A 56,859-nucleotide genomic window follows, 5' to 3' on the forward strand; every position below is an offset into this window, starting at 1 on the left:
CAATGAAACCCAGTTGGTACAGCTGTTCGAGCAGGTGCTTACGCTGTCGAAGGTCGATGCTTCGCAGAGCGTGGCGATTTTGAAAAGCCATTATTCCGATGCGCGCACGGTGCGCGCCGCGACCGACGCGGCGCTGCGGCTGGGCGCCAGGGTGTATGCCGTCGAACTGCCGGCGTTCAACCATCCGCGGGCGATGGGCAACGACATGACCGCCTATTGCGGCGATACCGCGCTGACCGGCAACCTGGCGGCGCAGCGTGCGCTGGAGGCCGCCGACCTGATCGTCGATACCATGATGCTGCTGCATTCGCCGGAGCAGGAACAGATCCTGAAAACCGGCACCCGCATCCTGCTGGCGGTGGAGCCGCCGGAGGTGCTGGCGCGCATGTTGCCCAACGCGGAGGACAAGGCGCGGGTGCTGGCCGCCGCCGCCGTGCTGGAGCAGGCGAAGCTGATGCAGGTGACCTCCGCCGCCGGCAGCGATTTCCGCGCGCCGCTCGGGCAATATCCGACGGTGACCGAGTACGGCTATGCCGATGAGCCGGGGCGCTGGGATCACTGGCCGAGCGGTTTCCTGTTCACCTGGCCGAATGAGGAGCAGGCGGAGGGCGTGTTGGTGCTGGAGGTTGGCGATATCTTGCTGCCGTTCAAAAGCTATGCGCGCGAACGCATCACGCTGGAGATCGAACAAGGGTTCGTCACCCGCATTCACGGCGGTTTTGAGGCGGAATACCTGCGCGAATACATGAAATACTTCGACGATCCGGAAGTGTACGGCATCTCGCACATCGGCTGGGGCCTGCAGCCTCGCGCCCAGTGGACGGCGATGGGCCTGCACGACAAGAACGACGGCATGTGCATGGACGCGCGCGCGTTCTACGGCAACTTCCTGTTTTCCACCGGGCCGAATACCGAAGTGGGCGGCACGCGCAAAACGCCTTGCCATATGGACATCGCGCTGCGCCGCTGCGACATTCGTCTCGATGGGCAAACGGTGGTGGCGGACGGGGAAGTGGTGGCGCCGGAGGCGTCGCGCGTGCGCCGGGCGTAATCGTTGCTGCCAACGGCGGGGGTTTGTACTATTCTCGTGGATTCCATAGATGGTGAGAGTAACGCAATGACGCCCCCCGAATACCCGTCAGCCGTGAGCGGCCAACCCGAAAATTATCATTTTACCGAGCAAGTCGGGCACCTGCTGCGCAAGGTTTATCAGCGCCACGTGGCGATTTTCCAACAAAACGTCGGCGATTCGCAGCTGACGGCGGTGCAGTTCATCACCCTGTGCGCGGTGCGCGATATGGGGCCGAGCTCGCTGACCGAGCTGGTGCAGGTGACGGCGGTGGATCAAGCCACCATCCGCGGCATCGTCGAGCGGCTGAAGGCGCGCGATCTGATCACGGTGACGCCGGATCCGGTGGATCGGCGCAAGGTGGTGGTCGGCCTGACCGACGCCGGCGGCGCGCTGCTGGCGGAAACGGTGCCGCAGGCGGCCAAAATCACAGAATTGACGTTCGGCACGCTGAACCCGGCCGAACGGATAGCGCTGATATTCCTGCTGAATAAAATGCTGGAAGACCCTGCCACCGGCTGATTCGCCCGCGCAACGTCGGTTGCCTGGTGGTCGGTGGCGAGAGGCCAGCCCATAAGACCATCAAGTGCAGGCGGAGACGCAAACAATGGCGATATCTGAAGTGCAATCGCCCAGGGAAGGCGCGAAAACCACGCTGACGGAGCATCCGCTGATGCTGTCGGTGAACGGCGAACAGCTTCATGCGCAGGTGATGGCGGATACGCCGCTCTTGCTGGTACTGCGCAACGATCTGGCGCTCAACGGCCCAAAATACGGCTGCGGCCTGGGCGAATGCGGCGCGTGCACCGTGCTGATCGACGGCGTGGCGGCGCGCTCCTGCGTGATCCCGGCCCTCGGCGTGTCCGGCCGGGCGATCGTGACCCTGGAAGGTCTCGGCACTCGCCAGCGCCCGCATCCGGTGCAGCGCGCCTTTATCGAAGAGCAGGCGGCGCAATGCGGCTACTGTCTCAATGGCATGATCATGACCACCAAAGCCCTGTTGGATCGCAATCCCACCCCGAGTGAGGTGGAGATCCGTCAGGCGCTGTCCGGCAATCTGTGCCGCTGCGGCACCCATCTTGAAATCTTGCGTGCGGTTCAGCGCGCCATCATTCTCTGCCGCGATGAGGACGCCCACGATCATGACTGATTCCCGTACCCCATCGCCGAGCCAGGCCGAATTGCTGCAGCGCGACGGCGTTCTGTTGATCGTCGACAGCGTGCAACCGCCGCCGGGGCTGGTGCCCAAGGGGCAAACGCCGGTGCTGAAGCCCAAGGAGCAAGGGCTGTTTATCGCCCTGTGCGGCAGCGGTGAAATCTATGCCTTTAACGGCCATGTCGATCTCGGCACCGGCGTGCGCACCGCGCTCGGCCAGATCGTCGCCGAAGAGTTGTACCTGCGCATGGATCAGGTGCAAATGGTGTTGGGTGATACCGAGCGCGCGCCGAATCAGGGCGCCACCATCGCCAGCGCCACGCTGCAGATCTCCGCCGTGCCGCTGCGCAACGCCGCCGCCGAAGCGCGCCGTTGGCTGTTGCGCCAGGCGGCGCAGCGCTTCGATGCGCCGGTGGAACGGCTGACGCTGGAGGAGGGCGTGATCCGCAGCCCGCAGGGGCAAGCGCTCAGCTACGCCGAATTGGTGGCCGGTGGTCATGTCGAACTGTCTATTTCCGGCGACGCGCCGCTGAAACCGCAGGCGGAGTATCGCCTGGTGGGCACCAGCGCCGCGCGCGTCGATATTCCGGCCAAGGCGACCGGCGAAACCACTTACGTACACGATATGCGGTTGCCGAATATGCTGCACGGCCGGGTAGTGCGGCCGCCCTATGCCGGGTACGACAGCGGCGAATTTGTCGGCACCAGCCTGCTGGCGGTGGACGAAACCTCGATCGCGCATATTCCCGGCATCGTCAAACTGGTGGTGATCGGCGATTTCATCGGCATTGTCGCCGAGCGCGAAGAGCAGGCGATCAAGGCGGCGCAGGCGCTGCAGGTCAGTTGGAAAGACTGGCGGCGCAATTTGCCGCAGATGACCGACGTGGCGCAGGCGCTGCGCGACAACCCGCATTCGACCCGAGTGGTGCACGATACCGGCGACGTGGACGCGGCGCTGGCGGCGGCCGACAGGCGTTTCACCCGCAGCTACCTGTGGCCGTATCAGCTTCATGCCTCGATTGGCCCTTCCTGCGCGCTGGCGGACTACCGGCCGGAGCGTCTGCAGGTCTGGTCAGGCAGCCAGAACCCGCACCTGCTGCGCGCCGATCTGGCCTGGCTGCTGGAGTACCCGGAAGCGCAGATCGAGATCGTTCGCATGGAGGCGGCCGGCTGCTATGGCCGCAATTGCGCCGATGACGTCTGCGCCGACGCGGCGCTGCTGTCGCGCGCGGTGGGCAGGCCGGTGCGGGTGCAACTGACCCGCGAACAAGAACATGTGTGGGAACCGAAGGGCACGGCGCAACTGATGGAGGTGGACGGCGGGCTGGACGCCGCCGGGCACCCGGTCGCCTACGATTTTCGCACCTATTATCCTTCCAACGGCGCGCCGACGCTGGCGCTGCTGCTGACCGGCCGGGTCGAGCCGCTGCCGGTGGCCTATGAAATGGGCGATCGCACTTCGGTGCCGCCTTATGAGTATCCGGCGCTGCGCGTCAGCATCGAGGACATGGCGCCGATCGTGCGTGCCTCCTGGATGCGCGGCGTTTCCGCCTTGCCCAACACCTTCGCCCACGAGTCTTATATCGATGAGCTGGCCCACGCCGCCGGCGTCGATCCGCTGGAGTATCGGCTGCGCTACATCAATGATGAACGCGCCAGTGAACTGATGCGCAGCACCGCAGAACGCGCCGGCTGGACGCCGCATACCGAACCGATGCAGACCCCGGCGGAAGACGGCGTGCTGCGCGGGCGCGGCTTTGCCTATGCCCGTTACATCCACAGCAAGTTTCCCGGCTTTGGCGCGGCCTGGGCCGCCTGGGTGGCCGACGTGGCGATCGACAAAGCCAGCGGTGAAGTGGCGGTGACGCGCATCGTGGTCGGCCACGACGCGGGCATGATGGTTAACCCGGACGGCGTGCGCCACCAAATTCACGGCAATGTATTGCAATCGACCAGCCGGGTATTGAAAGAGCGCGTGACCTTTGAGGAATCGACGGTCTCCGCCAAAGAATGGGGGGCCTACCCGATCCTGACCTTCCCGGAGGTGCCGGAGGTGGACGTGGTGATGATGCCGCGCCCTTACGATCCGCCGCTGGGCGCCGGGGAGTCGGCGTCGGTGCCCAGCGCGGCGGCCATCGCCAACGCGGTGTTCGACGCCACCGGCATTCGTTTTCGCGAGCTGCCGATCACCTCGGACAAGCTGCGTGAGGCGCTGAACGGGCCGGATGCCGAACGGCAGGCCGCGCCGCCCAAGAAAAAGAAGCGTGGCAAATGGTGGTTCGGCGGCGCGGCGGGGCTGTTCGGCGCCGTGCTGGGCATCGCCGGCAGCGCCTTGCCGTGGCGGGCGGAGATCGCGCCGGTGGCGACGCCCGGCGCCGGCACCTGGTCGGCCGCCACGCTGGAGCGCGGCCGTCAGCTGGCCGCCGCCGGAGACTGCGCGGTTTGCCATACCGCATCGGAAGGGGCGACCAACGCCGGCGGGCTGGCGATGGCGACGCCGTTCGGCACGCTCTACAGCACCAATATTACCCCGGACGTGGCAACCGGCATCGGCAACTGGTCGTTTACCGCGTTCGATCGGGCGATGCGCCAGGGTATCGCCCGCGACGGCCGCCACCTCTATCCGGCATTTCCTTACACCGCCTTCAGCAAAATGACCGACGGCGACATGCAGGCGCTGTACGCTTATCTGATGTCGCAACCGGCGGTGCGCCAGAGCAACCCGGCCAATCAGATGCGTTTCCCGTTTAACCTGCGGCCGCTGATGGCCGGCTGGAACGCGCTGTTCCTGCGCCAGGGGGAATATCAACCCGATCCGCAACAAAGCGCGCAATGGAACCGCGGCGCTTATCTGGTCAACGGGCTTGGCCATTGCGCCGCCTGCCATTCGCCGCGCAACCTGCTGGGGGCGGAAAAGGGCGGTGCGGCTTTCCTGGCGGGGGGGATGGTGGACGGGTGGGAAGCGCCGGCGCTGAATCAATTGGCCAACGCGGAAAAACCCTGGACCGAGGAACAGCTGTTTCAGTATTTCCGCAGCGGGCATTCCGCCGAGCACGGCGTGGCGGCCGGGCCGATGGGGCCGGTGGTGAGCGAGCTGGCGACGTTGCCGCAGAGCGATCTGCGGGCGATGGCCAATTATGTGATGTCGCTGAGCGCCAAGTCGACGCTGAACGTGGAGCCGCAGGCGCAGTTGGCGGCTCGCGCATTGCCGGCGGTGGGGCAACTTGCCGGTGAGCGGTTGTTTCAGGGCGCTTGCCAGGCCTGCCACAGCGCCGCCGCCGGCGGGCCGCAGCTGTTCGGCGTCAGCCCGGATCTGGCCAACAACACCAACATCTTCAGCGATCGCCCCGATAACCTGATCAAGGTGATCCTGCAAGGGATCCCCAAACCGGCCACCGCCGAATTGGGCTTTATGCCGGGCTTTAAGGACAGTTTTTCCGATCGGCAGGTAACGGCGCTGGTGAATTATTTACGCCAACGCTATGCCGGCGACAAACCGGCCTGGCGCGACGTGGAGGCGCAGGTGGCGCGGCTGCGCGCAGAGCCGGGCACGCACTGAGCCGCCTCAGGCATGGCGCAGGAACGCCACCAGCCGCTGCGCCGGCAGCGGCAACTGCGCAGGGTCACGCACCGCGATCGACAGGCGCCGGGTCGCCCAATCGTCCGTCAGCGGCAGTGCGCTGTGCCGAATTTCCGGCTGGCGTTGTGCGCTCTCTTCCGGCACCACCGCCAGCCCGGCGCCGCGCAGCACCATGCGGCAGATGGCGTCGAAATGAGCGGCACGCGCCCGCAGCCGCATCGGGCCGCCGCTGCGTATCGCCAATTGCTCAAGATGCTGTTGCAGCGCGCTCTCTTCCGGCAGGCCGATGAAATCAAAAGGCAGGGCGTCCGCAAAGCTGACCTGCCGGCGGCCGCTGAGCGCATGCCCCGGCGGCAGCGCCAGCACCAGACGATCCTGGCGAAAAGGGTAACTTGTCAGCCCGCGCAGATCGGCGTGATCCGCGACGATGCCGATATCCGCCGCCCGTTCGGCGATTGCCTGCGCGATGGCCGGGCTGGGCAGCTCTTCCAGCGCGATATCGGTGTGCGGGTGCAGCATCAGAAAATCCGCCAACAGCTCCGGCAAAAAGGCGTCGGCGGCGACGGTATTGGCGACGATGCGCAGCTGGCTGCGCTGGCCCGGCGCGAACTCGGCCATATCACCGCGCAGCCGGTCGCGCTGCTGCAATAGCACTCGCGCGTGATGCAACAGGCGCTCACCGGCGGGCGTCGCCTGGACGCCGCGCGGATTGCGCGTCAGCAGCGCTACGCCGGCCTGTTGCTCCAGCCCGCGCATGCGGGCGCTGGCGGCGGCCAGCGACAGCCCGACGCGCTCGGCGCCGGCGGTGATGCTGCCGGTCTCGAGCACTGCCGCCAACAGCCGCAGATCGATAAAGTCAAAATGCATGCGTTTTCCCTCTGTCTTTGCCGCAGGCAGGCTCTGTCATTGCCGCATTGTGCCGCGGCGCGGCGCTGGCCACAATCGAGCCGTTGATTCGCCATAAGGATAGACGCATGTCGCTGACGTTACTCGAAATTGTCGCCCTGACGGGCATTTTTACACTGGCCGGCACGGTCAAAGGGGCGATCGGTCTGGGGTTGCCGACGGTGTCGATGGGGTTGCTCAGCCTGATGATGCCGCCGGGGCAGGCCGCCGCGCTGCTGCTGTTGCCCTCGCTGATCACCAACCTGTGGCAACTGCTGTGCGGGCCGACGCTGTGGGCGCTGTGGCGGCGGCTCTGGCCGATGATGCTGTGCGTCACGCTGGGCACATTGTTGAGCGCGGGGGCGCTCACTGCCGGCGACGGCCGCCTGGCGCCGCTGGCGCTGGGCATGTGTCTGATCGGCTATGCGCTGCTGGGATTCACCCGTTTTGATTGGCGCATTTCCGCCGTGGCAGAGCCTTGGCTGGGGCCGCTGTGCGGCCTGGTGACCGGTACGCTGACCGGCGCCACCGGGGTATTCGTCATTCCGGCGGTGCCTTACCTGAATGCGTTGGGCCTGGCGCGCGATGAGCTGGTGCAGGCGCTGGGGCTGTCGTTCACCGTCTCGACGCTGGCGCTGGCCGCAGGGTTGGCCTGGCATCAGGCGCTGCCCGGCACGCTGCTCGGCGTTTCCTTGCTGTCGCTGTTGCCGGCGTTGGCCGGCATGTGGCTGGGCGGGATCGTGCGCCGTCATTGTCGCCCGCAGCTGTTTCGCCGCCTTTTCTTTATTGGGTTATTAATCTTGGGCGTTGAGATTATTTGGCGATTCAATTAATTGAATCGATAGCATCTGCGTGTAATCAGGTTCGGTATATTATTCTGGGTTTTATTTTAATATGATGGCTTGCAATGTTTAGAACACACTTTTCTTATTGGTTTTTTCATGAAATACAGGATGGTTATGGATTGTTATTAGTGTGTTTTACTTTTTCAACTATAACCCTTTTAAAATGGGATAACCCCAGTGAATGTATAGGGGAACCTTGATGAAGGAAATTTTAAGCAGCCAATTCGATGCGGTGTCAGGTGGATGGCAGGATCGAGATGGGAGTGGAAAAAGAGCGTCTGATAACGGAGATGGGGTATATGATGAATAGATATGTTGTTTTTATAAAGAGTGATGAATCAAAAGTGCTAAGAAAGGAAGTGGTTACACGAGAAATAATTAAAGACATGAAGCAGAAGGGGTTCAGAAAGCATCATATCGAAGTAGAGGCTGATAACGAAAGCGATGCCATTAAAAAATTAAATAAGAACAGCAATGATTATTTGGATTCATTGAGAAATTTTTCAGGTGATTTATTGTTCTGTTCTATTTTTGTTATTGTTATGACGATAGTCTATTTTACCACGATGAAAATGAGTTAGAAGTAGATACTGTAGGATTTAAAAAATAAAAAGGCTTGTCGAACTGGATCTCTCTGATTTTTCTCTGGATATGATACTGCCATTGGGTGAAATATACGTTCATAAAAATTTATTGGCGCTAGGATCACTCAGAAGATTTAAAGGTGTTTATTCTAATGGTTTCATATCCTCTCACCAAAATTAACTGACCTTCTGCTTATTTTATTGTCAATACAGTAGCCTGTGAATTTGAATGTTAGCTATCACTAAGGGACGCTGCTCATGTTTCGCCAGGAAGCGATCGAGAATCAGAAAATGAAATGGCGTGGCAGGGCGCTCCTGCTACCCGGTATTCCCGTTTGGGGCACGACAGGGCTCTGCCTGTTTTTCTTCATCGCCTTTCTCACCTTCGCGATCGCCGGCACCTATACCCGGCGGGTCAACGTGACCGGTGAGATCAGCACCTATCCCCGCGCCGCGAACGTTTACTCCACGGTTCAAGGGGTAGTGGTCAAACAATTTGTCACCGAAGGGCAGGTGATTGCCGCCGGTGCCCCCATTTACCAGATTGACGTCAGTAAAAGCACCCGTAGCGGTGTGCTCAGCGACAACCAACGCCGGGATATCGATGGCCAGCTGGCGCGCATTGCGCAAATCATTAACCGACTGGAAAGCAGCAAGCAGGCCACGCTTATCATGCTGGAACAACAGAAGGCGCAATACACCGCGGCATTCACCCGCTCCACCGATATCCTCAAACGCGCCCAGGAAGGGATACGCATCATGAAGGAAAACATGGAGAACTACCGGCACTATCAGACCCAGGGGCTGATCAATAAGGATCAGCTCACCAATCAGGTGGCGCTGTATTACCAGCAGCAGAACAACCTGCTGGGCCTGTCCGGCCAGAACGAACAGAATGCGTTGCAGATCACCGCGCTGGAAAGCCAGATCCATATCCAGGCTGCCGAATTCGACAACCAGATCTACCAGATGGAGCTGCAGCGCTACGAGCTGCAAAAGGAGCGGCAAAACATCGATGCCACTGGCGATATTATCGTTCGCGCGCTGGCCGGCGGCCGCATCGATTCGCTGAGCGTCACGGTTGGCCAGATGGTGAACGTCGGCGACAGTCTGCTGCAGGTACTCCCCCACGACATCGATCGCTATGCTCTGGTGCTGTGGGTACCTAACGACGCCATCCCTTACATTGCTGCCGGTGATCGGGTCAATGTGCGCTATGACGCCTTTCCGGCGGAGAAGTTCGGCCAGTTCGCCGGCACAGTGTCCGTCATCTCCAAAGCCCCGGCCTCACCGCAGGAAATGCTGACCTACCAGGGGGCGCCCAAAGCGGCGCTGACCGCCGCCGTGCCTTACTACAAAGTGATCGTTATCCCGGAAAAACAATCCATTGCTTACGATGGTAAACGTCTGAGCCTGGAAAACGGCATGAAAGCGCAAAGCACCCTGTTTCTGGAAAAAAGGAAGATTTATCAATGGATGCTGTCGCCGTTCTACGACATGAAACACAGCGCGACGGGGCCGGTCAATGAGTAGGACCACATTCAAACAACGGGTCAGCCAGCTGGATCTGCGGCTGCGCCACCGGGTTCCGATGGTACACCAGACCGAGTCGTCAGAATGCGGGCTGGCCTGTCTGGCGATGATTTGCGGCTACTACGGCAAAAACATCGACCTGATTGCGCTGCGCCGGCAGTTCAATCTGTCATCCCGCGGTGCCACATTGGTTGGACTGACCGGTATCGCCGAACAGCTGGGGTTGAGCACTCGCCCCTTGTCACTGGAGCTGGACGAACTTGGCGCGCTAAAACTGCCCTGCATTCTGCACTGGGAATTCAACCATTTTGTGGTGCTGGTCAGCGTCAAAGGCCGCCGCGCAGTGCTGCACGATCCGGCGCGCGGGCGGCGGGCGGTCAGCCTGGCGGAGCTGTCGCACAGTTTCACCGGCGTAGCGCTTGAGGCCTGGCCCGGCAGCACCTTTACCGCCGACAGCGTTCGCCACCGCATTCACCTGCGCACGCTGATTGGCAGCGTACACGGGCTCAAGGGGGCGCTCGGCAAAATCTTTTGCCTGTCTCTGGTATTCGAAACCATCAACCTGGTGATGCCCATCGGCACGCAGCTGGTGATGGATCACGCCATTCCTGCCGGAGATCGCGGGTTACTGTCGCTCATCTGCGCCGGATTGATGCTGTTTATCTTGTTGCGGGCTGCCATCGGCATGGTGCGGGCATGGTCCGGACTGGTTATGTCGACGCTTATCAACGTGCAGTGGCAGTCCGGGTTGTTCACCCATCTGCTGCGCCTGCCACTCGGTTACTTTGAACGGCGTAAGCTGGGTGACATTCAATCACGCTTCGGTTCACTGGATACGCTGCGCAGCACTTTCACCACCAGTATCGTCGGCGCCATCATGGACGGCATCATGGTGATCGGTGTGTTGGTGATGATGGTGCTGTATGGCGGCTGGCTGACCTGGGTAGTGCTCAGTTTCACTGCGCTTTATGTGTTGATGCGGCTGCTGACCTATGGATATTACCGTCAGCTGTCCGAGGAGGCGCTGGTGAGAGAGGCGCGGGCCGGCTCGTATTTTATGGAAACGCTGTACGGTATCGCTACCGTCAAGATGCAGGGTATGGCAGAACGCCGCATCGCTCACTGGCTAAACCTTGAAATTGACACTATCAACACGGGTATCCGCGTCACCAGGATGGACATGCTGTTTGGCGGGATCAACACCTTCATAGCGGCGTGCGACCAGATCGTCATTCTGTGGTTGGGAACCAGCCTGGTGATCGATAACCAGATGACCCTCGGCATGTTCGTGGCGTTCGGCGCCTTTCGGGGGCAGTTCTCCGACCGTATCGGGTCGCTGACGGAGTTTTTGCTGCAACTGCGCATGATGAGCCTGCATAACGAGCGCATTGCCGATATCGCTCTGCATCCGCGGGAGGCGCGTAAACCCGATCACCCTTACACGGCGGGCCTGCAACCTTTGGGATTGACGACCCATGCCCTGAGCTATCGTTACGACAGCCAGTCACCGGCTATCTTTGATGGCCTGGACATCAGCGTTGCGCCGGGCGAAAGCGTGGCCATTGTGGGCCCGTCCGGCGCCGGCAAAACCACGTTGATGAAGGTGTTGTGCGGACTGTTGACCCCGGATTCAGGGCGGGTTGAGGTGAACGGTGTCGATATCCGCCAGCTCGGCATCAACAACTACCACAAAATGATTGCCTGCGTGATGCAGGACGACAAACTGTTCTCCGGCTCGATCCGGGAAAATATTTGCGGGTTTGCGGACGAGGTGGACGATGCCTGGATGCAAACCTGTGCCCGTGCCAGCTATCTGCATGACGTGATTTTACGCATGCCTATGGGATATGAAACACTGATTGGCGAGTTGGGGGAAGGATTGTCCGGCGGGCAAAAACAACGGCTATTCATAGCCCGGGCAATCTACAAAAAACCGGCTATTTTGTTTCTGGATGAGGCCACCAGCGCGCTGGATAAGGAGAGCGAAACTGTGGTGAATCAGGCCATCAAGAGACTCAATATCACTAAGCTGATCATTGCCCACCGTGAAACGACCATTGCGTCGGCAGATCGGGTTATACATTTGGGATAAGGGGGGTATCACCCGCGGCACCGGCCATTTTCACTGTTCTCCCCTAAAAACCCAATAAATGGCGATGGGGCAAGGCTATTTTTGCTGCTCGCTTCGGCTTTCAATTTACGGCGCGGCGCATTGCGCGATATTCTGGTTTTCTGATGGGCTGACGGCGGATGAGGGAACCATGACAGACAGCCAGGCGTTTGAACAACAAAGCCTCGACAATCTGCTGAGCTATTGGCGGCGCCATCGCCGCCTGCCGGGCGCGCGCTATCCGGCCGGCCCGACCGACACCCTGTGTGACGTGCCGGGCGTCAGCGTCGGGCATCACACGCTGGCCGACGGCGAATGCCAGACCGGCGTTACCGCCATCGTGCCGCCGGGCGATCTGTTTAACCAGCCGCTGCCGTGTGGTAGCTCGGTGCTCAACGGCTTCGCCAAGCCGCTGGGGCTGGTGCAGCTGAACGAGCTGGGGGTGCTGCAAACGCCTATTCTGCTGAGCAACACCTTCGCCGTCGGCACGCTGTTCAACGCCATGGTGCGGCGCAGCTGTCTGCGTTACCCGCAGATCGGCCGCGGCAGCGCCACCATTAACCCGCTGGTGCTGGAGTGCAACGACGGCTACCTCAACGATATTCAGGCGATGGCGGTGCGTGAGGAGCACGTCTTCAGCGCGCTGGATAACCATTCCACCCGCTTTGCGCGCGGCAGCGTTGGCGCCGGGCGCGGCATGAGCAGCTTCGGCTTGAAAGGGGGCATCGGCACCGCCTCGCGCTATTGCCCAGGGCTCGGCACCACGCTCGGCGTGCTGGTGTTGGCCAACTTCGGCACCCTCGACTCGCTGACGCTGAGCGGCGTGCGCGTTGTCCAGGCGCTGGGCAAGCTGTTGGCGGATCCGCCGCCGCAGGTGGACGCCGGTTCGGTCATTATCATCATCGCCTGCGATCGGGCGCTGGACAGCCGCCAGCTGAACCGCATCGCCCGCCGCGCGGGCGCCGGTTTGGGGCGGGTGGGCAGCCATTGGGGGCACGGCTCCGGCGATATCGCGCTGGCGTTTTCCACCCGGTTGCTGGGGGCGACGTTGCCGGACGAGCGGCTGGAGCCGCTGTTTGCGGCCGCCGCGGACGCCACCGAATACGCGGTGTTGGATGCCTTGCTGAGCGCGGAAGGCGTCAGCGGTTTCCAGCAGCACGATCGTATGGCGTTGGGCCCGCTGCTCGATCGGCTGGCGGCAAATTAAATAACGGGAGTGTGATGTGAAAGTCTTTATCTCTGCGGATATTGAGGGTATTGCCGGCGTGATGCGGCCGGAGCAGTGCAACCCGGCTCATGCTGACTATGCAGCGGCGCGCGAGCTGATGGAGCAGGAGGTCAACGCCGCCATCGACGGCGCTTTTGCCGGCGGCGCCACCGAGGTGACGGTGGCCGACAGCCACGCCATGATGCAGAACCTGCGCGCCGATCGCATCGATGCGCGGGCGCGCCTGGTGCAGGGCAAACCGCGCGGGCTATCGATGGTGGAAGGGCTGCAGCATCAACGTTACGACGGCCTGATGTGTATCGGTTATCACAGCGCCGCCGGCGAACGCGGCGTGCTGGCGCATACCATCAATGGCCGGGCCTTTTACCGCGTCAGCCTGAACGGCGAGGTGGTAGGCGAAAGCGATCTGTATGCGGCGGCGGCGGCCGAGTTGAACGTCCCGCTGTGGCTGGTGAGCGGTGACGACGAGCTGCAACGCTGGATCGCTGAACGTTATCCGCAATCTGGCTATGTTTGCGTGAAACGCGCCATCTCGCAAACCGCCGCCGAATCGCTCAGCCCTCAGCGGGCGCGGGCGGAGATCCGCGAGCGGGCGATGCAGCAGGTGCGCCAGGGCGCCAGACTGCCGGTGGAGCGCCGCTTCATGCCACCTTACCGGTTGACGCTGATGGCGGCCAAACCGGTGCTGGCGGATCTGTTCAGCCTGGTGCCCGGCGTGCAGCGCCAGGACGCGCTCACCGTGGCCTTCGACAGCGACAACATGGCGGCGCAAATCCGCCTGCTCAGCGTCTTCTCCTCTCTGGCGACGACGCAGAGCTGACTCCCGGTGCGGGTTCCCGCCCGCACCGCACGATTCTCCAACAGAAAATCCCTTATCAAGATTAGGCCTGCTGAATAATAGGCTACGCTAATTATTGCTCTGTTGCGCTATGTCACCTGACCGGCGCGGCAAGCCATTCCCATAACAAGAGTTGTTTCGCCGAAGGCAGTGACGCCTTCGGTTTTTTTGGAGTCATGAGCAATGAGCATATCCCAAGTTCCGCTTTCGCGGCGGCGGTTTATCGTCGGCGCCGGGGCGTTGGTGATCGGCGCCTATCTGCCGTCCACCGGCGCGCTGGCGCGCTCGAACGCCCCGGCCGCCTCCGGCACGGCGGCGTTAGACGCCAACGCCTTCGTTCAGATCGGCGCCGACGGCGTCGTCACCGTCATCAGTAAACACACCGAAGTGGGCCAGGGGGTCTATACCGGCATGGCGACGCTGGTCGCCGAAGAGCTTGATGCCGACTGGGCGCAGGTGCGGGTCGTGGCCGCGCCGGTGGATACCGCCGTCTACAAAAACCTGGCCTTCGGATTCCAGGGCACCGGCGGTTCCAGCTCGGTGGCCAATGCCTATGAGCAAATGCGGCGCATGGGCGCCATGGCGCGCGCGCTGCTGGTGCAGGCCGCCGCGCAGAGCTGGAAAACCTCGGCGCAGGAAATCACCGTGCAGGCGGGCAAGATCCGCCATGCCGCCAGCGGGCGAGAAGCGGGCTTTGGCGAGTTCGCCGCGCTGGCCGCCACGTTGCCGCCGCCCGATCCCGCCAGCCTGACGCTGAAGGACCCGGCCAATTTCATCCTGATCGGCAAAACGCGCGGTTTGCACCGCGTCGATTCGCTGGCGAAAACCAACGGCAGCGCGCAGTTCTCGCAGGATATCCACGAGCCGGACATGCTGACCGTCACCATCAAGAAACCGCCGCGTTTCGGCGGCAAAGTGGCGACCTTCGACGCCGAGCGGGCGCTGGCGGTGCCGGGCGTGGTGGCGGTGAAACAGGTTGCCACCGGCGTAGCGGTTTACGCCAAAAACACCTGGGCGGCGATCCAGGGGCGGGAACGGCTGAGGGTCACCTGGGACGATGCGCAGGCCGAACGGCGCAACACCGAGGAGATCTACGCCGAGTTCCGCCAGGTGGCGCAGAAAACCGGCGTGGTGGCGAAGAGCCACGGCAAGCCGGACGAGGTGTTCGATAAGGCCGACAAGGTGATCGAGGCTGAATACACCTTCCCGTACGTCGCCCACGCGCCGATGGAGCCGCTGGACGGCTATCTGTTCTGGGACGGCGAGAGCGTTAAGGCGCGCTACGGCTGCCAAATCCAGACGCTTGACCATAAGCAGCTGTGCGATCTGTTCGAGCTGCCGCCGGAGAAGGTGCAGATTGAAACCATTCTGGCGGGCGGCAGCTTCGGCCGGCGCATCGATTTAGGCAACCCGACGCTGGGGCCGGATCTGGCGGCCGACATGGCGGCGGCGGCCAAGGGCATCGGCCCCGGTCACGGCGTGAAGGTGGTATGGACGCGCGAGGACGACATCCGCAACGGCTGGTATCGCCCGATGATCCTGCACCGCCTGCGCGGCGCCATTCGCGGCGGCAAGGTGGTGGGCTGGACCGATACCGTGGTCGGCCACTCCTGGACGCGCCACAGCGCGATGGATGCGCTGGTGGTCAACGGGCTCGATCAAATGATGGTCGAGGGCGCCAGCGAGGTGTCATACACCTTCGAAGCCTTCCGCTGCGATGCGCACATCGTGCCCGGCAAGGTGCCGACCACCTCGCTGCGGTCGGTCGCCAGCACCCACACCGGCCACGCGGTGGAGAGCTTTATCGATCAGCTGTTGCAGGAAACCGGGCAGGATCCGGTCGAAGGGCGGCTGGCGCTGATGGGCGATGCGCCGCGCGCGGCGGGCGTGCTGCGGGCGGTGGCTAAAGCCGCCGACTGGCAGGGCGCCAAGGTGGTGGACGGGCGCGCGCGCGGCGTGGGCGTCGCCAAGGCGTTCGATACCTATGTGGCGCAGGTGGCCGAGGTGTCGATCGGCGAAGGCGGCATCCCGAAAGTGCATAAAGTGTGGTGTGCGGTGGATTGCGGCGTGGCGGTGAACCCCGACGTGATCCGCGCGCAGATCGAGGGCGGCATTGGTTACGGCCTCAGCATGGCGCTATACGGCAATATCACGCTGAAAGACGGCGTGGTCGAACAGTCCAATTTCAATAACTTCCGCCCGCTGCGTATCGATGAGATGCCGGAGATCGAGGTGATCATCGTGCCCTCGACCGAGAAACCGACCGGCGTGGGCGAGCTGGGGGTGCCGACCATCGCCCCGGCGGTCGGCAATGCGCTGGCGCTGCTCGGGCGGCCGCGCACCTCGCTGAGCCTGCCGCTGCATAATCCCACTGCGAATCCGGCGTCTGACAAGGAGAGAACCTGATGATTCATTTAACCGTAAACGATCAGCCGCTGACCTTTGAGGGCGATCCGCACATGCCGCTGCTGTGGTTTTTGCGTGACGAAGCCGGCCTGACCGGCACCAAGTTCGGCTGCGGCATCGCCATGTGCGGCGCCTGTACCGTGCATCTGGACGGCGTGCCGGTGCGTTCGTGCATGACGCCGGTCTCCGCCGCCGTCGGCAAGAAAATCACCACCATCGAAGCCGTGGGCGCCACGCCGGAAGGCAAGGCGGTGCAGGAAGCCTGGCTTGATCTGGACGTGGTGCAGTGCGGTTACTGCCAGTCCGGCCAGATCATGAGCGCCAGCGCGCTGTTGGCGCAAAGCAAGGATCCGAGCGATGCGGACATTGACGCGGCGATGGGCGGCAACGTCTGCCGCTGCGCCACCTATGTGCGCATTCGCGCCGCCATCCACCAGGCCGCCAAGGCGTTGGGTTAGGGAGAGATGCGATGAGCAATGCCTTGAAAGGGCTGTTATGGCTGATTATCGCCGTGGTGGTGTTGGCGGGAGGGTACGCGCTGTATACCCTGCTGCGGCCCACCGGCGCGGAACCCGCGGCGCCGATCGCCGGGGCGCCGGCCGGTATCACCGACAAACTGGCGCGCGGCGAGTACCTGGCGCGCGCCGCCGACTGCGTGGCGTGCCACACCGCGCCGGGCGGCGCGCCTTATGCGGGTGGCTTCGCCTTCAAATTGCCGTTCGGCACCATTTACGGCACCAATATTACCGCCGACAAGGAGACCGGCATCGGCAACTGGAGCGACGATCAGTTTGTGCGTGCGGTGCGTGAGGGCATCGGCCCGCAGGGCAACCTGTATCCGGCGATGCCTTATACCTCGTACACCGGGCTGAGCCGCGACGACGTGCTGGCGATCAAGGATTATCTGTTCAGCCTGCCGCCGGTGAAACAGGCCAACCCGCAAAACGAGCTGTCGTTCCCGTTCAACCAGCGCTGGGGTATGAAATTCTGGAACCTGGCGTTCTTCCAGGAGCAGCGCTTCGCGCCGGATCTCAACAAGGATGAACAGTGGAATCGCGGCGCCTATCTGGCGACGGCGCTGGGCCACTGCGGCGAGTGCCACACGCCGCGCAATCTGGGGTTTGGTCTTAACCAGAGCAAGCACCTGAGCGGTGAAGTGGTGCAGGGCTGGTTCGCTGCCAACATCACGCCGGACAAACAGACCGGCATCGGCGGTTGGAGCGACCAGCAGCTGTCGCAATATCTGGCTACCGGCCATGCGCCGGGGCGCAGCAGCGCCGCCGGCCCGATGGCGGAGGCGGTGGAAAACAGCCTGCAGTTCCTGACGCCGGAAGATAATCTGGCGCTGGTGAAATACCTGCGCGACATCGAGCCTATCGCCGGCGACGGCGCGGCGGCGGTGAACCTGCAGCCGAAGGGCGCGGGGGCTTCCACGCCGATCCTGCCGGGCGGGCAAGACAGTTCGCTTGGGCGCCGGGTGTTCGCCAACGACTGCAGCGGTTGCCACCAGTGGAACGGGCCGGGCCGCCAGAGCGAGTACGCATCGCTGGTCGGCAGCACGGCGGTGAACGATCCGCAGGGGCGCAGCGTGGTGCAGGCCATCCTGAAGGGGACGAGCATCAGCGTCGGCGAGCGGCATGAGATGATGCCGGCGTTCGGCAGCGCCTATTCCGACGAGGAAGTGGCGGCGGTCGCCAACTTTGTGGTCGGCCATTTCGGCGACAAGCAGGGCAAAGTCACCGCCAAACAGGTGGCGGAGCAGCGCAAGCAGTAACGCATCGCTGCGGCGCGTATGTTGAGGGCGGCGATATCGGTGATATCGCCGCTTTTTTATGGCCGTTGCGCCGGCGGCAGTGCGGTGAAAAAGTAGGACTAGCCCTGGCTTAATTGATTGAAAAGATAGTCAAAGACTAAACGCACGCGCGTAGGGCAGGCGTGTTGATGCGTATGATAGAGATTGACCGGCCAGGGCGGCGGAGCGTCATCCTGCAGAATAGAGATCAACTCGCCTGAGGCGAGGTGTTTTTCAACCAAATATCCGGCCAGTTGGCCGAAACCTAAACCGGCGAGCACCGCCTTACGCTCTATATCGGGCGTGTCGGTGACGAAGACGGCGGATTTGGGGTAGAAATAGCGTTTCTGGCTGAACTCCCAGGGCCAGTAGCGCCCGGTTTTGCGATTAACCAGAGCGACAATCGGCTGGTGCGCGAGTTGATCAACCTGCTCCGGCGGCGACGTGCGTTCGAGCAACGTCGGTGAAGCAACCAGATGGAAAGGCATGGTTCGGGGCTGGCGGACGATACAGGTTTGGTCATGCAGAAAGCCGATGCGAATGCCGATATCAATTCTTTCATCGACCAGATCGCTGTGGATGTTCGACAGGTGGAATTCGAGCGTAATCGCAGGATATAAACGCGCGAACTCCGCCAGTATCGGCATGACGACCTCGCTGCCATAGGTGTGCGGCGCCGTGATGCGCACCACGCCGGTGAGATCTTCCGCCTCTTTCCCTTTCGCCTGAAACAGCTTGTTAAACTGATCTATCGCCGCTTTGGCTTGTTCAGCAAAGCCAAGGCCGAAATCTGTGATTTTTACGTTTCTGGTGTTGCGGTGGAACAGCTGTTCACCGAGCAACGACTCTAATTCTTTGATAGCTCGGGTGACTTTCTGCGGGGAAATGCCGAGCCTGGTCGCTGCGCGTTTAAAGTTCATCTCCTCAGCGGCGCAGCAGAAAATGCGCAAGGCTTCTTGTCTGTTTTGCACTCTCGCCTCTTTGTTCCAAAAAATGGAATTCTAAAAGCATAACACTTCCATTTACTGATGGTAAACGGCGGATAAAGTATTCGTACTGACCAACAGAAGAGGAACGAGAGATGAACCGTATTTCAGGCAAAGTGGTGGTGATTACCGGCGCCAGCAGCGGGCTGGGCGAAGCGACCGCAAAACATTTGGCGGCGCGGGGGGCGACGGTGGTGGTGGCGGCCCGCAGGAAAGATCGTCTTGATGCGCTGGTTCGGCAAATCGTTGGCGACGGCGGCACCGCGTTGGCGCTGCCGGTGGATGTAACTAAGCGTCAGGAGGTCGAAGCGATGATCGCCCAGGCCGTCAGGCAGTTTGGCAAAATTGATGTCTTGGTCAACAACGCGGGGCTGATGGCGATCGCACCGCTGAGCGCCGTAAAGGTCGATGAATGGGAACGGATGATCGATATCAATGTGAAAGGCGTGCTGTATGGCATCGCGGCCACCTTGCCGCTGTTCGAAAAGCAGCAATTCGGTCATTACATCACCCTCTCCTCCATTGCCGGCAAGAAGGTGTTCAGCCCCGGCGGCACGGTCTATAGCGGCACGAAATTCGCGGTCAGCGCGATCGCCGAAGGTTTGCGTCACGAAGTCGGCGGGAAGATCAGAACCACGACGATCGCCCCCGGCCTGATCGACACCGAACTGAAACAGGGCAGTTCGCACGCGGAAAGTTTGCAGGCCGTTGGCGAACTCTACCAGAGCCAGGCGATTTCCGCCGATGCCATCGCGCGCGCCATCGCCTATGCGATCGAGCAGCCTTCGGACGTGGATGTGAGTGAGATTGTCATCAGGCCGACCGTGCAGGAATTTTAAATCGCCAGAGGCACCTCCTGGGCTTTTAGCCGTATTTTCTTATCGTTACGAGGTTTTCTATGCGTCGCAATCTGCTTATTGGCGCCTTTTTCGCCGCTTTTTCTGCCGCTGCAATGGCTGCTGCGCCTTTTTCTAAAACAGACAATCCCGGGTTCTACCGGATCATGCTGGGCAATGTGGAAGTGACGGCCCTGTCTGACGGCATCAGCCCGATGCCCGCCGATAAAATCTTGATCAACACCCGGCCGCAACAGCTTGAAGCGGCGATGGAGGCCAACAACCTGTCGCTGCCGTTGCCGACCTCGGTGAACGCCTACCTGATCAACACCGGAAGCAAGCTGGTTTTGGTCGATGCAGGCACCGGCGCGCTGCATGGCGAAGCGCTGGGCAAAATGATGAAAAACCTGAACGCTTCCGGCTATCAGGCGGAGCAGGTGGATGAGATTTATTTAACGCACCTGCATCCCGACCATGTGGGCGGGTTGATGGCGGACAAGCGTCTCGCCTTCCCGAACGCCACCGTCTGGGTGGAAAAAGACGAAGTCGCTTTTTGGCTGAGCGAAGAGAAAAAACGGCAGGCGGAAGATAAAGATAAACGTTTCTTCGATGCCGCCATCGCCTCATTGCAGCCTTACGTCACGGCGGGGAAACTCAAAACGTTTGAATACAATCAGGCGCTTACCCCGGGGATTTCGGCTATCGATACGCGTGGGCACACGCCAGGGCACAGCGTGTTCACCGTCGAAAGCAAAGGGAAAAAGATGGTGATTTTGGGGGATATGATCCACGTCGCCTCGGTGCAGTTTCCCGATCCGAATGTCGCCATCGCCTATGACATCGACGTCCCTGCCGCCGTTGCGCAGCGCAAGCGGCTGTTCGATGACCTCGCGCAGCAAAGGGCGCTGGTCGCAGGGGCGCATTTGTCCTTCCCGGGCCTTGGCTACATCAATAAACAGGGGAAAGGTTACGACTGGCAGCCGTTGAACTATGGCGCGATGAATCCACATTAATCGACATGAGAGCAAGGCAAGAAGGCAGACGAACAATGTGAAGGGGCCAGGCGGCCCCTTTTTTCCGACGTTCAGAAAGCCGCTTCCGTGCAGAGCGCAGGGCTTTCACGCCGTACGTTGTGTGTTATTTTGACCGCTGTGGATAACCGGGAATCGGGTAAAAGAGGATGGGCAATTCGGCATTCATGCATCGTTTTGACGCATTGGGCGGGCTTGAACTGCTCGTCGCGGACTTTTCAGACCATCGGTTTGACGTGCATTGGCATGATACCTGGTCGATTGGCGTTGTCCTGCGCGGCGCCAATAACAACAGCGCCAAAGGCGATGCCGACGGTATCGTCAGCCGTGGGCAAGTCAGCCTCATCGCGCCGGGGCAGATGCATGCCGGGACGGTGCTGGGTGATGATGGATGCCATTATTTCATGTTTTATCCCAGCCACGAGATGCTGCTGGACGCGGCGGAAAACATGGAGATGCCTCTGCCAACGGCGGTGAAGGGGAAGCATATCGACTATGCGCCTTTCGCCAACCGATTGTGTGAGGCCGCCGCGGTGCTGACCGCAGCGCAATCCAGCCATTTTGACCGCGAGGTGGCATGGAGCCACTGCGTGGCGGATTTGCTTCAGGTGTGTTCACCGCGGCGCGCGCCATTGGCAGGCGCCGGCCTCACGCCGGGTTTGCGCAGAGCGAAAGAGTATCTGCACGATAACCCGGCGCGGGAAGTGCGTCTGGAGACGCTGGCGCAGGCCGTCGGCATGTCTAAGTTCCACCTTTGCCGTCAGTTTTCGGCGCAATTCGGTTTATCGCCGAACCGTTATCAGCGGCAGCTTAGGTTGCAGCAGGCCAAGAGCTTGCTATCCCGAGGCGGCGACATCGCGGAAATCGCCAGCGCCTGCGGATTTGCCGATCAATCGCACATGGGAAGGGTGTTTAAGTCGACTTACGGCGTCACACCGCGCAGCTATCGCGACCGGTGCAGTTGAGCAATATCGTTCTATCTCGCCGACGCAAAGGGACTGACAATGCGCCTATTTACGACGCGAGAAAATCATGGTCATCGAATTATCCACGCTGGGTTTATTTGCTCTTTCAGCCGCCGCGTTAACGCTTATCCCTGGCGCCGACATGCTTTGCGCGCTGTCTAATGCCATAAGCCAGGGAACGAAAGCGGGGCTGGTCACCGTATTGGGCGCGGTCACCGGGGTGACGTGCCACATCGGCCTTGCCATTGCCGGCGTTACGGCGCTAATTGCCTCTTCGCCCGTGTTGTACGAGTGCTTTGTCGTTGGCGGCGCGCTTTATATCCTGTGGGTTGGCTTTGGCATTTTTAACAGCAAAAACGCTGTCAGCCTGCAAAGCAACCGTGAACGAAAAAGTCTTAATAAACTTTATTCGCAGGGGCTATTGACCAATTTGCTGAATCCTAAAGCCATCATCTTTACTCTGGCGTTTATCCCGCAGTTTATTCGAGTGGAAGCCGGCATGCCGGGCATGCAGATGCTGATATTAGGCATTGAACTCATTGTTATTATGTTTCTTATTGAGATACCTCTGGTTTTTCTGGCGGGTAAAATTGCACTGAGCATTCAACTGCGTCCGACTGTCGGCATCTATGTGAATAAATTTTTTGGCGGCGTCATTCTGTTATTGGCCATTGCCATTCTGGCCGCGCATTTATTCTAAAAATTCAAATTCGCTTTTGACAAAGTTGTTCGTTCGATAAGGTTTTATGTTCGCCCCGCTATGCTGCACGGCGAGCCATTACCGTAATCTTCTCCCGAGTTTCACTGACACTGAGGAGAATGACTAATGAAACGCTTTGAAAATAAAGTTGCACTGGTGACGGGCAGTTCAAAGGGAATTGGCGCAGCTATTGCTAAACGCCTGGCGGCGGAAGGCGCCGTGGTTTTCATTAACTATTCCCGCGGGCGTGAAGATGCCAACCGGTTGGTTAAAGAAATCAATGAGCAGGGCGGCGTCGCTTTTCCGCTGCAGGCCAATGTCGGCATTGAGGCCGAGGTCAACGGCCTGATTCAAAGCATTGTCGAGCAGTATGGTCGCCTGGACGTACTGGTCAATAACGCCGGGGTGTATGCCACCAATAGCCTGGAGGCATTCAGCGACGCGGAATATGAAAGACACTTCAATTTAAATGTCAAAGGGTTGATTTATTGCTGCAAGGCGGCGGTCGCCGCTATGCCTGAATCGGGCGGCAGCATTGTCAATATCAGCTCCAGCGTGACCTCGTTTACGCCGGCCAATTCGCTGGTTTATACCGCTTCCAAAGCCGCGGTTGACTCGATCACCAAGACGCTGGCCAACGAGCTTGGCGGGCGCAAGATCCGGGTCAATGCGGTCAATCCTGGCTTGGTCATCACGGAAGGCGTGCATGACAGCGGCTTTTTCGATACCGATTTTAAAACGCACATTGAATCCATCACCCCGCTGGGGCGCATCGGCACACCGGAGGATATCGCCCCGGCAGTGGCCTATCTCGCCTCGGACGAGGCGGGTTGGGTGACCGGCGAGAGCCTGATCGTCGGCGGCGGTTTGCATTAATTTAGCGAAGAATGGAACAGAAATGACATTAGATAAAGCCTACGGGCCACTGATTAACGGCGTATTCGAGCTGGATGGCACGGACATTCATCCCGTTATTTCCCCCTCGACCGGGGAGCGTCTGGCGGATTTGCACTACTGCAACGAACGGGACGTCGAGCGCGCCGTGTTGGCGGCGGAAGCGGCTTTCCCCGCCTGGAAGGCATTAGGGCAGCAGGCCCGCGCTCGCCTGGTGGCGCAGCTGGCGGATGTGCTGGAAAGCGATCTGGAAAGAATGGCGCAAATCGACGCGCGGGATGTGGGCCGCTGCATCAGCGAAGTGCGCCGCGATTATCAAACGGCGGTCAGACACTATCGCTATTTCGCCGCGGTTGTCATGGGGCACGAAGACAGCGGCAGAAGCATCGCGGACGGCTACAGCCTGGCGAAACGCGAGCCGCTCGGCGTCTGCGGGCAGATTATCCCCTGGAATGCGCCGGCGATCATGGCGGCGTTCAAGCTGGCGCCGGCGCTGGTGACCGGCAACACGGTGGTGCTGAAGGCCGATGAAAACGCCTCGCTCTCCACGCTGGAGCTGGGCAAGATGATCGCCAACATTTTCCCTGCCGGCGTCGTCAACATCATTACCGGGCTCGGGAGCGTGGCGGGGGCGGCGCTGACCGGCAACCGCAAGGTGCGCAAGCTTTCGTTCACCGGCAGCACGGAGGTGGGCAAGCAGGTGGCCAAAGCCGCCGCGGAGCGGCTGGTGCCCGTCACGCTGGAGCTGGGCGGGAAGAGCCCCAATATTGTGTTCCCGGACATCGAAGACCTGGACGCGGTGGTGGACAACGTGACCTTTGCCGCCATCCACAATAACGGTCAGTCCTGCCTGGCGGGCACCCGGCTGTTCGTGCACGCGGACATTTACGACCGTTTCAGCGCCAAACTGGTGACGGCTTTCGAACTGGTGCGCGTCGGTTCCCCGCTGGCCGAGCAATCCCGGGTCAGCTGCCTGGTTTCTGAGAAGCAGGGCGAGCGGGTGCTGGCTTATATTCGGACCGGCCTCGAGGAGGGCGCTACCCTGCTGACCGGCGGCAAACGCCGCGCCGTCGCCGGCTGCGAGCACGGCTACTTCATTGAGCCGACGATTTTTGCTGCGGAAAATGGCATGCGCATTTGTCAGGAAGAAATTTTCGGGCCGGTGCTGACGCTGATCAAATGGTCAGACTACGACGAGATGATCGCCCAGGCTAACGACAGCGAATATGGGCTGGCGTCGGGGATTTACACCCGCAGCCTGAAAAACGCCCTGGCGACCGCAGACCGGCTGGAGGCCGGGTCCGTGTGGATCAACCGCTATTCAAACATTACCGATGGCACCGCGTTCGGCGGTTACAAGAACAGCGGGATCGGCCGCGAGTTCTGCAAAGAAACGCTCAATGCCTACACGCAAATAAAAACCATCACGCTGCAGACGGATCTGCCCGCGGCCTGGTTTGCAGAATAAGGATAAGACCGGCACAGGGACGTGCCGCCGTCGGCCGCTTCAGGAATTATGGCTGCCGATATAACTCCTTGGCGACGCGCCCATGCTTTTCTTGAACGCGGTGCTGAAGGCGCTTTCCGATTCATATCCCAGGTCAAAGGCGATCTGGGATATTTTTTCTTTATTGGCGACCATTCGCTCAATGGCCAGGCTAAAACGCCAGATGCGAATGTATTCGTTGACGCTGTAGCCGGCCAGCTTTCTGAAGCGGGTGGTGAAGGCGGTGCGCGACATGCCGGCCACGCCGGCGAGCTCGTCCAGGCGCCATTTCCTGCCCGGTTGGTCGTGTATGCGGGTCAGCGCGAGGCCGATATGTTTGTCCGCCATCGCGTAAAACCAGCCCTCGCCGCGGCCGAGCGCGCCGGAAGAGAGCAGCATACGCAGCGCCTGCGTCAAAATGATCTGCAGCAGATGCTCGGTGATGAGTTCACTGCCCGGGCCGGGATTTTCTATCTCCGACGAGAGACGGCTCAGGAAATCCTTGATGCCGGCGTTCTCCTCCCGCTGCGTTTTGATCACGATGGGTTCGGGCAGGCTGGTGATAAAGCGGAAGGTATCGTTGATCTGAAATACGAAGCGGCAACCGACAAAGGAGAAATCGTTCCCGCCGTTGCTGAAGCAGGAAGAGCGGTCTTTCATCACGTGAATTTTTGTTATATCGATGGCCGGCGCGTTAGGGCTATCAAAAATGCTGAATTCGCGCCCGCTGGATAAGATCAGCACATCGCCTTGTTCAATCGGGTAACTGTTGGCGTCGCCCGCCAGTTTAATGAAAAAAGATCCGCGCTTGGCGATATAAATTTTCATCCCGGAATAGCCGGGAAACAGCGCTTTGGTATTGGCGCTCATGTCAAACGTCACAATTTTCTGGCTGCTGATTTTTAGCCTGGAAACAATATCGGATAACGGATCCATTATTACCTGCTTGTCTGATGCGTTTACTGTTGAGCATAGTCGCTATTGCGCCAGGGTTATGCATGATCCCGGCAGTGCGGCGAGGTGAACGCATTATGGGTGAGGCGCCAGCCGGTGTACAGGCTATCCCGCCGTCCTGTCCGAACGATAAGAAAAAAAGTGCGAACGCGAAAGTTCGCGATCCGGTCGGGTGCTACGATCGGTATTTTCCATGATGGTGGCATAATGACTTCTGACCAGACAAACCGCAGCCAGGTGAGCCTATTGGCGGCGTTGACGATCGCGTTATTTTTTATCTTGTTGAACAGCGGCTCTCCCACGCCGTTATATCCCTTATATCAACAAACCTTTGCTCTGAGTAATATCGACCTGACCTTCATTTTCTCTTCCTACGGGTTTGGTGTATTGCTGGCCTTGTTTTTATCACGCAGGCTCACCATCACCGATAAAAATGCCCGGTTGCTGGTGGTGGCTTCGCTATTGTTGGTGGTGGTGCCAACGCTGTGCTTTTCCATGGCTCGCTCTTTGCAGACGCTGTGTCTTTTCAGGTTTATTTCCGGCTTGGGGGCCGGCACGGCCACGGCCATCATCAACATCTTGTTGATCAAGTTCAGCCGTGGCGACAGCGCCAAACGCGCCGCGCTGCTGGGCAGCTTGGCTTTGGTGACCGGCCTGGCGCTCGGGCCGGTGATCGGCAGCGTTTACGCTCAGTTGGCGTTTTACCCGCTCACCGCGCCGCCAATGACCGTTGCCGCGTTGGTTTTACTCTCCGCGATCGCCATCGTTCTGCTTTGGCCGAAGAAAGGATTGCCTGCCCTCGGCGTTGCGGACACGAAAACGGCAGAAAAGGGCGCCGGTTTTAGCCAACCGCTGTTCTATCTGCTTGCACTGTGCGTGTTTATCTCCTGGTCATACGCTGCGCTGATCCTGTCGTTGGGGCCGACGGCCGCGATCCAGGTCTTCGGGCTACAGTCACCCGCGGCTTTTGGCTATATCGCCACCGGTTATTTACTGGTGGCCGGCGTGGTGCAGTTCACGCTCCCGCGTTTTCTGAAGGCTGAGTTTTCTTTGGTGCTAGGGCTGATTGCGCAGGTTTTCTCCCTGGTGATTATGACCATAGCGCTCGAGAGCGGTTCTGTGGCCGGTGCGGCGATGAGCCTGGCGCTGTCCGGCTTCTCATATGGCGCGGTTTTTGTGGGCGGCGCTATTCTGGTCAACAAGCTCTCACTCGCGGCGCCGGGATGGAACGCGGTGTCGAAGTTTTACTTTATCGTCTATTTGTTCAATATCACGCCGCCGGCCGCAGGTTGGCTGGCGGATAACATAGGGGTATTGAGCGCCTTGCTGGCCGCTATTGCCCTTTTTATGGCGATATATATCGCCTTTGCCGCGCTGGCGCTGTGGGCGCTGTTGTTGAGAAAGGCGTGATGGGGGGGAATGGCTTTACAAAACCCCCTGACTTTCCATAAACTTGGCGGCGTGTTTAGACGATGAGTGTTGGCAATTGCCGCATAATAACGGCGGCCCGGCGAGCAATCTGGTTCTGACACGCACATGTTCTACATATGTTCAGGTAAGAGAACGGCCCCATCGGTTTTTGCCGGCGCCCCGCATACCGGTGTCGCAGTGAGGATGGGGTGATGCTGTGCCGGCACCAGTGAGGAGAGCAATATCCGCCTTCACCGGTAGCCTCACGCATAGGTTACTGACCTGTTGATGAATTCTTAGATGGCCCGCCGTCTAACTCATTACAGGATTAACATATTGCGATGCTTACCCTAAATCATTCCCCCGTTTCACCGCATTTTTTACCGCATTCACTCCCCCTTCAACGGAACCTTGGCACCGATTTCGCCACTCAGGGTTCGCGAAAGTTTGGCTCGTTGGCCTGCATAAATAACCATTGAGAATCATTTTATGGAATGGAATGTAAACCAAACCAGGCTCTCCCGAGCGCAGATGGTTTCTATGCCGAAGGCGGAAGTGCATGTGCATCTGGAAGGCTGTTTTGATCCGGAACAGCTCGCGGTCTGGGCGTTATCCTCGGGGATACCGATGCCCAGAAATCAGGACGAACTGCTGAATTTTAACGGGCTTGCCGATTTTCTCGCGTTCCTCGACTGGTCCTGCGGCCTGGTGAGCAGCCGCGAACGCCTGGCGCAGTTAAGCTACGCCTATGCGCAACGGCTGTCGCAGAATGGCGGGCTGTACGCCGATCTTATTTTCAACCCGACCCATTGGAAAGCGTGGCGCGGCAGGCTCGGTGAGATGATCGACGCGATTGACGCCGGTTTGCGCGCGGCTGAAGAGGATGGATTGGCGTCCGTTGGGCTGTGCGTCAGTTTGCTCCGCCGGCAAACGGCCGCCGAGGCCAGTGAGCTGGTGGATTTTTTAACCGCGCTGCGGCACCCCAGAGTGGTCGCGCTGTCCATCGATGGCAATGAGGCCGCCACCAAAGGCAGCGGTACGCGTTTCGCGCAGGCTTTCGCCCGGGCGGGCAGGGCCGGGTTGAAACGAACCGTGCATGCCGGAGAGTCGAGCGGCGCAGAGGGGGTGCGCGATGCCATCCTGCTATTGGGGGCCGATCGCATCGATCACGGCGTGCGGGCGATAGATGACTCGGCTGTCGTGGCGCTGTTGGCTGAACGACGGATCCCTATCGGCGTATGCCTGACCTCGAATATCAAACTTGGCGTCTATCCCCGCTACGCAGAACATCCGCTGCGCCGGCTGCGTGACGCCGGGGTCATCACGACCATCAATACCGACGACCCGGTACTATTACAAACCACGCTGGTGGATGAATACCTAATCTGCCAGAACGAATTTGAATTTTCCCCCCATGACATCGTCGATGTGGCCCTGAATTCTTTGGCCGCCAGTTTCGCCAGTGACGAGGCAAAAATGACGTATCGGAAGAAAATGGATTCTTGGGTTGCTTCTCTTAATACAGAAAATGGAGACAAGCGGTGAGCGAGAAGAAAATAAAATTATATTTTGATTGCGATACCGGTATCGATGATGCGATGGCGCTGGGCTATCTGCTCGCAGAAAGTGACAAAGTGGATATTCTGGCGATCGGCACGGTTTGCGGCAACGTCGCCGCCGATGCCGGGGCCAGAAATACGCTGGAGCTCGCCCGCCTGGCCGGTTTTCCTGCGATCCCCGTCGCCGTGGGGGAACGAGATTACCTGCGCCAGGCGTATCTTTGCGATGTGCAGCATATACACGGTGACAACGGCATTGGCGATATCGCGCTGGAAGCTTCAAACGCCAAACTGGCGTCGCTGCCGGCCCCCGAACTGTTGGTTAAGTTGGCCAAGGCGCACCCAGGGGAGCTGGATATCTTGGCGACCGGCCCGCTGACCAACATCGCTAAAGCGTTGCAGCTTGAGCCCGCATTGGCGGAGCTGATCGGCACGCTGACAATTATGGGCGGCGCGGCGCTGGCGCCCGGCAACAGAACGCCCGTTGCGGAGGCGAATATTGCCTGCGATCCGGAGGCGGCGGCCATCGTCTTTAAGGCGATGAAGCAGATCGTGATGGTGCCGCTGGATGTCACTATGTCGCATACGTTCGAAGAGGCGGATCGGCTCAAACTGCTGTCAGCGGAGAGCCGATTTGCGCAGGCGATAGGGCGAATGCTTGAGCGGTATATCCAGTTTTATATCAATACCTACGGCCGCAAAGCCTGTGCGCTGCACGATCCGGTGGCGGCGGTGTTGGCGGTACAGGGTATCGGCGCCTGCCTTGCGCCTAACGTGAAGGTGACGATCGATGATTCTGACGGGCCAGGCCGCGGGCAAACCCTGTGTGACATGCGGGGGCGATATATGAACTATCCGCCGCAGCCTGATGCCAACTGCCATGTGGTGTTAAGCACCGAGCTTAATATGTCGGAATTGCTGCTCGCGAAGCTGCTGTCGTTGGCGTAATTCGTCTCTATCGACAACTTCTGAGTGTATAAGAGGCCTTTCCGGAGGCCTCTGAATGAGCACTGAAGAAGGGGGAAAGAGATCGGGCTGGATTTATCGATCCGCAGGAGTGCGAATCCAAATCGATGGATGCGTTAGGTATTTGTTTAGTGAATGTTAAGTACAGTGTTTCCCCTGTGCAGTCTGATATTGATGCGTTTTGCCGAATTCAGCCGTGCCACAAAGTATTAACCAATCCTCCGTTTTTATTTTATATATATGGGACATGTTATGGAAAATGAAAATTTAACGTTGCATCATGACAATGATGCACGATTCTTTCTGGAGGGTCAGCTCGATAGGTTTAATTCAAAGTTCATGGGATTAAATGCTCACGAGTATGGCATTTGTTATAAAGACGGCGAAGAGAAAATAATCGCGGGGCTTTATGCAGAGTCTTACGGGGCCGTTTTTTACATCCATTATCTTTGGATTGATGAAGCGCAGCGCGGCCGACGTTTAGGCCATCGTCTGCTGGAGGATGCAGAGGCTCATGCCAGACAGTTGGGATGCGTCAGCGTCTCCGTGGACACGTTTAGCTTTCAGGCGCCCAATTTCTACCTGAAACAGGGTTTCCAAATTATTGGTGCGTTGGATTGCGGCAATGAAATAACACGCTCCTACCTGAATAAACAACTGTAATATCTGTATATTATGAAAGGGTTTAGGTTAACTCACTGAGAACAAGATATTTTCCTTAATATTAAATATGACGCCTTGGCCGATATGACGGAAGGCGAGGGAGGTTTCTCCCTCGCCGCGGCGTCAGCGGCTGCGCCGCGACATCACCCGTTTGTCTTTCGGCCGATCCCGCCAGTCTTCAACCTGGTTATTGAAGTTGTCCGCCAGCAGGTAGGCCGGGGTTTTCGCCAGCCAGTCGGACAACGAAATATCCTGATAAATGCCGTTGTCCATCACGATCAAGACCTTCAAATCCTCATCGCTGATGTTCTCGATGTAATGGCCGAAGCCCTGCGGCACGTAGCCGACGTCTGAAGGGGCGTACTCTTCCGTCTGCGCGTGGCCGTGCGAGCTGAACACCGTCATTCGGCCTTTGCCGGCAATATAGTATTGCCATTCGTTGGCATTGGGGTGCCAGTGCAATTCCCGGATTGCGCCGGGTTTCACGATCTCGATGATGCCGGTCATGGTGGTGGAGATGGGGAACTCTTTCGACGACACCAAATGGACGCTGCCCGCGTCATTTTCAAAGAACGGTTTTTGCTTCATTAATTCATAACGGTGGGTCAGCGGGGCGTTATTTAATCCGCCGTCGTTTTTCGGCAATGGCAAGGCGGGCGGAACGGCGCCGCCGACAATATAAGCTTCACCCTGTTTGGCCTTGGAAAATACCGCCGCCGGCATGTTGACGCTTTTTTCCAATACCTCTTTCGGCATATGCGCCACCCAATCGGTGATGCTGAAGGTGCCGAATTCGGAGAAATGGCCGTTATCGAACGCCAAAATAAAATGCGCGCCGTCCGCCAACGCCTGAATGGAATGGCCGTAGCCTTTTGGGAAATACCAGACGTCGCCTGGCCCGAAATCCGCCACTTCGCATTTGCCTTCGGGATCGAGAATGGTGATGCGCGCATGGCCCTCCAGCATAAACGCCCATTCGGCGGCGATGGCGTGCCAGTGCAGTTCGCGCACGCCGCCCGGCTCCAGCGTCATGTCGACGCCGGCCACGCCCTCGGAGATCGGGAATTGCTCGACGGTGGCTTCGCGCGCCCAGCCGCTGGGCAGGCTGCGCTTTTTGCTGTCGGTGAATTTGTATTTATAGAGATGCTGCGCATCGGCAGGCGGCTGATAGCTGCTGGGTGGCACGATATTGCGATGGTCGTCAGCAGCGGCATTTTTGGCGATGCCGCCGATCATGCCGGCGGCGGCCGCGCTGACGGCGGAGACTTTCAATATATCACGACGCGATAGCATAGCATTTTCTCCAATATAAAGCCGTGCGCCTGCAGAAGCAGGCGACAGGGAAGGCGAGATTGCCATTGAAATGATTTTTGTCATCGGCGGAAATAGGCTGTGACCCTTAAATCCTAGCGGCTGGAAGGTATTGCGTAGGCGCTTATTTGTTTGCGTTTGTTACTAAGTGAGTGCAGGTTTAATTAATTAAACGGAAGTTGAATAGTCATTGGATGGAATTAATCTTAGTCGCTGGCTAATTTAAATAAATAATAAACGAACGTCATTTTTTATTGGCCGTTTGGGCTATTTTTATGACTGCCCCACGGTCTCCAGCACCAGTTGCCGAAAGCGCTCGACGATCGGCGAGGCCGGGCTGCGGCGCAGCGCCAGGTAAAGCGGGGCGCTGAGCTGCGCCTCTGCGGCGAGAGTGCGGTAGACGATGCCGTCGCCGCCCAGCCGCCGCATCGAACCGGGCACGATTGACACCCCCAATCCGGCACCGACCAGGCTGAGGGTGGCCGGCAGGCGCGGCGCTTCCTGCACGATGCGCGGGCTGAAGCCGGCACGGTGGCAGGCGGCCAGAATGGCGTCGTACAGCCCCTGGCCGGCCGGGCGGCGATAGAGAATAAACGCCTCGTGGGCCAGTTCGGCCAACGGCAGCGGCTGCTGCGTCTCATGCGCCAGCCGATGGCCCAGCGGCAGAGCGACGATCATCGGCTCGCTGAGCACCGGCTCGACGCTCAGGCCGGGAATGCCGTTGGCCGGCGAGCGCACGAAGGCGGCGTCGAGGCGCTGTTCCAGCAACGCCTCCATCAGTTCGCCGCTGCCGGCTTCTTCCAGTTGAGTGGTGATGCCCGGCAGGATGTCGCGGTAGCGGCGCAGCAGGTTGGGCACGAACGGGTGCAGCGCGGCGGAACTGGTGAAACCGATGGCGATATGGCCCTGCTCGCCGCGGGCGGCACGCTGCACCGCTTCGCTCAGGCGTTCGGCGCGCGCCAGCAGGGCGCGGGCTTCTTCGAACAGCACACCGCCCGCTTCGGTGACGCGCACGCCGCGCGGCAATCGCTGCAACAATTTCACGCCCAATTCATCTTCCAACCCCTGCAATAGACGGGTCAGCGGCGGCTGCTGGATAAACAGCCGCTCGGCGGCGCGGGTGATGTTGCCTTCTTCCACCACGGTGACGAACGCCCGCAGGCGACGCAGTTCGATCATAGCCATACCTCAAAGGTATCTTTCGTTGTTCCGGAATGCATTAGACATCATGGCACGGCGGCGCGCATGATACCAGACATCAAAACAAGCGATGTGGAACGGCAATGTCATGTCAGATATCAATACGATAAAACCGCACTCGGCGGCAGCGCCGGGCAACGCGGCGCTGTTTTTGGGCTTTCTGTGGCTGGGGTTGATCGGCTTCGGCGGCGTACTGCCGATGGCGCGCAGCATGTTGGTGGAACGCCGGCGCTGGCTGAGCGGCGAACAATTCACCGAGCTGCTCGGGCTGTGTCAGTTTCTGCCCGGCGGCAATGTGATCAACCTGTCGGTAGCGGTGGGCATGGAGTTTCGCGGGCTGCGCGGCGCGCTGTGCGCCTTGCTGGGCCTCATCAGCGCGCCGACGGCGATTGTGGTTGGGCTGGGCGTGGTGTACGCCCGCTTCCAAAACGATCCTCATGTGCAGCATGTGTTCGCCGGTCTGGCCGCCGCTGCCGCCGGGTTGCTGCTCTCGACCGGGATTAAGATGCTGCTGCCGCTGCGCGGCAAGTGGGCGGCGCTGGCGATTGTGGCGCTGGCGCTGATCGCCATTGCCTGGCTGCGCCTGCCGCTGCTGCCGACCATGCTGGTGCTGGCGCCGCTGAGCATTCTGCTGATGTGGCGGTGGCCGTCATGAGCGGGGTGTTGATGGCGTTGGCGCTGATCTTTACCGAGCTGTCTCTGCTGGCGTTCGGCGGCGGCATGACCATTCTGCCGGAGATGCAGCGGCAGGTGGTGGAGGTGCATCAGTGGATGAGCGCCCAGGAGTTCAGCGCGCTGTTCGCCATGGCGCAGGCTGCGCCGGGGCCGAACATGATGATCGTGCCGCTGGTCGGTTGGCACGTGGCCGGCTGGGCGGGGCTGCTGGTGTCTTCGATCGCCAAGTTCGGGCCGTCTTCCATCGTCACGCTGCTGGTGATGGGAGCCTGGCGGCGCTTTAAGGATCGTCCGTGGCGCCGCATCGTGCAGGCCGGGCTGGTGCCGCTGACCGTGGGGCTGGTGGTGGCCAGCGGCCTTTTGATCGCCGAGGCTTCCGCGCCCAATTGGCGGCTGGCGGCGATCGTGGCGCTGGCGACGGGATTGAGCATGAGCAAGCGCCTCCATCCGCTGTGGGTGCTGGCCGGTGGCGCGCTGCTTGGCTTGCTGTTCGCCTGAAGGATTAGCGCGGGATCAGCACAAAGCGCGAAGGGCCGTTGCGGTCGATCAGCTCATAGCGCTTCGGCGCGGTCAGGGCCAGAAACGCCACCATGCTCCCTTCAGCGTCGGTCAGCGTCATGCCGTCCGGCGTTGGCCGCCAGGCGACCGGCAGCGCGTGCAGCGCCAGCGGCTGCAGGCATTCGGCTGAGGCGCTGAAGCGGAAGGCGTTGGTGTTGGCTACCGCTTCGTCGCTCAGCTGCACCTCGCAGACGGTTTTACCGTCGCCGATGGCGGCGAGCTGCCAGTCGCCCTTCAGCGCGGCGGGTTCCAGCAACGGCAGTGAACTGCCCAGGGCACTGCTGCACAATACGCTCATAATGACTCCTGTCAGGCTGGCGCGGCGCAAGGCGCGCATAAGGAAATGGGTTGGCATCGGGTCACTCCTTTCGGCTGTCCGTTCACACCTTAGCACGTTCCCGGCAGGATGATGAGGCAAGGATTAGGTTTTTTAATCCTCGATAATTCTGATCTAACCGGCGATAACATGCCCAAAAAGACGAGTCATTAGCCCGCCGATACGCTTATCTTTCTCATTAATACTGCGCTAATACAAATCGTTATGATTATTTCCGCCTTAACGCCCGGAGCGGTGATGCGCGGCGGCGTGGGCTCGCGCCGTCGGGGTTAATTACTATACTGGTCAATCCTAAGCCTTGGCTTAGATTAGAACGACTGATGAATAGTCTTACAAAGCGAGTGGATTCCTACTGTGTAAAAGGAGAATGCAATGAGCAGTCGCCACAACGACATTTTGCAAGATGACGATGAGTTCACCAGCCTGGCCGCCACATCCCCCAACGATCACAACTATCAGTTTTACTATCATCAGCCCGGCAGCCCCTATGACGGATTGGGCTACGGCGCGCTGTTCACGCTGGACAACGCTAACCTGTACAGCAACCAGCGCGGCGGGGCAGCCATCAACAACCTGGGTAAAATCCGCGATAACTTCAGCTTCGATCGCGCCGCCGATCAGCTGACGCGGCCGGGCCTGACGCACAACGGCGATCAGGCGTATCACCAGCCGGTGGCGCTGACCTATTCCTTCCTGACGCAGAGCGCGCTGAACCGCATCGGCCAGACCGGCGACGGCGACAAGGGGCTGCAGCCGCTGACCCTGGCGGCGCAGGCTCAGGCGCTGAAATCGATGCAGGCCTGGGCCGATGTGGCGAACGTAACCTTTACTGCGGCGGCGTCCACCGACATCAACCACCGCGCGGATATTACCTTCGCTTACTTCACCCAGCGCGCCGACGGCAGCACCGCCGCCGGCAGCGGCCCGAATGCCATCAACGCGTACGCCTATTACCCGCCTAGCTCCAAAGCGGGCAGCGATAACGCCTTCGCCGGCACGGTATGGTTTAACAAAAACTTCGCCACCCATAAGGCGCCGGTTAGCGGCGACTTCAGCAGCCAGACCTTCACCCACGAACTGGGGCATGCCCTGGGGCTGGCGCACCCGGGATCTTATGACGCATCGTTAGGCAACCCGAGCTACCAGAACGATGCCGCCTATTATCAGGATTCGTTGCAATACTCGATCATGAGCTATTTCAACGCCGGTTACACCGGCGCCGACACCAAAGGGGTGTACGGCTATGGCCCGATGGTGGATGACATCGCCGCGATCCAAAAATTGTACGGCGCCAACATGAGCACCCGCACCGGCGACACGGTGTACGGCTTCAACTCCAACACCGGGCGCGATTTCCTGACCGCCACGGCGGACAACGGCAAACCGGTCAACTTCGCGGTGTGGGACGCCGGCGGCAACGACACGCTGGACTTCTCCGGCTACAGCCAGCAGCAGATGATCAACCTGAACGACGGCGCGTTCTCCAGCGTCGGCGGCGGCACGCAGAACGTCGCCATCGCGCGCGGGGCGATCATCGAGAACGCCATCGGCGGCAGCGGGCGCGATCTGATCATCGGCAACGATCAGGACAACCTGCTGGCGGGCAACGCCGGCTCCGATATCCTGTACGGCGGCCTGGGGGCGGATCATCTGTGGGGCGGCAAAGACGCCAACAACTTCACCGACTATTTCGTCTATCTCAACGCCAAAGAGTCCACGGTGGCGGCGTTCGACGTGATTGAAGACTTCGAGCACGGCATCGACAAGATCGACCTCTCCGGCCTGCGCTTCAACAACAGCCTGAGCGAGCTGCGCTTTATCGACAGCGGCAGCGCCTTCAGCGGCCAGAAAGGCGAGATCCAGCTCAACTTCGACGCCTTCAACGGCACCACCGATCTGTTGATGAACACCCAGAGCAACAGCTACGCCGCCGACTTCAAGATCCACGTGGTCGGGCAGGTGGAGCAGAGCGATATTCTGTTTGCCTGAGGGCGAGGAAGGAAAAGAGAAAAGGGCCGAACGGCCCTTTTTTTACGACTGGGCCGCTGCGCTTTCCACCGTGAAGTCGCCGGTGGCCACCTCGCCGGCGCGGCGGTAGTGGGCCACGATCACGCCGCCGGGCGAGACCACCGATTGGGTCAGCGTGAAGGCCGCCGGCGCGGCGTTGTCATCGAACAGCCGCTTGCCGCCGCCGAGCAACACCGGGTAGGTAAGCAGGCGCAGTTCGTCCACCAGATCGTTGGCCAGCAGCTGTTGCATCAGCGTGCTGCTGCCCTGCACCAGCAGCACCGGCCCCTGAGCGCGCTTCAGCTCGCGCAGCCGGGCGATGATGTCCCGCCCCAGCCACTGGCTGTTCTCCCACGCCAGCGTCTCGCCGTGGTGGGTGGCGACGTACTTGGTGGCCTGATTGAACACGCGGGCGATATCGGCGGAAAACGGGTCGGCCTCGTCGGTGATATGCGGCCAGTAGCCGGCGAAGATATCGTAGGTGCGCCGCCCGAGCAGCAGATCGAAAGGCGCTGAGAAAAGATCGCTCATCGTTTCCGCGACGGCGTCATCCCAGTAGGGGGCGGTCCAGGCGCCGAAGCGAAAGCCGCCGCTGCGGTCTTCGTCCTGCCCGCCGGGCGCCTGCATCACGCCGTCGAGGCTGACGAACGCGCTGGCAATAATCTGTCGCATGGCTGTCTCCTGCAATTGAGTGCCAGCTGAAAGTTTAGCCGCCGCGCGCCGGCTGCGCCAACCGGCCGCTCAGGGGTGCAGCGCCTTGAGCAACGCCTGATGGAAGCGCTCCGGCTCCTCCATTTGCGGCGCGTGGCCGAGCCCAGCGAACTCGATCAGCGTGGCGTGCGGGATCAGTTTCGCCGCCTGTTTGCCTAACACGTCATAATGCCCGATCGCGGCCTTGACCGCCGGCGGGGCGATATCGCTGCCGATGGCGGTGGTGTCGGCGGTGCCGATCATCAGCGTGGTGGGCGTTTGCAGATCCTTGAACTCGTAATACACCGGCTGGGTGAAGATCATGTCGTAGATCAGCGCCGAGTTCCACGCCACCAGGCGATGGCCCGGCCCGTTGTTCAGCCCGGCCAGCATGTCCACCCAGCGATCGTACTCCGGCTTCCAGTGGCCGCCGTAGTAAGTGTGCTGCTCATAATTGCGGATGCTCTCAGCGGAGGTGTTCAGCTCGCGCGCGAACCATTGATCGACGCTGCGCCACGGTACGCCTTTCGCCTTCCAGTCCTCAAGGCCGATCGGGTTGACCATCACCAGCCGTTCCACCGCCTGCGGATACATCAGGCTGTAGCGCGTGGCCAGCATGCCGCCGGTGGAGTGGCCGATGACGATGGCCTTGCTGATGTTCAGATTCTGCAGCAGGCTGTGGGTATTTTGCGCCAGCTGCTGGAAGCTGTACTGGTAATGCGCCGGCTTGGTGGAGGAACAAAAGCCGATTTGATCGGGCGCGATGACGCGGTAACCGGCCTTGCTCAGCGCCTTGATGGTGTCCTGCCAGGTGGCGGCGCAGAAGTTTTTACCGTGCAGCAACAGCGCGGTGCGGCCGTTGGCGGCGCCTTCCGGCGGCACGTCCATATAGCCCATTTTTAACGGCTGCCCCTGCGAGGTGAAGCTGAACTGTTGCAACGGGTAGGGGTAGTGAAAGCCCTGCAGCTCCGGGCCGAACGTCGGCGTTTCGGCGGCGCCGGCGGCGAACGCGGCCAGCGCGGCGCACAGCAGCGCGCTACGGGTGAATCTCAGCATCCTGATCTCCTGAAAAACGGACGAAAGCCGAGTATAGCCATAATCGGCGCGGCGGCGCGCCGGTGGATTCAGATAATTCTGTAATATGACGGTTTGATTCCCGGCCAGATTCCGGCACCGCTCTTTTGCACAGTGAACGCGGTCACGCCGCGCAACATTCGCCGTATCTGATGGTTTTATTTCAAGGCTAAGTTATGCGATGCTTAAGCATTATTTATGCAAAAGGATCCTCGCATGTCCGCTTTATCCCGCTGCGCTTTTAGCGAAGGCAGCGTCGCTTTGCCGGAAGGCTATGCCGATCGCACGGTCAACGTCCTGTTGGCCGGCGATGACGTTTCCCCCTCAATCAATATTTCCCGCGATGCGCTGCAGCCGGCGGAGAATCTGGAAAGCTACGTCACCCGCCAGCTCGATGCGCTGGCGCAGGGGCTGAAAGGCTGGGCGTTCAAAAGCCGCGAACCGGCGACGTTGGGCGATGGGCTGGCCGCCGGTGAGTGGGTGCGCGCCAGCTACCTGCGCGACGGCAAACGCATCTGGCAGAACCAGGCGGTGTTCGCGCTGGCGGAGGGCCGGGTGCTGGTGTTCACCCTGGCGATGGCGCGCAAGCTGACGCCGCAAGACGACGCGCTGCTGCAGCAGGTGCTGAGCAGCTACCGGGCGGCATAACGATGAACTCTTTGCGTAAAAGGAACTTACGATGACCGAAGCGGCTCGCGTCGGCGATACCATCGGGCATTCCCATGCCCTGGCCGGCATGATTGCCGGCACCCTTGTCGGCGGCCTGATCGCCGCCGCAGGCGCGGTGGCGGCGGGGGCGCTGTTCGTCGCCGGCCTGGCGGCTTCCTGTATCGGCGTCGGCGTGCTGCTCATCGGCGCCAGCCTGGCGGTGGGGTATCTCACCGGGGAGGCGGCCACCGCGGCGCGCGACGGCATTGCCGACGCCGGTGCCGGTAGCCTGACCCCCAAAGGCAATATCGTCACCGGCTCCCCCAACGTCTTCATCAACGGCAAACCCGCTGCGCTCGCCACCAACAGCCAGGTGGCCTGCAGCGACGACGGCCCGAGCATGCAGATGGCGCAGGGCTCCGACAAGGTCAGCATCAACGGCCAGCCCGCCTCGCGCGTGGGGGACAAAACCAACTGCGACGCGCAGGTGATGGAAGGCTCGCCCAACGTGTTTATCGGCGGCGGCACCGTCACCACCTTGCCGATCAAGCCCGAAGTGCCGGATTGGCTGTACAAGGTCTCTGACCTGACGCTGCTGTTCGCCGGCCTGGTGGGCGGCGTGGGCGGCGCCGCCGGCAAGCTGGGGGCATTGGGCAAACTGCTGGGCAAGCTGCCCGGCATCAACAAACTGGCGCGCATCGCCTGCCGCGCCGGCACGCTGATGACCGCCACCGCCGCGGTCGGCATTATCGCCCGGCCGGTGGATATCGTCAGCGGCCAGAAATTCCTCGACGGCGAAGACGATCTCGATTTCGTGCTGCCTTCGCGGCTGCCGGTCGCCTGGCAGCGCTATTGGCGCAGCGGCAACCCCGGCGACGGCGTACTGGGCCGCGGCTGGAACCTGTTCTGGGAGAGCAGCCTGCAGCCGTATCAGGACGGCCTGGTGTGGCGTGCGCCTTCCGGCGACTTCGTCGCTTTCCCTATGGTGCCGCGCGGCCACAAAACCTACTGCGAAGCCGAAAAATGCTGGCTGATGCACAACGACGACGGCAGCTGGCAGCTGTTTGACGTCGGCGAACAGATTTTCCACTACCCGCCGCTGGCGGGCGACCAGCCGAGCCGGCTGAGCATGATCACCGACGCCATCGGCAACGCCACCTCGCTGTTCTACGACGATGAGGGACTGCTGAGCGAACTGGTGGACAGCGCCGGGCAGCGCCTGATGTGCCGCTATGCGCAGGGCCGCCTGCGTGAAGTGGCGCTGCAAACCGCCGACGGTGAACGAACGCTGGCGCGCTACGGTTACGATGAGCAGGGCCAACTGACGACGGTGAGCAACCGCGCCGGTGAGGTGACGCGGCGCTTTGGCTGGCGCGACGGCCTGATGATCAGCCACCAGGACGCCGCCGGGCTGCTGAACGAATACCAATGGCAAGAGATCGACGGCGTGCCGCGCGTGACGGCCTACCGCAACAGCGCCGGGGAATCCCTTGAGTTCGGCTATGACTTCGCCGGCGGGCGCCGCAGCGCGGTGCGCGGCGACGGCAAACGGGCGGAGTGGCGGCTGGATGACGACGACAACGTGGCGCAGTACACCGATTTCGACCAGCGCCGCTACGGTTTCATCTACCAACGCGGCGAGCTGTGCAGCGTGCTGCTGCCCGGCGGCGCGCAGCGCCAGAGCGAATGGGATCCTTACGGCCGCCTGCTGTCGGAGACCGATCCGCTCGGCCGCGTGACGCGCTATCAATATTCGCGCAACAGCGGCCGGCTGTTCGCCGTCGCCTACCCGGACGGCAGCAGTGAGGCGCAGCATTGGGACACGCTGGGGCGCCCGACGCGCTATGTCGATGCGCTGGGCAACGCCACGCTGTACCGCTATCCGGATGACGAAGAGAGCCTGCCCGCTAGTGTGATCGACGCGCTGGGCGGGGAAGTGAAGCTGGAGTGGGACGCCCGCGGCCAGCTGACGCGCTACACCGACTGTTCCGGCAGCGTAACGGCTTATACCTACGATGCGCTGGGGCAACTGACGACGCAGACCGATGCCGAAGGCCATCAGACGCGCTACTTGTGGGATAACGGCGGCCGCCTGCATACCCTGATCCACCCGGACGGCGGCGAAGAGCGCTTTAACTGGAATGCGCACGGCCAGCTGGCCGAGCATCAGGATGCGTTGGGCAGCCTGACCCGCTGGCAGTACAACGCCCTGGGGCTGCCGGTCAGCATTACCGATCGCATCAACCGCACCCGGCGCTATCACTACAGCCCACAGGGCTGGCTGACGCGGCTGGATAACGGCAACGGCGGCGAATACCGCTTCGGCTACGACGCGGTCGGCCGCGTGCTGGCTGAAGAGCGCCCGGACGACACCCGCCACGATTATCGCTACGGCGCGGCCGGGCTGCTGGAGGAGCACCGCGAGGTCGGCCAGCCGGGCAGCGCAGGCGAACTGACGCAGCGCGAACAGCGCTTCCGCTTCGACGAGGCCGGGCAACTGGTCTGGCGCGGCAACGCCAGCGCGGAATGGCATTACCGTTTCGACGCCATGGGGCGGCTGCAAGAGCTGAACCGCCTGCCGACGGCGAGCGGCGCGGCGCTGGGCATCGAGCCGGACAGCGTGCAGATGCGCTATGACGCCGCCGGGCGGCTGCTCGGCGAGCAGGGCGTGAACGGCGAGCTGCAATACCAATGGGATGCGCTGGCCAACCTGCAGGCGCTGACGCTGCCGCAGGGCGATCGCCTGCAGTGGCTGTATTACGGCTCCGGCCACGCCAGCGCCATCAAATTCAACCAGCAGGTGGTGAGCGAATTCACCCGCGATCGCCTGCACCGGGAAACCGGCCGCAGCCAGGGCGCGCTGCAGCAGCAGCGGCGTTACGACGCCCTGGGCCGCCGCAGCTGGCAGAGCAGCGCCTTTGGCCACGACAAATTGACCCGGCCGGAAGACGGCGTGCTGTGGCGCGCTTATCGCTACACCGGCCGCGGCGAGCTGGCCGGGGTGAGCGACGCGCTGCGCGGCGAAGTGCACTACGGTTACGACGCCGAAGGCCGCCTGCTGCAACACCGCGAACCCAATCAGGGCAAACCGGGTGCGCGGCTGGTGTACGATCTGGCGGATAACCTGCTGGGCGAACGCAGCCCGCAGAGCGACATCGACGCGCACCTGCCGCTGGCGCCGATCGCCGATAACCGCCTGAAGCACTGGCAAAAACTGTTTTACCGTTACGACGCCTGGGGCAACCTGATCAGCCGGCGCAACGGCCTGTACGAACAGCACTACCGCTACGACGCCGACAATCGGCTGGTGCAGGCGCACGGCCGCGGCCCGCAGGGCGAGTTCGAGGCGCAGTACCATTACGACGCGCTGGGCCGCCGCAGCCGCAAAACGGTGCGCTACAGGGGCAAAACCGAACAGACGACCCGTTTCCTGTGGCAGGGTTACCGGTTGCTGCAGGAGCAGCGCGACGACGGCAGCCGCCGCAGCTGGAGCTACGATCCGGCCAGCCCGTGGAGCCCGCTGGCGGCGCTGGAGCAGGCGGGCGACAGCCGCTCGGCGGATATTTACTGGTATCACACCGATCTGAACAGCGCGCCGCTGGAGGTGACCGACGCAGCGGGCAACCTGTGCTGGTCCGGGCAATACGACACCTTCGGCAAGCTGCAGGGCCAGACGGTGGCCGGCGCGGCGAAGCGGCAGGGCGCGCAATACCAGCAGCCGCTGCGCTACGCCGGGCAATATCAGGACGACGAAAGCGGCCTGCACTACAACCTGTTCCGCTACTACGAACCCGAGGTGGGGCGTTTCACCACGCAGGATCCGATAGGGCTGGAAGGCGGGCTGAATTTATATGCTTATGGGCCAAATCCTTTAGCTTGGATAGATCCATGGGGGCTAGCGAAGTGTCCGACCTTAACTCATGGCAAAAATGGAGCAATACTCTCAGCCAAGGCAACTGTAACACCAGCAGATCTTAAAACAGGCACTGCAGTTAATACGAGTGCTCGTGATGCTGCGAGGGCTATGGGATATCAGACAGATGATGCGGGGCATATATTAGCAAAAGTGCTGGGGGGGCAAGGTGGAAAGGGCAATGTATTCCCGCAGTTACCAGGAGTGAATCGTGGGCAGTATAGGACATTTGAGGACTCAGTTCGGAAATTTGTAAATAAGCAAGGAGCGGTCGATATTGAATGGACTTTCAAATATGCTAATGGTGGTACAAGACCAACATCGATACAGTACGATGTATTCCAAAATGGTCAAAAAGTACTTGGTCGAATATTTACGAACTGATAGGAGTGAATTATGGAAGCGGTAGAAATAGCAAGAAATGTTTTAACTAATTTCATAATAAAGATGAATGAGTGGGAGCTGAGATGTTATCCACTGCTTTCTGAGGATGACTCAGAAAGTATTAAGGTTGTGTTGAAGGATGAACTTGATGAGATATTCAATAAGTTCTGTACGGTGAAGGAACGGAAGCAAGGTCGTCAAACATCCCTATCTTGTAGTGAACCACCAGAATATTCTCCTAGCGAAGAGGTGCTAAGCTCTGAAATAAACAAAAACAAGGCGGTTTTTGTCACTCAACAACATACGGGATTTAAAAATAAATATCGATATACCCTGCATCTAAAAAATGATGAATGGCGTATTGATAAAAAAGAGTGGCTTGATGACGATAATGGTATTGAAAAATGGAAACAGTGCTACCTTTGATTTTTAATAACGACTCTTTTTTGAAGAGGTAGTTTGGCGTAGCAAGACTGATGATCCTAGCCGTGAAGGGGGGCAACCTGTGCTGGTCCGGTTAGCGCGACGCCTTTAGGTTGATAGAACACCACGAAACAGGACTACTTGATGCCACCATACCATCGAGTAGGTACCTGTAACCTATTAGCTGTTAAACCAATAACGGCATGTGAGGTAGCGTGTTAAAGAAGCTTGTCATGTATGTTAACTACGCCGGGTAATATCATGGCGACGAAAGAGGCCTGTGCCAAAATTTACTCCTTTACTATAGTGATAAAAATGAAAGAAATAGCTGATAACATCAGGGCTAATTTAGATGAAGTGCGGTCTCTTTTTTTGAATGAAGAGCTATTAGCTGAAAAGATATCTTCGATTAGTCATGCGGAGTCAAAGGTTGTATCGTGGTCTAAAACTAATGCCTTTAGTATTATTCCATTTTACAATGAGTTAACCGGCTTTAAAAATGGAGGAATTTTGAGTAAAGAGCCCAAGAACAAAAGTAATGCATATTGCTATTTTTCAAATGATGACCATATAAATAAAATAGATAGCTATAACTCAAAAGGAGTTGTAGCGGATACATCTTATGTCATTAGAGATGGTGATGAGGTTCTTGAAATAAGACAGGATGTAAAGGGAAACTATTTGGTTATAAGTAGAGTTTTTTTGAATTCTCAAAGGCAGCCATCTAAAGCTTTTTTTGCAAATGATGATGGTAATGTGTCTGGTTATCATTACTTTTATAAAGATGGAAGGATCGACAGTATAATGACGGTAAGTAATTACTCTCTTTTGCCATATGTTATTTTATCATGTGTTTATGATGATGGTAAGATTAGTGAAATTTATTTTAATAATGATAAGGGAAAGGTAGCTATATATCCTCGCTAGGATATTAAGTTGATTCTTAATTGACAGGGCGACTTTAGTTATTTACATGCTTCCTGTGGCAGGGCTACCGGTTGCTGCAGGAGCAGCGCGACGACGGCAGCCGCCGCAGCCGCCGCAGCTGGAGCTACGATCCGGCCAGCCCGTGGAGCCCGCTGGCGGCGCTGGAGCAGGCAGGCGACAGCCGCTCGGCGGATATTTACTGGTACCACACCGATCTGAACAGCGCGCCGCTGGAAGTGACCGACGCAGCGGGCAACCTGTGCTGGTCCGGGCAATACGACACCTTCGGCAAGCTGCAGGGCCAGACGGTAGCCGGCGCGGCGAAGCGGCAGGGCGCGCAATATCAGCAGCCGCTGCGCTACGCCGGGCAATATCAGGACGACGAAAGCGGCCTGCACTACAACCTGTTCCGCTACTACGAACCCGAGGTGGGGCGTTTCACCACGCAGGATCCGATAGGGTTGCGTGGTGGGTTGAACCTGTATCAGTATGCGCCGAACCCGCTGATGTGGGTGGATCCGCTGGGGTTGAGTACCAGAAGAGACCAACTTCCAGGGGATAAAACGCTTGAGACGTCTCGAGCAGCAAGAAGGGAGGCTATGCGTTCGCAAGGTATCCCTACATCGCAAACATACCAAGTCCAAGTAGTCGAGGATATAACCCAATCTGAAAACTCAAAACTTAACTCAGGTATTTTGCATGAGGAACAGATTATGAGAAATAATTCTGAGGTTGGTCGTGTAAAAGTGCATCATCAAGGGCATGTTTTCACGGACAATGACACTTTTGAGAAACCACATTATCATGGTACTAAAGGCGAGCATTTCTCTTATGAGAAAGGCCGACCAAGGAATACAAATAAATACAAAGGTGATAGGTGCTTCTAATGAGAACAAAGCTGATTACTGATGCAAAAGCTAGTTTAAAAAAAATTGGTGTCTCAGTAAAAGACACGGATCTTTCTCTAATTAATGTGTTCTCAAGCGACGAATATGAGCTATACATAAAAAAGTTATGGGCAACAATAAATAGCTTTAAGGTTAAAAGGATTGTATTCCTTGATGATGACTATTATGTGGATAACGTAAGTGACAAAATAAAAAGTATAAAAAGAGCTGTGGGTAAAAACGGTTTAATGGAACTGAAGAAAAATGTAACTGAAAAAGAAGGTGTTATTGTTAATAATAGAAACTATTTTATTGATATGGTTGAGGTTAGTGATGATGTAGGCCTTCTAACTGTGGAGAGAATTTATAAAGCAATATATAGTGGCGGTGGGGTTTATTTATTCTTGCAGGAGGGTTTAATTTGTGATAGTGATTCACTGTTAGGGTTGATAAAATCGTATAATGATGAGTGTAGTATTTCTTGTAAATTACACTTTGGCGAAACTCTGACATCAGAGAGATATTTCATTCTAACAGGGGTGAATGAATATAATAATTCTCACTTATTGAGTGGAGTTACAAGGTTTACAGGGGAAGATGTTGATAAACTCATTGAAAAAACATCCCATCATTATCCAATGGTATTTGAAAAGCAAATATTAAAGTTTGAAACTCGCTCGCAGAGATAGGGTGATTATGCTGGGATTTATATCAGGAGGTTTTTGTGGGCACTATAACTGTTCGTGAGGTGCTGACACGTGGTTTGAAAATGCTATAGGAAAAGAAAAGATCAAATTCATGTTTAATAATTAGTTTAACATTAAAAATATTGAAGTTGATAATTTCGCATTGGAACATTTTTCAGATTTAAAGATTAGATTTTATTGTAAGGATATACCCAAAAATACCCTATGAAATGGAACGAAGAGGGTTTTAATGCAATGAGTTTAGTAGTTACTTTTGGAGATGTTATTCAATTGAATGTTACTGGGTAGAGGGTCGGTTTTTTGTGTTCACCAATAATAAATTCTTTAAGAGAATCCCCTTAAATAACTATAAAAATCATGTGGTTAATCTTTATTGGAAGGCAGGATTTTAACTATAGAAAGTATTGTTCCATATATAGGTGAAAGATGGGGCTAGTTGGAATAGGATCAGAGATATATACTGAAGTTGTTTATTTAAATAATCACGCTAAGGTTACTTGTAGCAAAGAAATTAAAGCTAAGCGTGGGTGTTGAGTATATAATGGAGAGTGTGTTATGAATCTCGTAAAGGTTGATTGGACTCCTGAACATATGGGCGGGAGAAAAACAGTCCCTCCAGCAGGAAAGTATTATGCAGTATCTCGACTTCCTGAGGACAAGGAGTGGCAAAATAATGCCTGGAGCGTTGTTTTTGAGCTAGAGGAATCCAAGTCTGAAAATGGCAAGACGTTTTCGTTGGGAACTGTAGATTTTCTTATGGAATCTGCACCTAAAGAGCGTATGGTTCAGCATGATAAATTCGAAATTTACGAAGGCCCCAAAAAAGTAGCGGATGTTTTTCTTCTTCGAACCTGATTATTGATAGTGTTGGTACTGGATAGTGCTAACTACTACAGAACCAGGCGCTAGCTGAACTTCTTTCAGCGAGAGATAATTACTGAGCCTCATTAGGGGAAGCCGAATAGGCAGATAAAACCACTCCCTCCAATCTGTTCCCCCCCAAACTAAATACCCAATGTGCCATTAATCAGGGTGCGGCACTGCCCGCCGATCCAGGGCTCGCCGTCAATAAAGCGCACGCTCACGCGGCCATCTCGATTCAGTTGGGTGCCCTGGCGCACCTGGTAACCCTGTGCGGTCTGGCCGCCGTCTGGGAAGCGGCTGGCTTGCAGCAAGCGCGCCAGGCAGGCATTGGCGCTGCCGGTTACCGGATCTTCAATCAAAACACCGCATTCCACCATAAACGCGCGCATTTCGTAATCGGCCGGTTCGGTTGCGGAGCAGGCGCCATAAATCACTACGCCATCCACATCACAGGCGGTTTGCAGCTGTTTAATCGTGGCCTGATCCGGCGTTACCGCCAGGCAGGACTGCGCGTCCGGCAGGCGCACCATCAGCCAGCGAATGCCCATCTCGGCAATCACCGGCAGAGGGCTTGCTGCAATCACTGCAGGCCGTAAAGCGGCCGTTAACCGTTCGGTTTCTTCGGCCGCCATTGGGCGGAACTCTACTTCGGGCGCGGCGAACGCCAATGTGCCTTCCGGCAGGATATTGACCGCCACCAGGCCGACGCCGCATTCCTGCATCACTGTTCCAGGGCGTTTAGGCGTCAATCCGGCTTTCAGCAAGGCGTGGGCGGTGCCCAGCGTCGGGTGGCCGGCGAAGGGCAGCTCTTTTTCGGTGGTGAAAATGCGCACCTTATAATCCGCCGCCGGGTGCGTCGGTTTAAGCACGAAGGTGGTTTCCGACAGGTTGGTCCAACGGGCCAATGCCAGCATCTGCGCGTCGTTCAGCCCTTCGGCTTCCAGCACCACCGCCACGGGATTGCCCTGCAGTGGCGTGGCGGTGAAAACGTCCACCTGTTGGTAGGCGCGGGGTGTCACATCATCACTTCTGAGCATTGGCCATCATCCGTTATCAACAAAACCTGATAATAACGATATTCGCCAATGGCTTCAAAGGGTTGAGTTTTGTTTTGAGATACCCGCCCGTCGCCACTTCAGCCCCGGCTTGGCGAACATCACCAGGTTGCCCAGCAAAATCAGGCACAGGCCCAGCACGGCGTTGAAGTGCCACTGGTAGCCTTCGTAAATCGTTGAGATGGTCAGCGCCACCAGCGGGAACAGCAGGGTGCTGTAGGCCGCCGCGCCGGCGCCGATGCGGCCGAGCAGGCTGAAGTAGGCGGCGAAGGCGATCACCGATCCGAAGATCGCCAAATACAACAGGGATCCGATATAGCGGCTGCTGTATTCCATCTGGAATGATGCGCCCTGCGCCAGGGCGATCAGCGCCATCAGCATCGCGCCGTAGGTCATGGCATAGGTATTGGTGGAAAAAATATCCAGCCCGCGGCGCTGATGGCGCGCGCTGATCATATTGCCCAGCGAGAAGCCGTAGGTGCCGAGCGCGCTCAGGCCGATGCCTTTAAGCAGCTCCGGCGCCATGCGGGTGGCGGCCAGATCTTGCCAGAACAGCGCCACGATGCCGGTCAACCCCAGCAGCGCCGCCGGCAGCAGATTGGGGCTGGGGCGCTGGCGGAAGAACAGCAAGCTGTTGAGGGCGTTGAACAGCACCGCCATCGAGAAGATCACCGATTCCAGCCCGCTGCTGATATAAGCCGCCGCATGGTAGAAGCAGAAGAAGTTGAAACCGAACACGCAGCAGCCCTGCAGCACGCAGAACAGATGATCGCGCGGGGCGATGCGGCGCAGGCGGCGCGTTAGCAACAGCGCGGCGAACATCACCGTGGCGGAAATGGCGAAACGGTAAGCGATCGACACGGGAATGGCCACCGGGCCTTCCTGTTGCAGGGTAATCGCTATCCAGGTGGTGCCCCAAATCAGCACCACGGCGAGGTACAACAGCGCATTCATTCTATTCACTCCGAAAAAATCGATGGCGCAGTATCCGCTTTGGCGCGCGGCGGCGCTTGCAGCGCTTTGCGCCCAGTTGCATATTCTTGCGCTTTTTTTGCCAAAAGCGCGGGGCGGCCGCTGGCATGCCGCGGCGCCACTCTTTACACTGTCAGCATGTCGAACAACGGGGCCGGCGATGTCCAACTATCAGGCGTTTGAAACACTGCGTGAGCACAAGGCGCGGCTGCACGGCAGCGTGCTGCTGGGCACCGGCGTGGAGCTGGCGGCCTGGTCCAACTGCAACGATCGCGTCACGCAGGAAAGCGCCGACCACCATACCCTGAGCCTGTACGTCGCCGACGGCTATGAGTGCTACCAGCAGGTGCCGGGCGGCTGGCGCAACGGCGGCGGGCCGGATCGCTTCTGCATCATGCCGCGCCAGTACGCTTCCACCTGGGATGTGCGCAGCGATCTGTCGTTTGTGCATCTGTATTGCACCGACGGGCATCTGCGCCGGCTGGCGGAGCAAACCTGGGATCGCAGCCCGGCGGCGATCAACGTGGAGCAACGCAGCTTCGGCGAAGATCCGCAGATCACGCTGCTGTATCGCCAGTTTTTGCTCAACTGCGACTGGCGGGACAGCGCCAACCTGCTGGCGCTCAGCAGCGCCTCGAACCTGCTGATGTCGCACCTGATCCAGCGCTACAGCCAGCTGCAGTGGAAGCTGCCGGCGGCGCGCGGCGGCCTGGCTCCCGCGGTAGCCAGGCGGGTGCGGGAATATATCGCAAGCCACCTGGATCGGCCTTTGTTGTTGGCCGATCTGGCGGCGCAGGCCGGGTTGAGCGAATACCATTTTGCTCGCATGTTCAAACATTCGACCGGCCTGGCGCCGCACCAGTTTGTGATGCGCGCGCGGCTGCAGCGGGCGGAACAGCTGTTGCGGCATAGCCAACAGCCGATCACCGAGATCGCGCTGGCGTGCGGCTTCAGCTCCGCCAGCCATTTCAGCAACCGCTTCAAGGCGGCCTATGGACTTGCTCCGCTGCAGGTGCGGCAGGGGCGCTAACCGGAAGGGAGTGCAAGCATGGATCAACCATTTGCCGGGCTGGGCGTGTTGTTCGTCGCCGGATGCGGGCCGATCACGCGTGAGAGCGACGAGAGCAAGGCGTTTTATGTCGAGGCGCTGGGGCTGCCGCTCAAGCCGATGCCGGGCAACGAAACCTATCTGCTGGCCGAGCAGGGCGCGCTGGACGGGGTGAAGCACTTCGCCCTATGGCCGCTGGCGCAGGCGGCGCAGTCCTGCTTTGGCGACGATCGCTGGCCGGCGGATCTCGCGGTGCCGCAGGCATGGATCGAGTTCGACGTGGCCGACATGGCGGCCGCCACCCAGGGGCTGGTCGATCGCGGTTATCGGCTGCTGGTCGCCAATCGTGAAGAGCCGTGGGGGCAAAGCGTTACCCGTTTGCTCAGCCCGGAAGGGTTGCTGGTTGGCGTCACCTATACGCCCTGGCTGCGTTAAACGCCACGCCGTTCGCCGCCGTTTCCCTGCGGCGGGCGGCCTTAAGAATAAATACGCATTAGCTTAAAGCGATCTGCGCTATAGACCCATCAAATCCCCGAGTGGTTTCCCTTCCTGAAAGCAGTAATTCCGTTCATTGCGTAAAAACCAATGGCCAGAACGCGCTATTGCTATGCCATTTTACGGCGATTTTTCGCCCGCTTTTTTCGCCGCCAGGTGCCTGATAGGAATAGAGATTATTCTTATATTTCCGCCAACCGTTAAGAAATAATAATGATTCTCGTTTTCAACCACGGAAAGGAGAAGGAACGATGAAAACAGTGAAACGAACGGGCATCGCGCTGGCGATAGCCCTGACTTTCCCCCTGGCATTGCCTGCCGCTTTGGCGGCGCAAACCACCCTGACAAACAGTAAGGCGGCGACGATGACGGAAAAACACGGGCAGTTTATTGCGGTCGGTAAAGTGGTGCAGGCGACCTTCGGCGATTTCGCCTTCAAGCTGGATTTTACCGATGACAAGACCATGACCTTCACCGGTATCGGCGAAGCGTCGCAGGGCATCACCGATACCGTGCAGTACACCGCGGTGGAGATTCGGCCGAAGGTCTACATGGTCTATTGGCATGAACCACAGTCCGGCGACAACGTGACGCATGTCGAGGACTTTGAGCGCGGCGAGGTATACACCAACATCGCCGCCAGGGACGGCAGCTTCACCCATCTGAAAGGGCAGCTGAAAATCGTAGGTCACTCAGGAAACTAAGGAGCAGTTATGAAAAAGGCATTGATCACCTGTGCGATCGTCGGCGGTTTGCTGGCGAGTTACCCGGCGCTGTCAACGGATCAGGCGGCGTCTTACAAATCGGCCGGCAAGGGCGGTTATCATCATGCCCAGCAGAAGCTGAAGGTGGTGGAAGATCTGTATGCAGGCTTTTTCAACCGTCATGACATCAGCGTGGCGCAAAAGCTGATTGTGGAGAACTACAAGCAGCATAACCCGTTCGTCGGCGACGGCATCAAGCCGTTCCTGGATTTCTTCAGCCAGACCTTCAAAGACAATCCGCAGTACAGCGCCAAAATATACCGCAGCGCGGTCAACGGCGATCTGGTCTACGTTCACGTCCAATACCAAAATAACCCGCAGGATCGCGGCACCGCCAGCGTGGATATTTATCGGGTGAACGATCAGGGTAAAATCACCGAGCATTGGGACGTCAATCAGGATGTGCCGGAAAAATCGGCCAACGACAATACCATGTTCTGATCCAAAAGGGCCGCTGCGGCGGCCCTCCACACGCCCGCAACACTTTATTTACTTACATAAATACCAAACGTTCATCGTGTCGAGTAGGCTACGGCCGCCTTTGGCAGTGGTGGTACGGTTGATGGGCGTCATTGTCCCGCCACTGCTTGAGGCGTTTCCCCACATTCCTCGTTATCCCGCGCGTTTATTTTCCACTTTTTTGAACTGATGCCGCAGCTGCAGCGCATTGCAAAGCACCAATACCGCCGTGACGGCGAACACCCAGCGGAACCCCATCATCGCCGAAATGCCCGATCCCAGCAGCGGGCCAACCACGTTGCCCAGGTACATAAAGGATTGGTTATAGCCGAAGATGCGCCCGGTCACCTGATCGGAGGAATACTTCAGCAGCAGCGCCTGCACCGCCGGCATCAGCGCGCCGTCGGCGAACCCCAGCAGGAAGCGCAGAATGCCCAGCTGCAGCGGCGTATTCACCCAGGCCATCACGGCGAACAGGCCGGTGGTGAACAGCAGCGCGGCGATCAGGATGCGCGCGGTGCCGATGCGATCGCCGAGCCGCCCGAGGCGTGGCGCCGAGATCAGCGCCGCAATGCCGGGCACGGCGGCAATCATGCCGCTGACAAAGGCGATATTGCTGACGTCGCCCGACAGTTCGCGGATGAACAGCGTCAGGATCGGGCTGATGGAGGAGTTAGCCAGCTGGATCATCAGGGTACAAACGAACAGCGTGACGATCAGCGTTGGATAAGGCAGCGAACGGAATACCGCCTTGCCGCTTAGCTGATCCGCTTTTTTCACCGTGATGCGCCGTTCTTTAATCAGGAACAGCGTCACCAGGAAGCTGACGAACATCAGCCCGGCGGTGACGAAAAACACCACCCGCAGCCCCAGATGGTCGGCCATCAGCCCGCCCAGCAGCGGCCCGGCGATCACGCCGGAGATCTGCCCGGTAGAGAGCGTGCCCAGCGCCCAGCCGCTTTTATCGCGCGGCGCCTGCGAGGCGACCAGCGCCATGGCGTTGGGAATATAGCCGGACGTCAGCCCCATCAGGGCGCGCAGCGCGAACAGCTGCCAGACGTTGGTGGCCAGCCCCTGCAGGGCGATGACGATCGCCATGCCCAGCGAGGCGCGCAGCAGCATCAGCTTGCGGCCTTTGCGGTCGGCGAGGCTGCCCCACAGCGGCGACACCACCGCCGAGACCAAAAAGGTGCCGCTGAACACCAGCCCGGACCACAGGCTGAGGGACTGATGATCGCTGACGCCGAGCTGTTCGACGTACAGCGGCAGAAAAGGGAGGATTTGGCTCATCGCCAGCCCGGTGAAGAAACACCCGAGCCAGACCGAGATCAGATTGACTTTCCACGCTTCCATCGACTTGTCGTACCACTTTGAATTTGGAGGGATTTGTTAAGCAAGATAATAATAACACCGCGAACTGGCCGGCGCGGGGGAAATGCGTGAGAAAACGTAAAGCCCGTCGGCGGCGTTGTTACATTTCGCTATAAATTAATAGCTATATTATCATAGGTATTTATTTTAAGCTACTCCACCAAGCCGCTCAACAATTCGGCGGCGCCACACTCTCTCTACCCATTTCGCCGTGTCGGCGGCAAGGAGACGCTTTCTATGAATACCGCACTGATCGCTCTGGATTACATCGTGGATATCTCCCACCCGGAAGGAAAAATTGCGCGCTCGGCGCAGCAGGTCATTGAGCGCGATGCTATCGCGCGGGCAAATAGCGCATTGTCTCTCGCGCAGCGCAAGGATTGGCTGCGCATATTGGTTAAAGTCGGTTTCGCGGCCGGCTATGTCGATCAACCCAAATACTCGCGGATGTTTGGGCAGGCGCATCAATTTGGCGCTATCGCACTGGGCCAGCCGGGCACGGATTTTCATCCTGATTTAGCGTCTGATTTGGGGGAGTTAACCATCGTAAAACCGCGCGTCAGCGCGTTTTATGGCACCAATCTGGATGCGACGCTGCGCGCCCGCCGCATTGAACGGTTGGTGATCTGTGGAGTCAGCAGCACCTGGGCGGTACAGGCGACGGCGCGCGACGCGCACGATCGCGATTATCAGGTGCTGATACTGGAAGAGGCTTGCGCGGCGGCCACGGCGGAAGAGCACCGGATCTCGATGGAAACGCTTGCCACTATTGCCGATATCGTCACGCTGGAACAACTGAGCGCATTGTGAAGCTGCTGCGTGAAGAAATCGCCTGGCGTCAGCTGCGACGGGGAGCATGGGTGTTGGCGCCGTTGCTGGCCCTGAGCCTGGCGACAGGCAATGCCAACTGGCTGAAGGCTTCGGTGGTCACCATATCGCTGTTTGTCGTTTGTGAGCGCCTTGAACTGGCGCCGCTCGGCGTGGCGCTGCATGCGGCGGCATTGCTGCTGCTCTTTATGGCGCTGCTGTGCGCCATGCACACGCCGGTCATCTTCATTTTGGCGTGCGTGTTGGCAGCGGCGGCGGCGGTTGGGATCTCCGCGTTCGGCGGCAAGCTGCGATCCCTGGGGAATTTTATTTTTATTCCGGCTCTTTATCTGGCGTGTGAAACCGCTGAAGGTGGCGCCGGCGCGCCATTAGCCCAATGCGGCTGGGCGCAGCTCCCTTTTCTGGGGGCAGCCGTCTTGCCGGTGCTGATGCTTGCACTGGCAGAGCATCGGCGGCTAGCGCGGCTGTCGACGAGTGACAGCCTGCATCATTATCTCCAGCTGCGCCGCAGCGATGAGCTTGGCGCTCGCGTGGCCTGCGGCGAGGCTTTGCTCGCCGTAAGTTGTGCCGTTGCACTGTCGGCGGCGATCGTTGAGTGGCAACACCTCGATTACGGGCAATGGGTGATCTGGTCGGCCGTCAGCGTGATCAGCGGCGATATGGCCGCTACGCGCAACAAACTCCGCCAGCGTGCGTCAGGCGCATTGCTGGGCGTGCCCGTCGGTATTTTGCTGGGTAGCCTCATGCCGCATGGCAATGTGGGTTATGAACTGCTGAGCGTGGTGACGATGCTCACCCTGGTGTCTTTTCATCGTTATACCTTGGGGTTTGGCGCCCGTTGCGCCTGCATCGCCTGCGTGTTGGTGATTGCAGGAAAAGCGCCGTCGATCGCCGCAGAAAGGGTGGTCAATGTGTTGCTGGGCGGTGGCATCGGTCTGCTGTTCGCTTTGGCGGTGCATGCGGTGTTGCCGCTCAACGCCGGCACCCGCCAATAGCGAGCTGGCATATTTCGTCCGCCAATTTCGGTTGACCGTTTCCGGTCTCGGTGTGAAAGTACGGACAAATCTATCGTTATCTATTGATGCCAATGAAAAAAGATCATCCTGAAGACGTGACGCTGCTGCGCACGCAATTAATGTCGCTGGTGCGCCGTTTGCGGCGCGAGTCGCGCAGCGACGAAAAATCCTGGGCCCAGCTGATGCTGCTGGGAGCTATCGATCGTCACGGCGGCGAGGCGACGCCGTCGCTGCTGGCGGAGTCGGAGCGCATGCGTTCCTCTAACCTGGCGGCCGCCTTACGGGAGCTGGAGGCCGATGGGCTGCTGGTGCGCACGCCGGATGCTGAAGACAAACGCCGGGTGCGGGTGCGCCTGACGCCCGCCGGGCTGGGGCTGTTGCAGCAAAGCCGCACCCGGCGCGAGGCGTGGCTGCTGGCGGCGATGGAAAGCTGTTTAACGGAGCAAGAACAGGCGCAGCTGATCGAAGCGGGGGCGTTGATGGCGCGGCTGGCGGCGGCGCCGTCAACGGACGCGGAATAATCGGCGGGGCGGCAGATGCGCCGCCCGTGCAGCGAGGTTACGGCATCGGCCAATCGGCCGGCATGGTGCTGACGACGTCCACGTAGCGATCCCAGGCCGATGACCAGAATTGGGTGAAGGCTTCCAGGGTGAGGTGGATGCCCATCAGGCCCATCACGAACCAGCAGGCGGTAAACAGGCCCAGGCTGCTGAACATGAACGCCATGCCGTTGCGGCTGGTTTTACGGCAAACGACGTTTAACTGGCTGGCGAAGAACATCATCACGGCGCTCAGCAACTCCCAGCGCATCATGACTAAACCGGTGGCAATGGTACTCATCGAACTCGATCCTATGTAACAAAAAGCCGCATCCGGCAGGGCGCCGACAGGGAAATGCGGGGGAATAACGGGAATAATGTGATTCAGATCACATTGTAGCATTGGGGCGAACGACGGCTCAATGGGGCGCGCGGTGAAAAAAACGCCGACGGTAACATTCCAATATGCTGAAACAGTTATGCCATTTCATTAGCAACCTTTTCATGGGGCGGCGCGCTCGATAACGCTATGCTTGCCGGCTTTTCAGTTCCCTGATTTTACGGGGAAATGTGACGCAAAAGGTACCGGCACCGCATGGCCCTGTTAAAAGAAAAAATTCGCGACCACTCTGCGGAAGAGAGGCTGTTTATCCGCCGGGCAGGCGTAGCGCTGGCGCTGGTGGTGGTCTGCTTCGGCGCGCTGATCGTTAACCTCTACCGGCTGCAAATCCGCCAGCACGGCTTTTACCAGACGCGTTCCAACCAGAACGACATCAAGATGCTGCCGCTCGCCCCCAGCCGCGGGTTAATCTTCGATCGCAATGGCACTCCGCTGGTGCGAAACGTGACACTGTATCGTGTCGAAATCACGCCCAGCAAAATCACCGACATGGCGGCGCTGCTGCAGGCGCTGACGCCGATCGTCGATCTGACGCCGGAAGACATCAGCGCGTTTCGCGACGATATGCACCACAACAGCCGCTACAAGCCGGTGACGCTAAAAACCGGGCTGAGTGACACTGAGGTGGCGCGCTTTGCCGTCAATCAATACCGTTTCGACGGGGTGACCATCGATACCTATCAGCAGCGTGAATATCCTTACGGCGCCCAGCTGGCGCACGTGCTGGGCTATGTGTCGAAGATCAACGACAGCGATCTCAAGCGCCTGGACAAGGCCGGCCTGAGCGAGAACTATGCCGCCGACCGCAACATCGGCAAACAGGGCATCGAA

General features: G+C 59.2%; 52 protein-coding genes and 1 pseudogene (1 of these 53 only partly in view). 41 read left to right on the forward strand and 12 right to left on the reverse strand.

Annotated elements, in window-relative coordinates; genetic code table 11:
• Positions 1 to 13: 13 nt before the first annotated feature.
• The 4 genes from MMS95_RS11190 to MMS95_RS11205 all read left to right on the forward strand — a co-directional run bounded on the left by MMS95_RS11190 (position 14) and on the right by MMS95_RS11205 (position 5,784).
• Positions 14 to 1,051, forward strand: coding sequence for a 2,5-dihydroxypyridine 5,6-dioxygenase (locus MMS95_RS11190; protein WP_242141717.1), 1,038 nt, complete (start codon positions 14 to 16; stop codon positions 1,049 to 1,051).
• A 66-nt stretch (positions 1,052 to 1,117) separates the two neighbouring features.
• Positions 1,118 to 1,591, forward strand: coding sequence for a MarR family winged helix-turn-helix transcriptional regulator (locus MMS95_RS11195; RefSeq protein ID WP_004938613.1), 474 nt, complete (start codon positions 1,118 to 1,120; stop codon positions 1,589 to 1,591).
• 85 nt (positions 1,592 to 1,676) lie between these two features.
• Positions 1,677 to 2,219 carry a (2Fe-2S)-binding protein gene (locus MMS95_RS11200; RefSeq protein WP_049188147.1) on the forward strand — a complete coding sequence of 181 codons (543 nt, stop codon included), beginning with the start codon at positions 1,677 to 1,679 and terminating at the stop codon, positions 2,217 to 2,219.
• A complete protein-coding gene (locus MMS95_RS11205) occupies positions 2,212 to 5,784 on the forward strand; it encodes a molybdopterin cofactor-binding domain-containing protein (RefSeq protein ID WP_088381550.1) in 3,573 nt (1,190 codons plus the stop codon). Before MMS95_RS11200 ends, MMS95_RS11205 begins: the two co-directional genes overlap by 8 nt.
• Before the next feature lie 6 nt (positions 5,785 to 5,790).
• Here the strand turns inward: MMS95_RS11205 and MMS95_RS11210 are convergent, their stop codons facing one another.
• On the reverse strand, positions 5,791 to 6,672 hold the full coding sequence (locus tag MMS95_RS11210) for a LysR substrate-binding domain-containing protein (RefSeq protein ID WP_004940783.1): 882 nt from the start codon (positions 6,670 to 6,672) through the stop codon (positions 5,791 to 5,793).
• Between the two features lie 107 nt (positions 6,673 to 6,779).
• Here MMS95_RS11210 and MMS95_RS11215 point away from each other — a divergent pair, with 107 nt between their 5' ends.
• The 9 genes from MMS95_RS11215 to MMS95_RS11255 all read left to right on the forward strand — a co-directional run bounded on the left by MMS95_RS11215 (position 6,780) and on the right by MMS95_RS11255 (position 18,008).
• A complete protein-coding gene (locus MMS95_RS11215; RefSeq protein WP_015377799.1) occupies positions 6,780 to 7,523 on the forward strand; it encodes a sulfite exporter TauE/SafE family protein in 744 nt (247 codons plus the stop codon).
• 314 nt (positions 7,524 to 7,837) lie between these two features.
• Complete coding sequence (locus tag MMS95_RS11220; RefSeq protein WP_031299959.1) at positions 7,838 to 8,116, forward strand: hypothetical protein; 279 nt, start codon at positions 7,838 to 7,840, stop codon at positions 8,114 to 8,116.
• Between the two features lie 261 nt (positions 8,117 to 8,377).
• On the forward strand, positions 8,378 to 9,652 hold the full coding sequence (locus MMS95_RS11225; protein ID WP_076740245.1) for an HlyD family secretion protein: 1,275 nt from the start codon (positions 8,378 to 8,380) through the stop codon (positions 9,650 to 9,652).
• Positions 9,645 to 11,744, forward strand: coding sequence for a peptidase domain-containing ABC transporter (locus tag MMS95_RS11230; RefSeq protein WP_242141678.1), 2,100 nt, complete (start codon positions 9,645 to 9,647; stop codon positions 11,742 to 11,744). The genes MMS95_RS11225 and MMS95_RS11230 overlap by 8 nt, the downstream gene beginning before the upstream one ends.
• Before the next feature lie 169 nt (positions 11,745 to 11,913).
• Positions 11,914 to 12,969 carry a P1 family peptidase gene (locus tag MMS95_RS11235; protein WP_242141679.1) on the forward strand — a complete coding sequence of 352 codons (1,056 nt, stop codon included), beginning with the start codon at positions 11,914 to 11,916 and terminating at the stop codon, positions 12,967 to 12,969.
• 16 nt (positions 12,970 to 12,985) lie between these two features.
• Positions 12,986 to 13,810: a M55 family metallopeptidase gene (locus MMS95_RS11240; protein ID WP_015377804.1), complete on the forward strand. Its 825-nt coding sequence runs from the start codon at positions 12,986 to 12,988 to the stop codon at positions 13,808 to 13,810.
• 201 nt (positions 13,811 to 14,011) lie between these two features.
• Positions 14,012 to 16,234, forward strand: coding sequence for a molybdopterin cofactor-binding domain-containing protein (locus MMS95_RS11245; RefSeq protein WP_242141680.1), 2,223 nt, complete (start codon positions 14,012 to 14,014; stop codon positions 16,232 to 16,234).
• Positions 16,234 to 16,692 carry a (2Fe-2S)-binding protein gene (locus MMS95_RS11250; RefSeq protein WP_004940763.1) on the forward strand — a complete coding sequence of 153 codons (459 nt, stop codon included), beginning with the start codon at positions 16,234 to 16,236 and terminating at the stop codon, positions 16,690 to 16,692. Before MMS95_RS11245 ends, MMS95_RS11250 begins: the two co-directional genes overlap by 1 nt.
• An 11-nt stretch (positions 16,693 to 16,703) precedes the next feature.
• Complete coding sequence (locus MMS95_RS11255) at positions 16,704 to 18,008, forward strand: c-type cytochrome (protein ID WP_242141681.1); 1,305 nt, start codon at positions 16,704 to 16,706, stop codon at positions 18,006 to 18,008.
• Between the two features lie 98 nt (positions 18,009 to 18,106).
• Here MMS95_RS11255 and MMS95_RS11260 read toward each other — a convergent pair whose 3' ends face one another.
• Complete coding sequence (locus MMS95_RS11260) at positions 18,107 to 18,997, reverse strand: LysR family transcriptional regulator (protein ID WP_242141682.1); 891 nt, start codon at positions 18,995 to 18,997, stop codon at positions 18,107 to 18,109.
• A 110-nt stretch (positions 18,998 to 19,107) separates the two neighbouring features.
• Between MMS95_RS11260 and MMS95_RS11265 the strand changes: the two genes are divergently transcribed.
• From MMS95_RS11265 to MMS95_RS11290, 6 genes are all read left to right on the forward strand, one after another.
• Entirely contained in the window at positions 19,108 to 19,851 is a 744-nt protein-coding gene (locus tag MMS95_RS11265) for an SDR family oxidoreductase (RefSeq protein ID WP_242141683.1), read from the forward strand.
• Between the two features lie 164 nt (positions 19,852 to 20,015).
• Positions 20,016 to 20,861 carry an MBL fold metallo-hydrolase gene (locus MMS95_RS11270; RefSeq protein WP_242141684.1) on the forward strand — a complete coding sequence of 282 codons (846 nt, stop codon included), beginning with the start codon at positions 20,016 to 20,018 and terminating at the stop codon, positions 20,859 to 20,861.
• A 167-nt stretch (positions 20,862 to 21,028) separates the two neighbouring features.
• The gene (locus MMS95_RS11275) at positions 21,029 to 21,844 is read left to right on the forward strand and encodes an AraC family transcriptional regulator (RefSeq protein ID WP_242141685.1); all 816 of its coding nucleotides are present in this window, start codon (positions 21,029 to 21,031) and stop codon (positions 21,842 to 21,844) included.
• A gap of 67 nt (positions 21,845 to 21,911) precedes the next feature.
• Positions 21,912 to 22,544: a LysE family translocator gene (locus MMS95_RS11280; RefSeq protein ID WP_242141686.1), complete on the forward strand. Its 633-nt coding sequence runs from the start codon at positions 21,912 to 21,914 to the stop codon at positions 22,542 to 22,544.
• Between the two features lie 126 nt (positions 22,545 to 22,670).
• Positions 22,671 to 23,420 (forward strand): glucose 1-dehydrogenase, encoded by a 750-nt coding sequence (locus tag MMS95_RS11285; RefSeq protein WP_242141687.1) that lies wholly within the window; start codon positions 22,671 to 22,673, stop codon positions 23,418 to 23,420.
• Positions 23,421 to 23,442: 22 nt separating this feature from the next.
• Positions 23,443 to 24,906, forward strand: a complete 1,464-nt coding sequence (locus MMS95_RS11290; protein ID WP_242141688.1) for an aldehyde dehydrogenase family protein — start codon at positions 23,443 to 23,445, stop codon at positions 24,904 to 24,906.
• Positions 24,907 to 24,945: 39 nt separating this feature from the next.
• Here MMS95_RS11290 and MMS95_RS11295 read toward each other — a convergent pair whose 3' ends face one another.
• Positions 24,946 to 25,860 (reverse strand): AraC family transcriptional regulator, encoded by a 915-nt coding sequence (locus MMS95_RS11295; RefSeq protein WP_242141689.1) that lies wholly within the window; start codon positions 25,858 to 25,860, stop codon positions 24,946 to 24,948.
• A 225-nt stretch (positions 25,861 to 26,085) separates the two neighbouring features.
• Between MMS95_RS11295 and MMS95_RS11300 the strand changes: the two genes are divergently transcribed.
• The 4 genes from MMS95_RS11300 (at position 26,086) to MMS95_RS11315 (ending at position 30,476) form a co-directional block, all read left to right on the forward strand.
• Positions 26,086 to 27,288 carry an MFS transporter gene (locus tag MMS95_RS11300; RefSeq protein ID WP_242141690.1) on the forward strand — a complete coding sequence of 401 codons (1,203 nt, stop codon included), beginning with the start codon at positions 26,086 to 26,088 and terminating at the stop codon, positions 27,286 to 27,288.
• Positions 27,289 to 27,777: 489 nt separating this feature from the next.
• Positions 27,778 to 28,833, forward strand: coding sequence for an adenosine deaminase (gene add / locus MMS95_RS11305; protein WP_242141691.1), 1,056 nt, complete (start codon positions 27,778 to 27,780; stop codon positions 28,831 to 28,833).
• Positions 28,830 to 29,795 (forward strand): nucleoside hydrolase, encoded by a 966-nt coding sequence (locus MMS95_RS11310; protein WP_242141692.1) that lies wholly within the window; start codon positions 28,830 to 28,832, stop codon positions 29,793 to 29,795. Before add ends, MMS95_RS11310 begins: the two co-directional genes overlap by 4 nt.
• A gap of 270 nt (positions 29,796 to 30,065) precedes the next feature.
• Entirely contained in the window at positions 30,066 to 30,476 is a 411-nt protein-coding gene (locus MMS95_RS11315) for a GNAT family N-acetyltransferase (RefSeq protein WP_242141693.1), read from the forward strand.
• Positions 30,477 to 30,599: 123 nt separating this feature from the next.
• Here the strand turns inward: MMS95_RS11315 and MMS95_RS11320 are convergent, their stop codons facing one another.
• Together MMS95_RS11320 and MMS95_RS11325 are read right to left on the reverse strand one after the other, a co-directional pair.
• On the reverse strand, positions 30,600 to 31,769 hold the full coding sequence (locus MMS95_RS11320) for a cupin domain-containing protein (RefSeq protein WP_242141694.1): 1,170 nt from the start codon (positions 31,767 to 31,769) through the stop codon (positions 30,600 to 30,602).
• Positions 31,770 to 32,060: 291 nt separating this feature from the next.
• Positions 32,061 to 32,972 (reverse strand): LysR family transcriptional regulator, encoded by a 912-nt coding sequence (locus MMS95_RS11325; protein ID WP_242141695.1) that lies wholly within the window; start codon positions 32,970 to 32,972, stop codon positions 32,061 to 32,063.
• 103 nt (positions 32,973 to 33,075) lie between these two features.
• Between MMS95_RS11325 and MMS95_RS11330 the strand changes: the two genes are divergently transcribed.
• Complete coding sequence (locus MMS95_RS11330) at positions 33,076 to 33,642, forward strand: chromate transporter (RefSeq protein ID WP_242141696.1); 567 nt, start codon at positions 33,076 to 33,078, stop codon at positions 33,640 to 33,642.
• Positions 33,639 to 34,160 (forward strand): chromate transporter, encoded by a 522-nt coding sequence (locus tag MMS95_RS11335; protein ID WP_046688471.1) that lies wholly within the window; start codon positions 33,639 to 33,641, stop codon positions 34,158 to 34,160. The genes MMS95_RS11330 and MMS95_RS11335 overlap by 4 nt, the downstream gene beginning before the upstream one ends.
• A gap of 4 nt (positions 34,161 to 34,164) precedes the next feature.
• On the opposite strand, the gene MMS95_RS11340 is transcribed toward MMS95_RS11335, so the two are convergent.
• Positions 34,165 to 34,518: an AprI/Inh family metalloprotease inhibitor gene (locus MMS95_RS11340; RefSeq protein WP_004940750.1), complete on the reverse strand. Its 354-nt coding sequence runs from the start codon at positions 34,516 to 34,518 to the stop codon at positions 34,165 to 34,167.
• A gap of 411 nt (positions 34,519 to 34,929) precedes the next feature.
• Between MMS95_RS11340 and MMS95_RS11345 the strand changes: the two genes are divergently transcribed.
• Positions 34,930 to 36,546, forward strand: coding sequence for a serralysin family metalloprotease (locus tag MMS95_RS11345; RefSeq protein ID WP_242141697.1), 1,617 nt, complete (start codon positions 34,930 to 34,932; stop codon positions 36,544 to 36,546).
• 42 nt (positions 36,547 to 36,588) lie between these two features.
• Here MMS95_RS11345 and MMS95_RS11350 read toward each other — a convergent pair whose 3' ends face one another.
• Together MMS95_RS11350 and MMS95_RS11355 are read right to left on the reverse strand one after the other, a co-directional pair.
• Positions 36,589 to 37,236: a dihydrofolate reductase family protein gene (locus tag MMS95_RS11350; protein ID WP_242141698.1), complete on the reverse strand. Its 648-nt coding sequence runs from the start codon at positions 37,234 to 37,236 to the stop codon at positions 36,589 to 36,591.
• Positions 37,237 to 37,305: 69 nt separating this feature from the next.
• Positions 37,306 to 38,310 carry an alpha/beta hydrolase gene (locus tag MMS95_RS11355; protein WP_242141699.1) on the reverse strand — a complete coding sequence of 335 codons (1,005 nt, stop codon included), beginning with the start codon at positions 38,308 to 38,310 and terminating at the stop codon, positions 37,306 to 37,308.
• Positions 38,311 to 38,544: 234 nt separating this feature from the next.
• Between MMS95_RS11355 and MMS95_RS11360 the strand changes: the two genes are divergently transcribed.
• From MMS95_RS11360 to MMS95_RS11390, 7 genes and pseudogenes are all read left to right on the forward strand, one after another.
• The gene (locus MMS95_RS11360) at positions 38,545 to 38,976 is read left to right on the forward strand and encodes a DUF1795 domain-containing protein (protein ID WP_085336930.1); all 432 of its coding nucleotides are present in this window, start codon (positions 38,545 to 38,547) and stop codon (positions 38,974 to 38,976) included.
• A 31-nt stretch (positions 38,977 to 39,007) separates the two neighbouring features.
• Positions 39,008 to 43,273, forward strand: a complete 4,266-nt coding sequence (locus MMS95_RS11365) for an RHS repeat-associated core domain-containing protein (protein WP_156865638.1) — start codon at positions 39,008 to 39,010, stop codon at positions 43,271 to 43,273.
• 12 nt (positions 43,274 to 43,285) lie between these two features.
• Positions 43,286 to 43,699, forward strand: coding sequence for an NTF2 fold immunity protein (locus tag MMS95_RS11370; protein ID WP_156865639.1), 414 nt, complete (start codon positions 43,286 to 43,288; stop codon positions 43,697 to 43,699).
• Between the two features lie 258 nt (positions 43,700 to 43,957).
• Entirely contained in the window at positions 43,958 to 44,623 is a 666-nt protein-coding gene (locus MMS95_RS11375; RefSeq protein WP_242141700.1) for a hypothetical protein, read from the forward strand.
• 44 nt (positions 44,624 to 44,667) lie between these two features.
• Positions 44,668 to 45,510: pseudogene (locus MMS95_RS24235) on the forward strand (RHS repeat-associated core domain-containing protein); the annotation flags it as partial.
• The gene (locus MMS95_RS11385) at positions 45,510 to 46,199 is read left to right on the forward strand and encodes a hypothetical protein (protein ID WP_156865641.1); all 690 of its coding nucleotides are present in this window, start codon (positions 45,510 to 45,512) and stop codon (positions 46,197 to 46,199) included. The pseudogene MMS95_RS24235 and the gene MMS95_RS11385, both read left to right, overlap by 1 nt.
• Positions 46,200 to 46,772: 573 nt before the next feature.
• Positions 46,773 to 47,072 carry a hypothetical protein gene (locus MMS95_RS11390; RefSeq protein WP_156865642.1) on the forward strand — a complete coding sequence of 100 codons (300 nt, stop codon included), beginning with the start codon at positions 46,773 to 46,775 and terminating at the stop codon, positions 47,070 to 47,072.
• Between the two features lie 149 nt (positions 47,073 to 47,221).
• Here MMS95_RS11390 and MMS95_RS11395 read toward each other — a convergent pair whose 3' ends face one another.
• Positions 47,222 to 48,118: a PhzF family phenazine biosynthesis protein gene (locus tag MMS95_RS11395; RefSeq protein ID WP_242141701.1), complete on the reverse strand. Its 897-nt coding sequence runs from the start codon at positions 48,116 to 48,118 to the stop codon at positions 47,222 to 47,224.
• A gap of 54 nt (positions 48,119 to 48,172) precedes the next feature.
• Positions 48,173 to 49,090, reverse strand: coding sequence for a DMT family transporter (locus tag MMS95_RS11400; RefSeq protein WP_242141702.1), 918 nt, complete (start codon positions 49,088 to 49,090; stop codon positions 48,173 to 48,175).
• A 178-nt stretch (positions 49,091 to 49,268) separates the two neighbouring features.
• Between MMS95_RS11400 and MMS95_RS11405 the strand changes: the two genes are divergently transcribed.
• The 4 genes from MMS95_RS11405 to MMS95_RS11420 all read left to right on the forward strand — a co-directional run bounded on the left by MMS95_RS11405 (position 49,269) and on the right by MMS95_RS11420 (position 51,856).
• Complete coding sequence (locus MMS95_RS11405; RefSeq protein WP_242141703.1) at positions 49,269 to 50,138, forward strand: AraC family transcriptional regulator; 870 nt, start codon at positions 49,269 to 49,271, stop codon at positions 50,136 to 50,138.
• 18 nt (positions 50,139 to 50,156) lie between these two features.
• Positions 50,157 to 50,591 carry a glyoxalase/bleomycin resistance/dioxygenase family protein gene (locus MMS95_RS11410; RefSeq protein ID WP_015377822.1) on the forward strand — a complete coding sequence of 145 codons (435 nt, stop codon included), beginning with the start codon at positions 50,157 to 50,159 and terminating at the stop codon, positions 50,589 to 50,591.
• 311 nt (positions 50,592 to 50,902) lie between these two features.
• Positions 50,903 to 51,355 carry a MoaF N-terminal domain-containing protein gene (locus tag MMS95_RS11415; RefSeq protein ID WP_242141704.1) on the forward strand — a complete coding sequence of 151 codons (453 nt, stop codon included), beginning with the start codon at positions 50,903 to 50,905 and terminating at the stop codon, positions 51,353 to 51,355.
• Positions 51,356 to 51,364: 9 nt separating this feature from the next.
• Positions 51,365 to 51,856: a nuclear transport factor 2 family protein gene (locus MMS95_RS11420; RefSeq protein WP_021504558.1), complete on the forward strand. Its 492-nt coding sequence runs from the start codon at positions 51,365 to 51,367 to the stop codon at positions 51,854 to 51,856.
• Between the two features lie 171 nt (positions 51,857 to 52,027).
• On the opposite strand, the gene MMS95_RS11425 is transcribed toward MMS95_RS11420, so the two are convergent.
• Positions 52,028 to 53,227 (reverse strand): multidrug efflux MFS transporter, encoded by a 1,200-nt coding sequence (locus tag MMS95_RS11425; protein ID WP_015377824.1) that lies wholly within the window; start codon positions 53,225 to 53,227, stop codon positions 52,028 to 52,030.
• A 255-nt stretch (positions 53,228 to 53,482) separates the two neighbouring features.
• Between MMS95_RS11425 and MMS95_RS11430 the strand changes: the two genes are divergently transcribed.
• From MMS95_RS11430 to MMS95_RS11440, 3 genes are all read left to right on the forward strand, one after another.
• Entirely contained in the window at positions 53,483 to 54,055 is a 573-nt protein-coding gene (locus MMS95_RS11430; RefSeq protein ID WP_033633093.1) for an isochorismatase family cysteine hydrolase, read from the forward strand.
• Positions 54,052 to 55,068, forward strand: a complete 1,017-nt coding sequence (locus MMS95_RS11435) for an FUSC family protein (protein WP_242141705.1) — start codon at positions 54,052 to 54,054, stop codon at positions 55,066 to 55,068. The genes MMS95_RS11430 and MMS95_RS11435 overlap by 4 nt, the downstream gene beginning before the upstream one ends.
• A 92-nt stretch (positions 55,069 to 55,160) precedes the next feature.
• Entirely contained in the window at positions 55,161 to 55,610 is a 450-nt protein-coding gene (locus tag MMS95_RS11440; protein WP_015377827.1) for a MarR family transcriptional regulator, read from the forward strand.
• A 37-nt stretch (positions 55,611 to 55,647) separates the two neighbouring features.
• Here the strand turns inward: MMS95_RS11440 and MMS95_RS11445 are convergent, their stop codons facing one another.
• On the reverse strand, positions 55,648 to 55,929 hold the full coding sequence (locus MMS95_RS11445) for a YjcB family protein (RefSeq protein ID WP_004940713.1): 282 nt from the start codon (positions 55,927 to 55,929) through the stop codon (positions 55,648 to 55,650).
• Positions 55,930 to 56,223: 294 nt separating this feature from the next.
• Here MMS95_RS11445 and mrdA point away from each other — a divergent pair, with 294 nt between their 5' ends.
• Positions 56,224 to 56,859, forward strand: partial view of a penicillin-binding protein 2 gene (gene mrdA / locus MMS95_RS11450; protein ID WP_044031276.1) — the 5' portion only. 1,290 nt of this gene lie beyond the right edge of the window; only the first 636 of its 1,926 coding nucleotides appear in the window; its start codon is at positions 56,224 to 56,226; its stop codon lies beyond the right edge, outside the window.

Source organism: Serratia sp. PGPR-27 (assembly GCF_022678525.1).
In the GTDB taxonomy this organism is placed as follows: Bacteria; Pseudomonadota; Gammaproteobacteria; order Enterobacterales; family Enterobacteriaceae; genus Serratia; species Serratia nematodiphila.

Excerpts from the sequence above, each read along its gene's own strand:
- MMS95_RS11195 (WP_004938613.1), top strand. The coding sequence starts at position 1,118 with ATGACGCCCCCCGAATACCCGTCAGCCGTGAGCGGCCAACCCGAAAAT.
- MMS95_RS11200 (WP_049188147.1), top strand. The coding sequence starts at position 1,677 with ATGGCGATATCTGAAGTGCAATCGCCCAGGGAAGGCGCGAAAACCACG.
- MMS95_RS11205 (WP_088381550.1), top strand. The coding sequence starts at position 2,212 with ATGACTGATTCCCGTACCCCATCGCCGAGCCAGGCCGAATTGCTGCAG.
- MMS95_RS11210 (WP_004940783.1), bottom strand. The coding sequence starts at position 6,672 with ATGCATTTTGACTTTATCGATCTGCGGCTGTTGGCGGCAGTGCTCGAG.
- MMS95_RS11215 (WP_015377799.1), top strand. The coding sequence starts at position 6,780 with ATGTCGCTGACGTTACTCGAAATTGTCGCCCTGACGGGCATTTTTACA.
- MMS95_RS11220 (WP_031299959.1), top strand. The coding sequence starts at position 7,838 with ATGAATAGATATGTTGTTTTTATAAAGAGTGATGAATCAAAAGTGCTA.
- MMS95_RS11225 (WP_076740245.1), top strand. The coding sequence starts at position 8,378 with ATGTTTCGCCAGGAAGCGATCGAGAATCAGAAAATGAAATGGCGTGGC.
- MMS95_RS11230 (WP_242141678.1), top strand. The coding sequence starts at position 9,645 with ATGAGTAGGACCACATTCAAACAACGGGTCAGCCAGCTGGATCTGCGG.
- MMS95_RS11235 (WP_242141679.1), top strand. The coding sequence starts at position 11,914 with ATGACAGACAGCCAGGCGTTTGAACAACAAAGCCTCGACAATCTGCTG.
- MMS95_RS11245 (WP_242141680.1), top strand. The coding sequence starts at position 14,012 with ATGAGCATATCCCAAGTTCCGCTTTCGCGGCGGCGGTTTATCGTCGGC.
- MMS95_RS11250 (WP_004940763.1), top strand. The coding sequence starts at position 16,234 with ATGATTCATTTAACCGTAAACGATCAGCCGCTGACCTTTGAGGGCGAT.
- MMS95_RS11255 (WP_242141681.1), top strand. The coding sequence starts at position 16,704 with ATGAGCAATGCCTTGAAAGGGCTGTTATGGCTGATTATCGCCGTGGTG.
- MMS95_RS11265 (WP_242141683.1), top strand. The coding sequence starts at position 19,108 with ATGAACCGTATTTCAGGCAAAGTGGTGGTGATTACCGGCGCCAGCAGC.
- MMS95_RS11270 (WP_242141684.1), top strand. The coding sequence starts at position 20,016 with ATGCTGGGCAATGTGGAAGTGACGGCCCTGTCTGACGGCATCAGCCCG.
- MMS95_RS11275 (WP_242141685.1), top strand. The coding sequence starts at position 21,029 with ATGGGCAATTCGGCATTCATGCATCGTTTTGACGCATTGGGCGGGCTT.
- MMS95_RS11280 (WP_242141686.1), top strand. The coding sequence starts at position 21,912 with ATGGTCATCGAATTATCCACGCTGGGTTTATTTGCTCTTTCAGCCGCC.
- MMS95_RS11285 (WP_242141687.1), top strand. The coding sequence starts at position 22,671 with ATGAAACGCTTTGAAAATAAAGTTGCACTGGTGACGGGCAGTTCAAAG.
- MMS95_RS11290 (WP_242141688.1), top strand. The coding sequence starts at position 23,443 with ATGACATTAGATAAAGCCTACGGGCCACTGATTAACGGCGTATTCGAG.
- MMS95_RS11295 (WP_242141689.1), bottom strand. The coding sequence starts at position 25,860 with ATGGATCCGTTATCCGATATTGTTTCCAGGCTAAAAATCAGCAGCCAG.
- MMS95_RS11300 (WP_242141690.1), top strand. The coding sequence starts at position 26,086 with ATGACTTCTGACCAGACAAACCGCAGCCAGGTGAGCCTATTGGCGGCG.
- add (WP_242141691.1), top strand. The coding sequence starts at position 27,778 with ATGGAATGGAATGTAAACCAAACCAGGCTCTCCCGAGCGCAGATGGTT.
- MMS95_RS11315 (WP_242141693.1), top strand. The coding sequence starts at position 30,066 with ATGGAAAATGAAAATTTAACGTTGCATCATGACAATGATGCACGATTC.
- MMS95_RS11320 (WP_242141694.1), bottom strand. The coding sequence starts at position 31,769 with ATGCTATCGCGTCGTGATATATTGAAAGTCTCCGCCGTCAGCGCGGCC.
- MMS95_RS11325 (WP_242141695.1), bottom strand. The coding sequence starts at position 32,972 with ATGGCTATGATCGAACTGCGTCGCCTGCGGGCGTTCGTCACCGTGGTG.
- MMS95_RS11330 (WP_242141696.1), top strand. The coding sequence starts at position 33,076 with ATGTCAGATATCAATACGATAAAACCGCACTCGGCGGCAGCGCCGGGC.
- MMS95_RS11335 (WP_046688471.1), top strand. The coding sequence starts at position 33,639 with ATGAGCGGGGTGTTGATGGCGTTGGCGCTGATCTTTACCGAGCTGTCT.
- MMS95_RS11340 (WP_004940750.1), bottom strand. The coding sequence starts at position 34,518 with ATGAGCGTATTGTGCAGCAGTGCCCTGGGCAGTTCACTGCCGTTGCTG.
- MMS95_RS11345 (WP_242141697.1), top strand. The coding sequence starts at position 34,930 with ATGAGCAGTCGCCACAACGACATTTTGCAAGATGACGATGAGTTCACC.
- MMS95_RS11350 (WP_242141698.1), bottom strand. The coding sequence starts at position 37,236 with ATGCGACAGATTATTGCCAGCGCGTTCGTCAGCCTCGACGGCGTGATG.
- MMS95_RS11355 (WP_242141699.1), bottom strand. The coding sequence starts at position 38,310 with ATGCTGAGATTCACCCGTAGCGCGCTGCTGTGCGCCGCGCTGGCCGCG.
- MMS95_RS11360 (WP_085336930.1), top strand. The coding sequence starts at position 38,545 with ATGTCCGCTTTATCCCGCTGCGCTTTTAGCGAAGGCAGCGTCGCTTTG.
- MMS95_RS11365 (WP_156865638.1), top strand. The coding sequence starts at position 39,008 with ATGACCGAAGCGGCTCGCGTCGGCGATACCATCGGGCATTCCCATGCC.
- MMS95_RS11370 (WP_156865639.1), top strand. The coding sequence starts at position 43,286 with ATGGAAGCGGTAGAAATAGCAAGAAATGTTTTAACTAATTTCATAATA.
- MMS95_RS11375 (WP_242141700.1), top strand. The coding sequence starts at position 43,958 with ATGGCGACGAAAGAGGCCTGTGCCAAAATTTACTCCTTTACTATAGTG.
- MMS95_RS11385 (WP_156865641.1), top strand. The coding sequence starts at position 45,510 with ATGAGAACAAAGCTGATTACTGATGCAAAAGCTAGTTTAAAAAAAATT.
- MMS95_RS11390 (WP_156865642.1), top strand. The coding sequence starts at position 46,773 with ATGAATCTCGTAAAGGTTGATTGGACTCCTGAACATATGGGCGGGAGA.
- MMS95_RS11395 (WP_242141701.1), bottom strand. The coding sequence starts at position 48,118 with ATGCTCAGAAGTGATGATGTGACACCCCGCGCCTACCAACAGGTGGAC.
- MMS95_RS11400 (WP_242141702.1), bottom strand. The coding sequence starts at position 49,090 with ATGAATGCGCTGTTGTACCTCGCCGTGGTGCTGATTTGGGGCACCACC.
- MMS95_RS11405 (WP_242141703.1), top strand. The coding sequence starts at position 49,269 with ATGTCCAACTATCAGGCGTTTGAAACACTGCGTGAGCACAAGGCGCGG.
- MMS95_RS11410 (WP_015377822.1), top strand. The coding sequence starts at position 50,157 with ATGGATCAACCATTTGCCGGGCTGGGCGTGTTGTTCGTCGCCGGATGC.
- MMS95_RS11415 (WP_242141704.1), top strand. The coding sequence starts at position 50,903 with ATGAAAACAGTGAAACGAACGGGCATCGCGCTGGCGATAGCCCTGACT.
- MMS95_RS11420 (WP_021504558.1), top strand. The coding sequence starts at position 51,365 with ATGAAAAAGGCATTGATCACCTGTGCGATCGTCGGCGGTTTGCTGGCG.
- MMS95_RS11425 (WP_015377824.1), bottom strand. The coding sequence starts at position 53,227 with ATGGAAGCGTGGAAAGTCAATCTGATCTCGGTCTGGCTCGGGTGTTTC.
- MMS95_RS11430 (WP_033633093.1), top strand. The coding sequence starts at position 53,483 with ATGAATACCGCACTGATCGCTCTGGATTACATCGTGGATATCTCCCAC.
- MMS95_RS11440 (WP_015377827.1), top strand. The coding sequence starts at position 55,161 with ATGAAAAAAGATCATCCTGAAGACGTGACGCTGCTGCGCACGCAATTA.
- MMS95_RS11445 (WP_004940713.1), bottom strand. The coding sequence starts at position 55,929 with ATGAGTACCATTGCCACCGGTTTAGTCATGATGCGCTGGGAGTTGCTG.